This window comes from Haemophilus parainfluenzae (genome assembly GCF_003252725.1).
In the GTDB taxonomy this organism is placed as follows: Bacteria; Pseudomonadota; Gammaproteobacteria; order Enterobacterales; family Pasteurellaceae; genus Haemophilus_D; species Haemophilus_D parainfluenzae_L.
Window position 1 is genome coordinate 1 of sequence record NZ_QEPO01000008.1, and the last position, 57,671, is coordinate 57,671.

Sequence of the window (57,671 nt, forward strand, 5' to 3'; positions counted from 1 at the left end):
AATTAAAACAAAACGTACCTAGCTTCCGCCCAGGTGATACTTTAGAAGTTAAAGTATGGGTAGTTGAAGGTAGCAAACGTCGTTTGCAAGCATTCGAAGGCGTGGTTATTGCAATTCGTAACCGTGGCTTGCACTCAGCATTTACTTTACGTAAAGTGTCTAACGGTGTAGGTGTTGAGCGTGTATTCCAAACTCACTCACCAGTTGTAGATTCAATCACTGTTAAACGTAAAGGTGCAGTACGTAAAGCTAAACTTTACTACTTACGTGAACGTTCAGGTAAATCTGCTCGTATTAAAGAGCGTTTGGGCGAATAATTTCGCAAAGAAAAAGGCTTGGGATCCCAAGCCTTTTTTGTTAGGTTATTTAATCCGTTCTTCGATAATCCCACCGCCCAAACAAATTTCACCAAGGTAAAATACGGCAGATTGTCCTGGTGTGACGGCTGATTGAGGTTCATCGAAAATCACTCGAATAGTTTCATCATCAATCGGTTCAATCACACAAGGAATATCTTGTTGGCGATAACGTGTTTTAACCGTGCAACGTACTAATTCACGAATTGGCTCGCGATCAACCCAATGTAATTGGCTAGCAATCAAACCTTTTGAAAATAAACGAGGATGGTCATGCCCCTGAGCGACAATAAGCTCATTATTTTCAACATCCTTATCTACCACATACCAAGCCTCATCACCCGCATTTTTTAAACCACCAATGCCTAACCCTTTACGCTGTCCCAACGTGTGATACATCAAACCATCATGGCGACCAATAATTTCACCATCAACAGTACGAATATCACCAGGTTGAGCCGGTAAGTAACGAGCTAAGAAATCCTTAAATTTACGCTCACCAATAAAACAAATACCGGTAGAGTCTTTTTTCTTCGCCGTAATTAAGCCAAGCTCTTCAGCAATAGCGCGAACAATGGGCTTCTCAATTTCACCAACGGGGAATAAACTTTGTCCCACTTGTTTATGGCTTAAGGTATAAAGAAAATAACTTTGATCTTTATTAGCATCTAAACCACGTAATAATTTTGCATTTTCATCATCACCAGCCCTACGTACATAATGCCCTGTTGCAATGTAATGAGCACCAAGATCTTCAGCTGCATATTCTAAAAATGCTTTAAATTTAATTTCTTTATTGCACAAAATATCTGGGTTTGGCGTACGACCAGCTTTGTATTCTGTTAAGAAATGTTCAAACACGTTATCCCAATATTCTGCCGCAAAATTGATTTTATGTAGCTTAATACCTAGCTTGTCACATACTGCTTGCGCATCAGCAAGATCCGCTGCGGCTGTACAATAATCGGTATCGTCATCTTCTTCCCAGTTTTTCATAAACAGGCCTTCCACTTGGTAGCCTTGCTGTTGAAGAATAAACGCGGAAACGGAAGAATCCACCCCTCCAGACATACCGCAAATCACTTTTTTAGTGGAATTTTCGGCAAGTTGTTCTGCAGAGAGTTTCGGAAAATGTTTTTCGTAGGTTTGTGATTTCATAGTTTAGTAATAAATGTTCCACTAAATAAATAATTGGGCATTCTACCGCAAATCAAGTAAGAGTAAAAATGCCCGACAATTTCGGGCACTTTCATACAGGTTACGGTATGATCACTTCATTGAACGTTGAGAAGTTACCGTTTTCCCTCCAATCCCCCAGTTATCCATATCGACTTCGTCAATAACCACCACTGTTGTTTCGGGATTTTTGTTTAACACTTTCTGTAATAAATGGGTGACACCTTCAATTAACTCTGCTTTTTGTTTAGCTGTCGGCGCCTCTGCTCCACCGGTCACTTTAATATTGACATAGGGCATACTGTTCTCTCATCACAACGTTAAATGGAACTACTTCACTTCATAAAATTGCGAATCACCATCTTTTTTCGCAAATTTTTGCTCATATTCGGCTTTTGCTTGTTTATCGCCCGCATCTAATTTTGATTGAAGCGTGTCGCAAGGTTTATCACAATCACAAGCTTTGGCAATACCAAGGGTAGATAAACCACCGCAGCTGCCTTTTAAACTTTGTTTTTTGATAATAAATCCGATAGACATCAACAATATAATTGCGACGAAAGCGATTAAAGTAAAAAATAAAGTTTGCATAACTATTCTTTTGTTTCTGTTAATTTTTTGAAAGCAGAGGATGATTTTGTCACAAAACCATTATCTGTTTTAATGATTAAATAAACGGCAAGATTATTTTTCTCAGCCACTTCTAACGCCTTGTCTTCACCAAGCACAAATAACCCTGTTGATAAGCCATCTGCAGTCATTGAAGTTGGTGCAAGTACCGTAATTGAGGCTAAATGATGCTGAATTGGATAACCTGTTTTCGGATCAATTTCATGAGCAAAGCGTTTACCATTTTCTTCAAAGTAAATTCGATAATCGCCAGAACTTGCCATTCCCATATTGTCTAATCCAATGACAGCTTCAACCGCTCTTTCACCTGTTGTAGTTGGTTTTTCAATTGCGATCTGCCAAGGTTTGCCTTCAATATTTTTTCCTTTCGCACGAATTTCTCCGCCGATTTCAACCATGTAATTCTGAGCATTTAATTGTTCTAACTTTTCAGCGACCAGATCAACGCCAAAGCCTTTAGCAATCGAGGACAAATCGACATAAACTTGAGGAAGTGCTTTGCTTAATGTCGGTTTGGCAGCACTCATATCGAGGGCAATTTTATCAATACCAACCCAAGCTTGGCGTTCAGCTAATTGTTCTGGTGTAGGTTGTTTTTCTGGACGTTTTTCCGGGCCAAATCCCCATAAATTAACGACAGGGCCAACAGTTACATCCAATGCACCTTCAGTCACTTTATTTAAACGAATCGCTTCGGCCAATACTTTGGCAAAATCTGCTGAAATCTCAATCGGTGTATTCACTTGGGTATTTTGATTGAAACGACTCAATTCCGAATCTTTTTTGTAAGTGGACATTTTCGCGTTCACATCTTTTAAGATAGCTTCAATTTCTTCATGCGTCTTTTCAGATGTTGCTTTCATTGAGCCTTCATCAAGGTATTTAACATGATAAGTTGTTCCCATTGTTTTACCACTTAATGAGATAACTTTTGTTTCTTTTTCACAGGCTGCAAGACTTAATGCCATTGCCACCGCCACGATACCGCTTATTAATTTTTTCATCTGGATTTCCTAAATCTGTGAACTACTAGCAAACTAAACAAAATTTACCTGTAATCATAGAAAATTTTCTAAAAACACCTTAAATTTTGACCGCACTTCATCACAAAGTGCGGTCAGTTTTCATGATGTTTTGATTAACTAAAATCAACCACCGAAGTCATCTAATAAGATGTTTTCATCTTCAACACCGAGGTCTTTCAACATTTTGATTACCGCCGCGTTCATCACCGGAGGTCCACACATGTAGTATTCACAATCTTCTGGTGCTTCATGATTTTTCAAGTAGTTTTCATAAAGTACGTTGTGAATAAAGCCGGTGTAACCTGTCCAGTTATCTTCTGGTAACGGATCAGATAATGCCACGTGCCATGTAAAGTTTGGATTTTCTGCTTGAAGCTGATCAAAATCTTCCACATAGAACATTTCACGTTTAGAACGTGCACCATACCAGAATGACATTTTACGTTTAGAGTGTAAACGTTTTAATTGGTCAAAGATATGAGAACGCATTGGTGCCATACCCGCACCACCACCGATGAAGACCATTTCGTTGTCGGTTTCTTTCGCAAAGAATTCACCGAATGGACCTGAAATTGTCACTTTATCACCTGGTTTTAATGACCAAATGTAAGAAGACATTTGACCTGGAGGCGCATCAGGTTGACGTGGTGGAGGCGTTGCAATACGCACGTTAAGCATAATAATGCCTTTCTCTTCTGGGTATGAAGCCATTGAGTAAGCACGGATAATATGCTCATCCACTTTAGACACATAACGCCATAAATCGTATTTGTCCCAATCTTCGTGGTATTCTTCTGGAATATCGAAATCTTTATAGTAAACCGTATGTGGATCAGCTTCGATTTGGATATAACCACCCGCACGGAAAGGAACTTCTTCACCTTCAGGAATAGCCAATTTAAGCTCTTTAATAAAGGTTGCTTTGTTATCATTAGAAATAACAGTACATTCCCATTTTTTCACGCCGAAGATTTCTTCTGGTAATTCAACGTCCATGCTGCCTTTTACGTTTACTTGGCAAGCTAAACGATAACCTTCTTTTGCTTCACGTTTATTAATATGAGAAAGTTCAGTTGGGAGAATTTCACCACCACCACTTTTCACTTTCACAATACATTGGCCACAAGAGCCACCGCCACCACAAGCAGAAGAAACGAAAATACCTTTACTTGCTAACGCGCCAAGTAATTTGCCACCAGCTGGTAAAGTGATCGCTTTTTCAGGATCGTCATTAATAGAAATGGTGATATCACCAGAATCCACTAATTTTGATTTAGCGAATAAAATAATCGCAACGAGCACTAAAAGGATAACCGTAAATGCCGCAACACCTAATAATAAAATTGAAGATTCGCTCATTTATGCCTCCTTATAACTGAATTCCAGAGAATGACATAAAGCCAAGCGCCATCAAGCCTGCAGTAATAAAGGTAATCCCTAATCCTTTTAAGCCTGCCGGTACATCGGCATATTTCATTTTTTCGGTTAAGCCTGCAAGCGCAACGATTGCTAACATCCAACCTAACCCTGCACCCACACCATAAACTGCAGATTCTGCAAAAGTGTATTCACGTTGCACGGCAAAAGATACACCACCGAAGATCGCACAGTTTACGGCGATAAGCGGAAGGAAGATACCTAATGCGTTATAAAGTGCAGGGAAGAATTTATCTAAGGTCATTTCAAGTAATTGAACAAGACCCGCGATAATCCCGATAAAGGTAATGAAGTTTAAGAACTCAAGGCTCACACCTTCTACCAATGCGCCATCTTTTAATACGTGTTCGTACACAAATTGGTTAGCGGGTACCGCAATACCAAGTACGACGACTACTGCAACACCAAGGCCAAACGCCGTGGAAACTTTCTTAGAAACCGCAAGGAAAGTACACATCCCTAAGAAGAAAGAGAGCGCCATGTTTTCAATGAAGATCGCCTTCACGAATAGGCTAATATAATGTTCCATTGATTATTTCTCCTGTTGCTCAGGTTTCCACGTTCTTAAGCCCCAAATAACGAAGCCGATAATAAAGAACGCACTTGGTGCAAGAAGGAATAAACCGTTTGGTTGATACCAACCGCCGTCTTGAATAGTTTGGAATACAGGGAAACCGAACAAACGACCAGAACCGATTAATTCACGTAATGTGGCGACAATTAATAAGATCGCACCATAACCTAAACCGTTACCGATACCGTCAACAAAGCTTTCTAACGGTGGTGATTTCATCGCAAACGCTTCTGCACGGCCCATTACGATACAGTTTGTAATGATAAGACCGACGAATACAGAGAGCTGTTTAGATAAACCATAAGCATAAGCTTTTAATACTTGGTCAACCAAGATTACTAAAGACGCGATAATCGCCAGTTGCACAATGATACGGATACTATTTGGAATATAGTTACGAATCAATGAAATAAACAAACTGGAAAAACCGGTTACCAAACTTACCGCAATCGCCATTACGATCGCTGTTTGTAATTGGGTTGTTACCGCTAATGCAGAACAGATACCCAAAATTTGCAAGGCAATCGGGTTATTTTTAACAATAGGATCGAATAAAAGACCTTTCAAATTTACTTTTGCATCAGCCATTATTTGATTTCTCCTGCTTTAAATTTCGCTAAGAATGGACCAAAGCCATTTTGGCTGAACCAATAATCAAATGAACCTTGAACACCGTTACTGGTTAAAGTTGCACCTGATAAACCATCTACACCGTGCTCTTTATCTGCAGCAGAGCTACCTTTGTAGATTTTGAATTTTTGGTTACCTTGTTCATCGAATAATTTTTTATCGACAAACTGTGCTTGCCAACGAGGGTTCGCAATTTCGCCCCCAAGACCGGCTGTTTCACCTTGGTCATAGTAAGTGATACCTTTGATGGTATTTCCATCTGGTGCAACCGAAACGAAACCGTACATGGTTGACCATAAACCGCGACCATACATTGGTAATACGACTTGGCTGACATTGCCTTGCTCATCTTTTACAAGATAAACACGTGCTTGATTTGCACGAACTTTAATTCCTGCTTTATCTGCTTCCGCTGGAATTGCTTGGCTTTTTGCAGGATCTTTAATGGCATCTTTAGGTTCAAATTTGTTGATTTCTTCTGCTGAAGCTTGAACGTAATCACCACTTTGCAAATCCACTAAACGAGGTTCAATAAATTTGTTGTAAGTGTCTTTGATTACTGATGCATTATCTTCTTTCATTAAGCCAGCAACAGTTAAAATGTTACGTTGAACGTCGAGTGCTTTTTGTTCATCTTGTTTGGATTTTAATGCTACTGCAGCACCAGAAACCACGATAGAACACACTAAACTTAGCAACACAACAACGGTAACTGTACCGCTAACGCTATCTTTATTAAATTTAGCCATTTGTTCTTGCTCTCCGACGTTTGATATTTGCTTGAACCACGATGTAGTCAAAAATTGGTGCAAATAAGTTTGCAAATAAAATCGCTAACATCATCCCTTCTGGATAAGCTGGGTTCACTGTACGAATTAATACAGCCATCACGCCAATTAACGCACCGTACCACCATTTACCCGTATTGGTGAATGAAGCTGATACAGGGTCGGTTGCCATGAAGATCATACCAAGTGCAAAACCACCTAATACAAAGTGCCAATGCCAAGGCATTGAGAACATTTGGTTAGAATCAGAACCGATTAAGTTGAATAAGGTTGCTGTACCAATCATACCGATCATGACACCAGCCATAATGCGCCAAGAAGCAATACGGGTGAATACAATTAACGCACCACCGATTAATAACGCAAGCGTTGAAACCTCACCCATTGAACCAGGAATATTACCGATGAATGCATCCATCCAAGTAATAGGTTGACCGGTTACAGTGTGTTGTAATGCTGCTTGACCACCTTGAGACCATTGTGAAAGTGCGGTTGCACCAGAGAAACCATCTGCAGCGGTCCATACTAAGTCACCGGAAATTTGAGCCGGATAAGCGAAGAATAAGAATGCACGACCAGCAAGCGCAGGGTTCATAAAGTTACGACCTACACCACCGAAGATTTCTTTCGCTACCACGATACCAAAACTGATACCAAGTGCAGCTTGCCATAATGGCAATGTTGGTGGAACGATTAACGCAAATAAAATGGTTGAAACGAACATTCCTTCATTTACTTCATGACCACGCATCACTGAGAACAATAATTCCCAAATTGTACAAACGGTGAATACCACTAAGTAAATTGGTAAGAAGAAGATCGCCCCTAATGCCATTTTTGAACCCCAAGTTGCATTATTGGTTAAATCTAAACCTAATGAACTTGCAAGTGCATAGTGCCAATCGTTAGCAATTAATTGATCTAAATTACCTAATTGATTTAAGGCCGGGATCGCTTGGTTACCCACATTGTACATCCCGTAGAAAATCGCTGGGAACAACGCAAGAAAAACCGTAATCATCATACGTTTTGAGTCTAACGCATCACGAACGTGTGTGTTTTTGTGCGTTACCGTACCTGGTGTATAAAGCAAGGTATAAATCGATTCAAAGACCGGATAAAGCTTGCTGTATTTACCACCTGGCAAAAACGCGGGTTCCATTTTTTCAAAAAGATTTTTTAAACCCATTTTTAACCTTCCTTTTCAATCTTATCTAATACTTGACGCAAGATTGAACCGTATTCATATTTGCCCGGACAAACGAAAGAACATAATGCTAAGTCTTCTTCATCTAATTCAAGACAACCTAACGCTTGTGCACCATCGGTATCGCCCACGATTAAATCACGTAATAATAATGTCGGTAAAATATCCAACGGCATCACGCGCTCATAGCTACCGATTGGTACCATTGCACGCTCACCACCATTTTCTGCTGTAGTGAAGTTGAATAATTTTTTACCAAAGTGACCTAATACGGTACGGGTAATCGAATATTTGTTCGATTGTGGTGTGATCCAACCTAAGAACTCTTTCTCATTACCTTCCGCAATCACAGAAACTTGTAATGCATAACGACCTAAATAGTCATGAGCATCTTTTGCCGTTTGACCACAAAGTACTGAACCAGAAATCACACGGTTATTACCGTCTTTTAACTCACCAGCTGTTAATTGAGAAAGGTTTGCACCGATAACGGTACGAACTAAACGAGGCTCTTTCACTTGCGGACCCGCAAGAGAAATAATGCGTTCTACATAAAGTTCGCCCGTAGTGAATAATTTACCTACAGCAATCACATCTTGGTAATTGATGTGCCATACGGTTTTGTTCACACCAACCGGATCGATAAAGTGGATATGTGTACCCACTAAGCCAGCAGGATGAACACCACCAAAATCATGTACTTTTAAGTTAGCTAAATCCACGGTTGGGATATTGCTATCACCCGCTTTACATAGATTTAATGGTTTATTTTGGAATAGACGACTTAATACAGTTAAACCGTCAATAAAATCTTGCCAATGCTCTTTTAACACCGCCTCTGGATTTGCCGCCAAAGGATTGGTATCCATCGCATTTACAAACAGAGAAGAAGGTTCTGCATCTACGGCAGGCACTTTGCTGAATGGACGAGTGCGGAACGCTGTCCATAAACCGGATTCAACGAGGTTTTGTTTAACTTGTTCAGAAGAAAGCGTATTGAGCTCACCTGCGTTATATTTAGCGAAAGTAACTTGATCGTTACCTTGCACATCAATGACCACAGATTGTAATACACGTTTTTCGCCACGATTAATTACAGTGATAGTACCACTCGCAGGGGCTGTGAAAACCACTCCAGGGTTTTTCTTGTCTTCAAAAAGCACTTGGCCTTTTTTCACGACATCGCCTTCGCGTACCTTCATAGAAGGACGCATACCCACATACTCTTCACCAAGAATCGCAACCTGATTCACAGCGTTACCGCTATGGATTACTTGTGCTGGTTTTCCTGCAATAGGAAGGTCCAAGCCTTTTTTGATTGTAATCATACTGTTTGCACTACTTTTCTAGGTTAAAAACACGATTGCAATCAAAGCCTATGCCTTAAGAGCAATCTCGCGATTGAGCGTGACAGAAAACACTTTTAAGATCAAAGCGTTATTAACTGACACATAAATTCAAAAACTCAAATCTGTTTAATTCCTCGATGAGTAAGAAATTACTTACACATCCAGAAATTGAAATTCGAAAATTAAAAGCGCCTTATTCTATCGAAAAATGGGCTTTTATTCCACTTTACGCCCTTACTTTTTGTGAAATATTTGTGAACCTTTTAGACTCATACTTATTAGGAGTTAGAAATAAATAGGAATTAAAAATAAAAAAGAGAGAATGTCTCTTACCTTCTCTCTTCTTATGAAAATCTGATATAGGGAACGTAAGGAAATACTTACTGTCCAACACCAAGACAATTTGGTGATTTTGGAAATGCTTCACCTAGGCTTTCCCATTCGCTTTTTGTATAAAGGTGAAGCGCTAATGCGTGAATGCCATTTTTTAAATCATCGGCAAAAAGTTGGTAAAGTTTTTGGTGGCGCTGCACCTTGCGCATACCTTTAAAAGCATCGCTGACAATCACTAATTTAAAATGAGAATCAGCCCCTCGACCGGAACTGTGCATATGGCTTTCATTTTCCACAGTGGCAAAGTGCGGTTGAAATTCGGCTTGAATTCTCTCTAATAATTCTTGCTGTTTTGACATAAATAAACTCCCTAACTTTTTGCTATACATTCAGCGTTAAGTTTGTAAGAATAACACAAATTAACCTAATTCAATGAGGAAATTATGAAAGTAACAAACAAAATCAAAGCATTATCAACAATGACGTTGGCCGCTGCGACATTATTTTTAGCGGGTTGCCAAGCACAATCCAATACCTTAGCTTTTGCGCCTCAATCACCGACTGCATCAATGAATATTAACCAATCAGCAGTGGTAACAGTCAATACTCGTGATTCTCGTCCACAACAAGAAATTGCAACTTATACTAAATCAGGTGAGCTGATTAAATTAAACGCATCACCAAGCGTTACTCAACTTTTCCAACAAGTGATGCAACAAAATTTAGTTAGCAAAGGTTTCCGTATCGGACAAGCTAATAATGCAAATGCGGGTGTAACCGTTGAAGTGAAAGAATTCAACACTCACGTAGATCAAGGTAATTTACGTTATACCTTGAACAGCAAAATCCAAGCAGTTGTTTATGTACAAGGTCCACGCGGACAATACAATAAAACCTTTAATGCGACCCGTTCACAATCTGGCGCATTTAATGCGAGCAATGATGAAATCCAAAAAGTGTTAGGCGAAACCTTCAAAGATATTGTTAATAATATTTATCAAGATCAAGAAGTTACTAACGCAATTAATCAATATACTAATTAATTAAAAGTACCGTGTCCTTTTCAATAATACTTGACGAAAGTGCCTTTCAAGCGTAACATTCGCCCGATTTTTTAACGAGAAGGACACACACTTTGGACAGTCATAGTCGATACCGAATATCGCTCTAGACTCTCGCCTCTTATCAGCGAGAGCTCGCTGGTAATCAATTTACCTTTCTTCGGCATCTTTTATCGAACGAAACTCATTTTTAAAACATACAAAAATTTGACCGCACTTTTCTCTAGTGCCAATTTCGTTTGATCTTTTTTTGTTCACAGTTGGATCTTCATAATCCCAAAAGGAGTATGACCAATGATTAACGCTTTTGCTATTAACGATTCCCGCTTGCTTCGTATTGATGACGAACCAGCCGAGCTCAGTTCTGCTATTTGGTTAGATTTGCTGGAGCCGACAGGGGAAGAACGTGAAATGTTGCAAGAAGGCTTAGGACAAAGTCTCGCCTCATTCCTCGAATTGGAAGATATCGAAGCGTCCGCACGTTTCTTCGAAGACGAAGATGGCTTGCACTTGCACTCATTCTTCTATTGTGAAGACGAAGAAAACTACGCTGACCTCGCAAGCGTAGCATTTACTATTCGTGATGGTCGTTTATTCACCCTGCGTGATCGTGAATTACCGGCATTCCGTTTATATCGTATGCGTTCCCGTAGCCAACGCTTATTGGAATGCAATGCGTATGAAGTCTTACTCGACTTATTTGAGACCAAAATTGAGCAATTAGCCGATGTTATCGAAAACGTTTATGCGGATTTAGAAAAATTAAGTCGCGTGATTTTAAACGGTACGCAAGATGAAGCTTTCAATGAAGCCTTAAATACCCTAACAGAACAAGAAGATACCAGTTCTAAAGTGCGTTTGTGTTTGATGGATACACAACGTGCATTGGGTTTCTTGGTGCGTAAAACTCGCTTACCGCCAAATCAGTTAGAACAAGCACGAGAAATCTTACGAGATATCGAATCATTGCAACCGCATAATGAATCATTGTTCCAAAAAGTAAACTTTTTAATGCAGGCGGCAATGGGTTATATTAATATCGAGCAGAATAAAATCATGAAATTCTTCTCGGTGGTGTCGGTGATGTTCCTACCGGCAACACTTGTGGCATCTACTTACGGGATGAACTTTGAATTTATGCCAGAGATCCATTTTAAATATGGTTACCCAATGGCTATTGGATTAATGATTGGTGCGGCGCTTACGCCTTATATCTATTTTAAACGGAAAGGTTGGTTATAATGGAAATTTCCCAAACTGCATTATTTTTAGGATCGATTATCGATCTGTATTGTTTAGTGTTAATTTTACGCGTATGGCTCCCCTTAGCGAACGTGGATTATTACAATCCTATTTCTCAATTTACGCTGAAATTAACCCAGCCAGTTATTGCCCCATTGCGTAAAGTTTTTCCTGTGGTGAAAAAAGTGGAAACTACTGCACTGGTTTTAGTCTTCTTGCTTTGCGGATTGAAATCGGTTCTGTTTGGCGGGTTAAATCTCAACTACTTCCTACTATTGGGCATATTAGGGCTGATTAAAAATATCGGTATAGCCATTTTCTATGTGTTAATCGCTGGCGCAATTTTAAGTTGGTTTAATCGTGGCAATAACCCTGCATTCTATGCGTTATATCAACTTACTGAGCCATTATTAAAACCAATTAAACGTATTTTACCAACTGTGGGCGCGATTGATTTTTCACCGATGGTTATCGCCATTATTCTGTTATTTTTGAATAATCTCTTTTACGACTACTTCCAGGTTTTATGGGCTATCGCCGCTTAAAGTGCGGTCAAAAATAACATTATTTTTTCGGGCTGGATCTTCCAGCCCTTATTGTAAATGTGGTGAGTAAATTTAGTTATGTCAGCAATCGAACAAACACCTGAAGGACTACGTCTTAAAATCATTCTGCAACCCAAAGCCAGTAAAGATCAAATTGTGGGATTGCATGATGATGAACTCAAAATCACGATTAGCGCACCACCTGTTGATGGTCAAGCAAATACTCACTTGCTGAAATTTTTGAGTAAAGCATTCAAAGTACCTAAAAGCTCGATAGTTCTTGAAAAAGGTGAATTAAACCGACATAAACAAGTTTGGATTCCTTCGCCCAAATTAATTCCATCTGAAATTCAAAATCTCTTATAAAATCAGTAAAAAAATCACCGCACTTTCTACCAATTTTCCCCGTTTTACGCTATCCTATATCACATTTTACAAAGCAAAATATGCCGCAAAGTGCGGTCAAAATTTAAGGTGATTTTCTATGCAACAACATTACCGTCCCGATTTGATTGAGCCTTCAGTTCAACAATATTGGGCCGAAAATAAAGTCTTCAAAGCAATCAAAGATACGTCTAAAGAAAAATATTACTGCCTTTCAATGTTCCCTTACCCATCTGGTCGTTTACATATGGGCCATGTGCGTAACTACACCATCGGTGATGTAGTTTCTCGTTATCAACGTATGAACGGTAAAAATGTTTTACAACCGATTGGTTGGGATGCATTCGGTTTGCCAGCTGAAGGTGCTGCGATTAAAAACAAAACTGCACCAGCAAAATGGACTTACGAAAATATTGAATACATGAAAAACCAGCTCAAAATGTTGGGCTTTGGTTATGACTGGGATCGAGAAATTGCGACTTGCCGTCCAGAATACTACAAATGGGAACAATGGTTCTTCACCGAGCTTTATAAAAAAGGCTTAGTTTACAAAAAAACCTCAACTGTGAACTGGTGTCCGAACGATGAAACCGTATTGGCGAACGAACAGGTGCACGAAGGTTGCTGCTGGCGTTGTGACACTCCGGTCGAGCAAAAAGAAATCCCACAATGGTTTATTAAAATCACTGATTACGCTGAACAATTACTAGGTGGATTAGACCAACTGCCACAATGGCCAGATATGGTAAAAACCATGCAACGTAACTGGATTGGCCGTTCTGAAGGGGTGGAAATTACGTTTGATGTGGCGGATACCGCAGAAAAAGTTTCAGTTTATACCACCCGTCCAGATACTTTCTATGGTGTTAGCTATTTAGGTATCGCAGCTGCTCACCCATTAGCAGAATTGGCAGCAGAAAAAAATCCTCAATTGGCTGAATTCATCCGTGAAGCAAAAAATGCCAAAGTGGCAGAAGCAGACCTTGCCACCATGGAGAAAAAAGGGATGGCAACCGGATTATTCGCCATTCATCCATTAACCGGTGAAAAATTACCGATCTGGGTCGCTAACTTTGTGTTAATGCACTACGGTACTGGCGCGGTAATGGCGGTTCCAGCGCACGACCAACGCGACTTTGAATTTGCTCAAAAATATGGCTTGCCAATTAAACAAGTAATCGCACCGCTTGCCGATGAAGAAATTGATTTAACTAAACAAGCTTTTGTTGAACACGGTAAATTAGTTAACTCAGCTGAGTTTGATGGTTTAGACTTTAATGGCGCATTCAACGGTATCGCGGATAAATTAGAAAAATTAGGCGTAGGTAAACGCCAAATTAACTATCGTTTACGTGACTGGGGCGTTTCCCGTCAACGTTATTGGGGTGCACCAATTCCAATGCTGACCTTAGCAAACGGTGAAACCGTACCGGCACCAATCGAAGATTTACCGATTATTCTGCCGGAAGATGTGGTCATGGATGGTGTGAAAAGCCCAATTAAAGCCGATCCAAACTGGGCAAAAACCACCTTCAACGGTGAACCTGCATTAAAAGAAACCGATACCTTTGATACCTTTATGGAATCGTCTTGGTACTACGCGCGTTACACCTCACCAAGCTATGCTGAAGGCATGTTGGATAAAGAGGAAGCGAATTACTGGTTACCGGTGGATCAATATATCGGTGGTATCGAGCACGCCACAATGCACTTGCTCTACTTCCGTTTCTTCCACAAATTATTGCGTGATGCAGGTTTCGTAACGAGCGATGAGCCAGCTCAAAAATTATTATGCCAAGGCATGGTATTAGCCGATGCGTTCTACTACACCAGCCCGACTAACGAGCGTATTTGGGTAAGCCCAACGCAAGTCACTCTTGAGCGTGATGAAAAAGGTCGTATCATCAAAGCCACCGATCCGGAAGGCCGTGAATTGGTGCATACCGGTATGACCAAAATGTCGAAATCCAAAAACAACGGTATCGACCCACAAGAGATGGTGGAAAAATACGGTGCAGATACTGTGCGTCTCTTCATGATGTTCGCATCTCCTGCAGAAATGACACTTGAATGGCAAGAATCCGGTGTAGAAGGGGCAAAACGTTTCTTAGGTCGTGTATGGAATTTGGTGTATGAATACAGTCAAAATCCTGCAAAAACCGCTTTAGATGTGACCGCACTTTCTGCAGACCAAAAAGCGCTTCGCCGTGATGTGCATAAAACGATCGCGAAAGTGAGCGATGACATTGGTCGCCGTCAGACTTTCAATACCGCTATCGCGGCAGTAATGGAGTTAATGAATAAATTAACCCGTGCGCCATTAGAAAGTGAACAAGATCGTGCTGTGATGGCAGAAGCATTAAGCGCAGTCGTGCGTATGCTTTATCCAATCACACCACATATCTGCTTTGAATTATGGAAAGCCTTAGGCAACGAAAGTAACATTGATCATGCCGAATGGGTGAAAGCTGACGAAGCAGCGATGGTCGAAGATGAAAAACTTATCGTGGTTCAAGTCAACGGTAAAGTTCGTGGTAAAGTCACCGTTGCAGCTGATGCGGATGAAGAAACCGTGAAAACGGTTGCATTTGCAGATGAAAATGTGAAGAAATTTACTGACAATACACAAATCGTGAAAGTGATTTATGTACCAGGTAAATTGTTAAATGTGGTGGTTAAACCGCAATAATCCATAAAATAACCGCATTTTATTCTAAGTGTTGCATAAACAGCTCTTAAACAAAATAAAGTGCGGTGAATTTTACAGGTAATTTTTATGATGAAATCAATCAAAACGATCTGCTTTGTTGGGGCAACAGCCTTTTTAACTGCTTGTGGTTGGCACTTCGATAATGGTGCGGCTGTTCCTGCAGAATTAAAAACAATGGCTCTTGAAAGTAGCGACCCATACAGTGAAATGTCTATGGCAATGCGTAAGCAACTGCTTACCAACAACGTAAACCTTGTTCCTGCAACACAAGGTGTACCAGTGTTACGTTTAAATAAACAGACTTCAAGCGACAAAGTCGCATCAGTCTTTAAACAAGGCCGAGAAGCAGAAAAAGTATTAACCCTTGATGTTGAAGCAAGTGTACGCTTGGCTAACGGAGAAACCTATCCAATCTCTGCAAAAATCAACCGCACTTTCTTTGATAACTCACGTGCTGCATTAGCAAAATCAGCTGAGCGCGATGTGATTTGGAATGATATGCGCGAACAAGCGGCTCGCCAATTAATTAATAAAATGGCCGCCTTGCAACATCAAGTTCAAGGAAAATAATGAACCGCATTTTTCCTGAGCAACTGGCCTCTAACCTGAACAGCCATTTAGCGAAAGTCTATTTTTTGGTTGGGACAGATCCCCTGTTTCTCAGTGAAAGTGAAGATCTCATTCATCAAGCAGCCCTTCTTCAAGGTTTTGATGAAAAAAATCAAATCACCATAGATACTAATACTGACTGGTCTGCATTAATTGAGGCCAGCCAATCTATGGGGCTCTTCTTTAATAAGCAAATTTTCATTCTCAATTTACCCGAAAATCTGACCGCACTTTTGCAGAAAAACCTTCAGCAATTTATCAGTGGATTAAATGAAGATAGCTTGCTTGTCCTCACCTTGCCTAAATTGTCTAAAGTAGCCGAAAAACAAGAATGGTTTATTCAGGCAAATCAACTTGATCCGCAATCTGTGATCGTGAACTGCCAAACGCCGAGTTCAGAACAACTTTCTCGTTGGGTGAAGCATCGTACAAAAAACATGGGATTATCAGCGGATGAGGAAGCTATTCAACTACTTTGTTACAGCTATGAAAATAATCTACTGGCATTGAAACAAGCATTACAGCTTTTAGATTTGCTTTATCCTGATCACAAACTCACTTATAACCGTGTTAAATCCGTCGTAGAGCAATCTTCAATCTTTACCCCTTTCCAATGGATTGATGCATTGTTATCAGGCAAGGCAAATCGCTCAAAGCGAATTTTGCGAGGTTTGCAAGCTGAAGATGTGCAGCCAGTTATTTTATTGCGTACTTTACAACGTGAACTGCTCACCTTGTTAGAATTAACAAAACCACAGCTACGTAATCCCTCTCTTAACACGAGCTTGCCTACACAGACACTCAAAGCGGATTTTGACCGTCTCAAAATTTGGCAGAATCGTCGTCACCTTTATATGGCAGTGATACAACGACTCACCTATCAAAAGCTCTTTGAAATATTACAAGAGTTGGCAGATATTGAGCGCACAACCAAGCAAGAATATGGTCAAGACGTGTGGGTAAAATTGGCAAACTTATCGGTTGAATTTTGCTTATAAAAAAATCTCGGCGTTAACCGAGATTTTTTATTATTGCGCAATTTTTAAATCTTGATACAGATAATTTCGATAGCTATTCACTAAATCCATATCCTCTGCATCTTCGAGCTTACCTTGGCTTAACTGACGCATAGCGATATTTGCTCGCATAAAGTCATCTTTCAGTGATAAACCTGCCACATCAAGTAATACGCCACCAACAAAGGCTAAATCTAAGAAATCTTGCTGTTGAACAAAGTCAGTTTTACGATTAGTTCTAACCACAAATTGAGTCACATAATCTGGATTTACAAAATTACCTTTTTTCGGTGGAAGCTGATTATCAAAAGCGACTTGGTGATCACCAAAATAACCGAATACATAAGGTGTTTCACGCGATTTTAAATAATCATTTAAACCTTCAATCGCCTCATTAAGGCTATCAATACGATCAATATAATCGTTCAAGCAAGAAATCGCTTTTCCCCCTAAACGCTTACTCGCCAAATTAAAATGATTTGGCATATTCGTGTTGTAAGGGCCGTGCTCTTTCATCGTAAGCACATAAACAAACATGGGCTGTTGTACATTTTCCAATGATGGATGCTGTTTCTGCAAAATCAGTTTGGTGTAATACATCATCTCTTCACTGCTAATATGCCAAAGATTTTTGCTGATTGATGCGGGATAGCCTAAATCTTGTGGTTGCAACATCAAATCAAAACCAAAGTGGTCATAAGCAGGTTTTGCGTTGTAGTTACCTTTCGTAAAAGGCGATAACGCCACGCAAAAATAGCCTTGCTCACGAAGGTTTTTAATAAAACCCGTCTGTAAGTGTGGCACAACGGAATAAAACACCCCACTTGCTAAAGCACCAAAATCGGTTGAAGGCACGCCTGCAAGGAAAGCAAATTCAGATTTCCACGTTGCACCGCCCACCGTATGTACGCGCAATGGACTTACAAATGCGGTATCTTCCTGCTTATTAAACATTGAAAATGGTGGGATAGTTTCTGCATCAAAATCAAATTGATGAGGATTCAAGGTTGATTCTTGTAAACAAACCACAATATCAGGCTTTTCTGCACTTTCAGTTTTACTCTCTGCCTTTTCACTTAAAAGTGCGGTCAGTTTTTCTTTAAATTTTTGGCTATTACCTTTGAATTCTGGCACTTTAAAGAATACACCACGACAAGACATTGGCAGGTTTAAGAAAACATCTCGACCATCATCCGGCAATGAATCTAGCCAGACTTTTGTCGCATCCGGATCTTTAGAATAATGCCACATTAAACCAAAGCTTGTTGCTGCGAGTATTGCTGCAAATACACGAAATCCAATAGATGCAGTTTCAACATCTGACCAACCAAAGATAGCATAACCCAACAGACCTAATAGCCCTAATACACCGAAAATCGCCCCTTTATAATGTAAGAGGGTTTCCCAATTTCGCCAGTCTGTCACAAGCCAAAAATCTGAAATGAGTAAAGGCTGTTTGTAGTAATGAATTTTCATTCGATGGAATAACATCAACACCACAAAAAGCACGGACGCAAAATTCAATCCGCGTTGCCATTGACCAGTTATCGCAAACATTGAGCTAAACAACAAAACGAATAGCGCGATTGCAAAAAAATATGTCCAGCGATAGTGCGAATTGACGATAAAAATCACCGTCGCAATAAAAAATAAACTCAGAAAAATACTTGGAATCATAGTAAATAAAGTTAATTAAATGTTATTTAGCACTTTCAGCCACTAAACGCTGAATCAGCTTTAAATTGGCAGGCGGAAATTGCCCCGCATCAAGCTCGCTTTGTTCAAGCCAAAAACCTTCTTGACCTTCTCGACCAAACGGCTCACCAATCCATTCTGTGACCAGATAAAAACTAAAATCTAAAATTTTGGTTGGATATTCAAATTGAAAACGTTCGTACAGCTCAGCATTTAAAATGTGAATGCCAATCTCTTCTTCTAATTCTCTTTTTAAAGCTTCTTCAGGTGTTTCACCTGCATCAACTTTGCCACCTGGAAATTCTAATGCTTGCGCAAAATCTTGCCCTTCTAAACGCTGGGTCAAATATAGCTGCCCAAATTCATTACGAATAATCCCTGCCGCAACTTGAATGATAGGCTTACTCATCGTCTTTCCTTATCTCAAAAGTAGAAAGAGCGGTCATTTTTAGCGGTGTTTTAAACACGCAAAAATTTAACCGCTCTTTTCCTTAACTAAGCATATCGGGCTTTACTGCCGTGGCAATGCTTGTATTTTTTACCTGACCCACAAGGACAAGGTTCATTACGTCCAATATGGCGATCAGAATAGTCCTCATTTTGAGCTTGCTCTGTATTTTCATCTACAGGTTGATGTGTTAATGCTTCACGTTCGGCCATTTCTTGACGTGCACGTTCTGCTTCTTCAATCTCTTCCTGTGTACGAACTTTCACTCGAGTAAGTGTCGTAATCACATGATGTTTTAAAGAATCCAACATTTCAGTAAACATACGGAAAGATTCTTTTTTGTACTCTTGTTTTGGATCTTTTTGCGCATAACCACGTAAATGGATACCTTGACGTAAATAATCCATTGCCGCCAAGTGCTCCTTCCAAAGCTCATCAAGAGTTTGTAACATCACACCTTTTTCGAAATGACGCATGGTTTCTTCACCCGCAAGCGCTTCTTTCGCTTTGTATTCATCTTCCGCTTCTTGAATAATACGCTCACGCAAGTTCTCTTCATGAAGATTGTTATTTTCTTCTAGCCAATGTTCAATTGGTAACTCAAGGCCAAACTCTTGCGCTAAACGCTCTTCTAAGCCTTTAATATCCCATTGTTCTTCCAACGATTGTGGTGGAATATATTGGTCAATCACATCATTAAATACATCGCTGCGAATTGCTTTGATAGTCTCTGAAATATCATCGTTATCGAGCAAGTAATTACGTTGTTCGTAAATTGCATGACGTTGATCGTTAGCCACATCATCATATTCGAGCAAGTTTTTACGACCATCAAAATGGAAGGCCTCCACTTTCGCTTGCGCTGATGCAATCACTTTAGCGAGAAGTTTAGACTCCATCGCTTCGCCTGGTTGGGTAAAGGCTTTGCGCATCATATTTAATTTACCTTCATTCAGATAAATACGCATTAAGCCATCTTCCAAAGAAAGGTAGAAACGTGAAGAACCTGGGTCACCTTGACGACCTGAACGACCACGCAACTGGTTATCAATACGACGTGATTCGTGACGTTCTGTCCCGATAATGTGTAAGCCACCGGCTTGCATCACGATCTCGTGATTTTTCTCCCACTCAGCTTTAAGCGCCTCAATTTGCTCTGGTGTTGGGTTCTCTAATTTTGCAGCTTTTGCTTTCCAGTTACCACCGAGGATAATATCGGTACCACGACCCGCCATGTTGGTTGCAATGGTTACCGCACCAGGTGCCCCAGCTTCCGCAACGATTTCCGCTTCTTGCGCGTGGAATTTTGCATTCAATACATTGTGTTTGATGCCCGCTTTATCTAACGCTTGAGAAAGCATTTCAGATTTTTCAACGGATACGGTACCCACAAGAACCGGTTGATTGCGTGCGACACAGTCTTTGATATCTTCAATAATCGCATTGAATTTGTATTCTTCATTTTCAAACATGACGTCCGTACGATCATCACGAATCATTGGTCGATTGGTTGGGATAACAACAGTTTCCAAACCATAAATTTGTTGGAATTCAAAGGCTTCGGTATCAGCTGTACCTGTCATGCCCGCTAATTTGTCATAAAGACGGAAGTAGTTTTGGTAAGAAATAGAAGCAACAGTTTGGTTTTCGCTCTTAATTTCTACGCCTTCTTTCGCTTCGATCGCTTGGTGTAAACCATCAGACCAACGACGACCCGCCATAGTACGACCAGTGTGCTCATCGACGATCACGATCTCACCATCTTTCACGATATAGTCTACATCGCGCTCAAATAAGGTGTTTGCACGTAATGCCGCCATAACATGGTGTAACAACACAATACGTGCAGGCGAATAAAGAGAATCACCTTCAGGCATTAAACCTTGTTCGATTAACCAATTTTCAACTTTTTCTTGACCACGTTCAGTCAAATACGCTTGTTTGGTTTTAAGATCTAGAGTGTAATCGCCTTCACCGGTATATTCTTCCGTATCTTCTTTTTCTTGCTTAATTAAATTCGGAATTAATTTATTTACCGCAATATAAAGCTCTGAACTGTCTTCCGCTTGACCAGAAATAATCAATGGCGTACGCGCTTCATCGATTAAGATGGAGTCCACCTCATCCACTAAGGCATAGCCTAAATGACGTTGGAAACGTTCTTCTTTAGAATGCGCTAAGTTATCACGAAGGTAATCGAAACCTAGTTCACTGTTTGTCGCGTATGTAATATCTGCCGCATATGCTTCACGTTTTGCTTCAGGCGGTAAACCAGGGATATTCACCCCAACAGTCATACCTAAGAATTCAAATAATGGGCGGTTAGTTTCCGCGTCACGACGTGCTAAGTAATCATTCACGGTTACAACATGTACGCCTTTACCTTCCAATGCCATCAAATAACAAGGCAAGGTTGCAGTTAAGGTTTTACCTTCACCCGTACGCATCTCTGCGATACAACGATTGGTGAGCACCATGCCACCGATTAATTGCACATCAAAATGACGCATACCAAGCACACGCTTACCCGCTTCACGCACGGTAGCAAACGCTTCAGGTAAAAGTTGTTGTAAGGTTTCACCGTTAGCTAAACGGCTACGGAATTCTTCTGTTTTTGCTCTTAATTCATCATCACTTAATGCTTCAAAAGCTGGCTCCATTTTGTTGATTTTCGCAACTTGTTTTCTTAATCTGCGTAAAATGCGTTCGTTACGGCTGCCAAAAATTTTTGTTAAAAAACTCATAATTTCTCTTTCAAATAAAAAATAAAAAGGATCTTCCGATTAAAAAATCGGCTCGTTCAAAGATAAAAGAAAATTAAATGATGGCTGGACCGGCGCGAATAGGGGCAAAAACAGGAAACTCTGCCGCGATAAAGTGCGGTTGAATTTTTTCGTGTTTTTGATTGGAATGGGTTTTGCGATTTGTTAGCTGAGGTTGAACCTGCAATGCTTGACAAATTTCACGCACTGCAATCAACATATGTTGTTCAGATGATGTTTGGTAATTTTCGCCACTCATATTTGATGAAGGCGGTGCTTCTAATCCCTGAGCGACAGGTAAAGCAAAAATCGCAATCATGCTTAACAGCAACTGCGACCAGAAATTTGTTTTACCTTTGTTTGATTTCATCATCTTATTGTCTCTGACAAAATTTGTGTGTATTGTATCGGAAATTCAACGTAAAGTCATTATTGGGGTATTTTTGTGGAAAACAAGCATGAGCGTTATCAAAAAGCCATGAATATTATTGATGTGCTAGAAGGATCTCAATTTGCCAAAATCATGCAGAAAGGGTTAATGTTGAATGAACTGAACCAAAACATCAGCCGCCTTTTCCCTCAAGAATTTAAAGGACTTTTTCGTTTAGGCTCCATTACGAATGGGAAACTCTTTATCGAAGTTAAAAGTGCGGTCGTTCGCCAAGGGATTTTATTTCGACAAAGCGAATTACTCACTGCAATTCAATCGACTTATCCCGAAGTAAAAGGCTTTGAGATTAAAATCAATCCAGAATTAACCTGCTAAGCTAACCTTTAAAGATAGCGATTAATTCTTTTACTTTAACTCGTTTCTCTGAAGATTGACTGATCGAGCGCTGTACTTTAACGCGTTTAAATTTTGCCCCTTTATAAATCTCACGCGTAAATTTCGTATCGTGGTTAGAAATCACAACAGAAATTTGCTTTTCTTTTTGTGCTTTTTTGGCGCATTCGGCTAAATTCTTTTGATGCTCAAGGCCAAAAGCATTCCCCGCATATCCTGTAAAATTAGTATCTTGTGGAAGCGGTGCGTAAGGCGGATCACAATAGATCACGCTGTGTTTATCCGCTAATTCAAAGGTCTGTTGAAAATCAGCACATAAAAAGACCGCACTTTGTGCCTTATGAGCAAAATATCGCAATTCATCTTCAGGGAAATAATGGGTTTTATAAGCGCCGAAGGGTACATTAAACTCATTTTTACTGTTATAACGGCATAATCCGTTAAACCCAAAGCGGTTCAAATAAAGGAATAACACCGAACGCACGAAAGGATCAGTTGATTGATTAAAAGCTTCACGCTGAGCATAATAATAGTCGGCTGTATTGGCATTTTCGGCAAAGAAAATTGGCTTACAAGCCTCAATATAGGCATCCACATTGTCTTTGACGATATTAAACAAGTTAATTAAATCGGGATTAATATCCGCCAAAATATAACGTTCAAAATGAGAATTTAAAAAAACAGCACCCGCGCCAACAAAGGGTTCAATCAAACACTGTTTTCTTTTTGGAAAGACTCGGTTGAGATCGTCCGTTAAACGAAATTTACCGCCCGCCCATTTCAAAAACGGGCGGTGTTTAATTCGAGGTTTCGTTTTGTTATTTTTCGGACGCAACATGAGAGCAATGACAGTTAGTCATGTTGTGTGCAACGCTCAATGGCGTTTAGCACAAGAGATTTGTCAGTATCAGTCGCTACGTAGGCTTGACCAAGGGCTTTTAGCAACACAAGACGTAATTTACCTGCCAGTACTTTTTTATCTCGCATCATATGCGGTAAATAATCCTCTGGTTGCATGGTATCAGGCGAAACAGTCGGCAAATTAGCACGCGCTAAAAGTTTTTCTAAACGTGCAACATCTTCAAAAGAAAGATCGCCTAATTGTTCAGATAACACCGCAGCCATCATAGTTCCAGCTGCAACAGCTTCACCATGTAACCAGTTCCCATAGCCTAAATGTGTTTCGATCGCATGCCCAAAAGTATGACCAAGATTTAATAATGCACGATCACCTTTTTCAGTTTCATCGCGCGCAACGATATCCGCTTTGATTTGGCAACAACGCGCAATGCAATGCTGCAGTGAATGTTGATTTAATGCGACTAATTCATCAATATGAGCTTCAAGCCATTCAAAAAAGGCATAATCTAAAATCGCCCCATATTTAATAACTTCCGCAAGTCCCGCATTCACTTCACGTTTTGGCAAGGTATTGAGTGTAAGGGTGTCAATGATCACCGTAGAAGGTTGATAAAACACCCCAATCATATTTTTGCCTAACTCATGATTAACGGCTGTTTTGCCACCAACAGAAGAATCCACTTGGGCTAATAATGTGGTAGGAATTTGAATAAAACGCACACCACGCTGATAACTTGCTGCAGCAAAACCTGCCACATCACCAATCACACCACCACCTAATGCAATAATGGTGGTATCTCGCCCATGATTATGTTTTAAAAGTGCGGTAAAAATGAGGTTTAAAGAATCGAGCGTTTTGTATTTTTCGCCATCAGGCAATAATACCGACTCAACCTGACAGCCGATTTTTTCTAAGGTTTGTGTAACGGTTTCAAGATAATATTGTGCGACGATTGGATTAGTCACGATCATCACTTTATCCCCTTTCTTCAGCGGATAACAGGTTTCATCTTTTAATAAACCTTCGCCAATATAAATGGGATAACGACGTTCTTTTAATTCAACATTTACGCACAACATTTTTAATCCTTAGAGTAAACCGTTTAAGCCGTTTAGATTATCAATTAAATCAACAATTTGATTAACCATTACTTTGGCATTTTGCTCATCTGTTGGCAAAGTAATATCTGCAATTTCTTCATATAACGGATTACGCACTTTAGCTAAATCTTCAAGCACTTGGCGTGGGTTATCTGTTCCTTGTAATAAAGGACGTTTTTTATCACGTTGTGTACGTTGATATTGTTTATCTACTGAGGTCTCTAAATAAATCACAATACCACGAGCAGAAAGATAATTACGATTCTCTTTTGACATCACTGCCCCACCACCAGTGGAAAGCACAACGCCTTGTAATTGGGTTAATTCATTGATAATACGTTCTTCACGCTTACGAAAGCCTTCTTCGCCTTCTAAATCAAAAATCCAGCTAATGTCTGCTCCCGCACGTTCCTCAATTACTGCATCTGAATCGACAAAATCCATATTCAATTGTTGCGCAAGCTGACGGCCAATGGTGCTTTTACCCGCGCCCATTGGACCTACTAAAAAAATATTACGTTTTTCAGCCATTGTTATTCTTCTAACTTAAATAATGTTCAAATTAATCTTTCCTAATAAAAACTGGCCACCTGAAAAAATGGTAGCCCGAAAGATCACCCAAAAAATAATGAAGATTATCGCAATAAATCCCCCTATGTTTCAACCTTTAGCGGGAATTTATTTTAAGAAACGCAAAAGTGCGGTCAGTTTTTTAGGGATTTTAATGAATGATAAAGTCAAATAGAGCATCGAGATAAAACATCCTAAAATTTAACCGAACTTTACAAATAAAAAAGGCTATTCAAATGAATAGCCTTTTCTTTTATCAGCAGTTAATTATAGATAACCAAACAAGGTTGTGAAAATGTAACCAAAGATACATGAAGTAATTACACCGATTAAGCCTGGTAAAATGAAGCTGTGGTTAATTACAAACTTACCGATGTGGGTTGTACCTGAACGGTCGAATTGGATCGCCGCAAGGTCACTTGGGTAAGTAGGTAAAATGTAGTAACCGTAACAAGCTGAAGCAAAGGCTAAGATAACAGCTGGATCAACACCGATACCTAAAGCAAGTGGAACGAATGCAACTAATGCGGCCGCTTGTGAGTTTACGAATTTAGAGATTAATAACAACATCACGGCGTAAGTCCAAGGATGTGCTTTTACCACATCACCAAGTGCTGCTTTCATCATCGGTGTATGAACGGTAAACATGGTTTCTGCCATCCAAGAAATCCCGAATACAGCCACTAACGCAATCATACCTGAACGGAAAATTTCATTTTTACTGATTTTACCCGCATCTGTTTTCGTAAAGATAATAATTAATGCACCCGCTAATAACATGAAGATTTGAATAACGTGAACCATACTTAAATTCACTTTTTTCTTCGCGGTATCTTTTAAGACGATTGCAGCATTATCAATTATTTCGGTTTTATCTCCCGCTGTAATTACAACACTGTTATCTTGAGCGGTAATTGTTTGAGCAACTTCACCTTTATCATTATAAATTGCAACATTATTGTAAGCTGTTTGAGCTTTCGCTTTGCTATCTTTAACATCAAGTACCAATGTACCATCTTTTGCTAATGCAACAATTTTACCGTCTTTAACATTAAAGGATTTCACTGCTTTATCAGCAGAAACGATCTCAACCACTTGAGCTGGTGCTGATTTTTCAAAGGCTGGACGTAAATCTTTAAAGTAACCTAATACTGCTACCACTAAAATTGCCCCAAAGAAGATCCACATCGCATTCCAGCTAGATTGTGGTAATTTTTTGTCTAACAATGATGTGCTATCACCATAAACATATTTTTTGAATTCTGGATCTTTTAATTTCTCTTGGAATTCTGGGTCTTTATCTAAATCTTTACCACGGAACCAGCTGAAAATACCGATAGCTAATACACCGCAAAGGGTTGAAGGCACAGTAATTTTTAATAAATCTAAATAGCCATCAAAACCTGCTAATGGGGTTTTAGCATTCACTAAGAATGTGGTTAAAGTCACGACTGCCACAGAAACTGGTGACGCGATGATACCCATTTGAGAGGCAATTGAACTTGCCGCCATTGGACGTTCAGGACGAATATCATTTTTGATCGCGATATCATAGATGATTGGCAACATGGTATAAACCACGTGACCTGTACCACATAAAATGGTTAAGAAACAAGTTACAAACGGTGCCAAAATACTGACATATTTCGGGTTACGACGAAGCATTTTCTCCGCGATTTGTAACATGACATCTAAACCACCACTGGCTTGTAATGTTGCCGATGTCACCACCACCGCAAGGATGGTTAACATAACATCGATAGCTGGCTTACCTGGTTCAATACCAAAGCCGAAAACAAGAACAATTAAGCCTACTCCACCGAGCATACCCAGTGCGATACCACCTTTTTTTGCCCCGTAAAACAAACAGATAAGAACAATAACAAGCTGAATCGCAAACTGGCTACCTTCACCTAGGTTCATTAGAAAATCCATAAGATACTCCGAATCATTTTATGGTTAATTAGAAAAAAATTTTGATCGAATACTAGCATCAAAATTAACTCATAATAAGTACTTTTAAGGTAAATCTTGTTTTAAATCAAAAAATAAAGGGACTAAATAATAAAAGCAAATCTGAGAAAGATTAAAAAAGGAAAGTGCGGTCAGAAATTTAAAAATTTAGAGATATCTTTTTTATTTGAAAATAAAGAATTTAGAGAAGAAATTTAAAGAAAAAAATTAGGCGACCTAAAAGATCGCCCAACTTAAAAATTACTGATTGTTTTGAACGTAGTCAATCGCAGATTGAACAGTTGTGATTTTTTCAGCTTCTTCATCAGGAATTTCGATATCGAATTCTTCTTCTAAAGCCATTACTAATTCAACTGTATCTAAAGAATCCGCACCTAAATCTTCAACGAAAGAAGCTTCTGGTTTTACGTCTTCTTCTTTAACACCTAATTGTTCAACGATGATTTTTTTCACGCGTTCTTCAATACTCATTTGTTTTTCCTATTGTTGTTTTAACTCATTTAAGAGCGGTTAGTGTATGCATTTTTGATAAAGTTGCAACTATTTCTTAGGTGGTCGCACCACAAAAAAATAGGCAATGTAAAAACACATACAGAGAAAAAGTTACATTGCGACTGGGATTTTATCATTAACTAAACTGCTTTGCTATATTTTATAGACAAAATCCCAGATATATCTCCCCTAAAGGGTTAGCTCATATATAAGCCGCCATTCACATGTAATGTGGTACCGGTAATATAAGCCGCATCGTCAGAAGCTAAAAACGCTACCGCTTTTGCGATATCTTTTGGTTCACCTAAACGGCCTGCCGGTACATTACCAAGAATACCTGCTTTTTGTTCTTCAGTAAGCACTTCTGTCATATCTGTTGCGATAAAGCCTGGTGCTACAACATTTACAGTAATACCACGTGATGCCACTTCTTTCGCTAAACCTTTAGAAAAACCAATTAAGCCGGCTTTTGCTGCACAATAGTTAGATTGACCTGGGTTACCCATTGAGCCCACCACTGAACCGATAGTAATGATACGACCAAAACGTTTTTTCATCATGGAGCGTAACATTGCTTTAGAAAGATGGAATACAGAGGTTAAATTGGTTTGCATAATATCGAACCATTCTTCATCTTTCATACGCATTAATAAGTTATCGCGTGTGATACCTGCGTTATTCACGAGGATATCAATATCACCAAATTGCTCTTTAATTTGTTCTAATACGGCATCAATACTTTCTTTGTCTGCCACATTTAATACTAAACCTTTACCTTTATCACCAAGGTAAGCAGAAATAGTATCAGCACCTTTTTCAGAGGTTGCGGTACCAATTACAAATGCACCTTTTGATGCCAATTCTTCTGCAATTGCGCGGCCAATACCACGTGTTGCACCTGTCACTAATGCGATTTTATTTTGCATTTTTCATCCCCTTTTATGCTAATAATGCTTCAACAGCATCTAATGATGCCACATCGTTTACTGATGTTGCTTGTAATTCTGCCACGATACGTTTTGTTAAACCGTTTAATACTTTACCTGGACCAATTTCAACTAAAACCTCTACGCCATCTTGCGCCATTTTCTCAACAGTTTCAGTCCAACGAACAGGGCTATATAATTGACGAATAAGTGCGGTACGAATTTCTGCACTTTCTGTTTCCGCTTTGACATCTACGTTGTTTAATACTGGTGTTGCTGGCGCATTAAGCGTAATGCCTTCAAGTGTTACGGCTAATTGTTCTGCTGCTGGTTTCATTAATGCGCAATGTGAAGGAACACTTACCGCTAATGGTAAAGCACGTTTTGCGCCCGCTTCTTTACATAATGCAGCCGCACGTTCTACTGCCTCTTTCGCTCCAGCAATGACTACTTGGCCTGGAGAGTTAAAGTTTACTGCAGATACTACTTCACCTTGCTCGGCTTGTTTACATGCATTGATAATCGCATCATTATCTAAACCAATAATCGCATACATTGCACCAGTACCTTCAGGTACCGCTTGTTGCATTAATTTACCGCGTAATTCCACTAATTTAATTGCATCTTTAAAATCAATTACACCTGCACAAACTAATGCTGAATATTCACCTAAACTGTGACCAGCCATCACGCTTGGTTGTAATTGTCGGTATTTTTCTTGCCATACACGGAAGATCGCAACGGATGCCGCTAATAATGCCGGCTGAGTTTGCCAAGTTTTATTTAATTCTTCTGCTGGACCTTGTTGAACCAAGTTCCATAAATCATAGCCAAGCACTTCAGATGCTTGTTTAAAAGTCTCAGTGACTACCGGATATTCGTTAGCAAGATCAGCTAACATGCCAACAGCTTGAGAACCTTGTCCTGGAAAAACCATTGCGAATTTTTTCATGTTTTCTTCCTATTTCTTCATCGTTTAAATATTGAAAGTGCGGTCAAATTTAACCGCACTTTTAAAATTCTGTCGGGATTCTAACAAATTAATTAGAATCGCACCAATGCTGAACCCCAAGTCCAACCACCGCCAAAAGCTTCGAGTAAAAGCAATTGACCGCGTTGAATTCGGCCATCACGCACCGCTTCATCTAAAGCAGTTGGCACAGTCGCCGCACTGGTATTCGCTGTACGATCAAGCGTTACCACTACTTGCGACATATCCATCTCTAATTTTTTCGCTGTCGCAGTGATAATACGTAAATTCGCTTGATGTGGCACAAGCCAGTCGATATCTGTTTTTTGGAGATTATTAGCAGAAAGGGTTTCTTCCACCACATTAGAAAGCTCACGCACCGCTAATTTAAAGGTTTCATTACCTTGCATTTCAATATAGCCAGATTTCTCCACGCCACGTTCAGCTTGTGGAAGTAGTAATGCCGCATTGTTATCTGGCGATGCATGTAAATGCGTTGAAATAATGCCTTCTTGCTCTGATGCTTCTAAAATCACCGCACCCGCACCATCACCAAATAACACGACAGTGCTACGATCGGTTTCGTCTAATTTACGCGAGTTAAGATCTGCACCAATCACAAGGGCTTTTTTCACGCTACCTGAACGAATAAATTTATCCGCTACGCCTAAAGCATAAACAAAACCGGTACAAGCTGCCGCTAAATCAAAAGAAATCGCATCTTCAATACCTAATAAACCTTGAACTTGGCAAGCTGAACTTGGATAAGCGTGAGAACCACTGGTTGTTGCAACGATGATCAACTCAATTTCTTGAGGATCAAGATTGGCCATTTCAAGTGCTTTTTTGGCTGCTTCACATCCCATTGTTGCGACAGTTTCATCTGCTGCTGCAATACGACGTTCACGAATGCCCGAACGCGTCACGATCCATTCATCTGAAGTATCAACCATTTTTTCCAAATCCGCATTGGTACGAATATGGCTCGGCAAATAGCTACCGGTGGATAAAATTCTACTATTCATCATATCAAAACTTATTAATTAATAACGTTGTAAACCCGCCAAGATTTTTTGTGGAATTTGCAAACGAGCTTGCAAAGCTGCATCCGCAATTGCACGAGCAAATGCATCCACATTTGCGCTGCCATGGCTTTTCACCACAACAGCCGTTAATCCGAGTAAAGATGCCCCATTATATTCATCTGGGTTAATGCGTTTCAAGCGATGATAAGCATCCTTAAAGAAAAAACGCAGAATAAATTTGGCAAGCGATTTAAAAATAGGCTGTTTTTCTTTTCCTTTCAGAAGAGATAACAGATTTTTAGCTGCCCCTTCAAGGGTTTTTAATGCAATATTTCCCGAAAACCCATCAGTCACGATCACATCAGTCACACCATTTAATAAAAGGTTACCTTCAATAAAGCCGGTATAATTAAGTGCGGTCGATTTTTCTAATAAATTCGCAGCTTCACGAATGGATTGATGCCCTTTAATTTCTTCCACACCAATATTGAGTAAGGCAATGCGTGGATAAACTAAGTTCAATCGGTTTTCGGCAAAGATCGAGCCCATGACGGCAAATTCATAGAGATTTTGAGCAGAACATTCTATGTTCGCACCTAAATCTAACATCACGGTTTTATCACCCGTCATCGATGGTAATAAGGATACCAACGCTGGGCGTTGAATCCCCTCTAAAGGCTGTAAGAGAACCTTTGACAATCCCATTAATGCGCCCGTATTTCCTGCGCTGACACAACCTTGCGCCTCGCCTTTCTGAACCATTTCAATAGCTAAACGCATCGACGAGCCTTTGCTATGACGCAATGCATGAGAAATACCTTGATTATTATCAATAGTCTTAGTGCAATGATGAATTTGAATACGTTCTAAAAGGGAAGAAGGTGCATTTTCCAGTAAAGGGGAAATTTGTTGGCTATCGCCAAACAGCACTAAAGAGAGCATTGGATCTGCTTCCAACGCTGAAAGAGATGCGGGGATAGTAATACGGGGACCAATGTCCCCGCCCATCACATCTAACGCTAAGGTTAGACGGTTCAAGTGAATACCTTATAAGTAAAATTACTTATTGATCACTTTGCGACCACGATAGTAACCATCAGCAGTTACGTGGTGGCGTAAGTGGGTTTCACCGCTTGCTTTATCCACTGATACTGCTGCAGTAGTTAATGCATCGTGTGAACGACGCATATCACGACGTGAACGAGATTTTTTGTTTTGTTGAACAGCCATTGGCTATACTCCTAAATTTAATTTACTTTTGCTTTAAATTAGCTAATACAGCGAACGGGTTCGGTTTTTTTGCCAATTCTTCAGGCAATTCGCCAAAAACCTGTTCGTGCGCGGACACTTCACAGTGTTCAGATGAATGCATTGGGACAAGCGGTAGAGCTAAAATAAGTTCGTCTTCCACTGCACCAAGTAAATCTATTTCACCAAACTCATTAAATTCGATTGGCTCATAAATTTCCGGCAAGTCATCAGCCTGATCCCAATTAGCCACTGGACTATAAGTAAAGTTACATTCCAATGTTTGTTTGAATGGTTCGCCACAACGTTGACACTCTAATTCAACATCAACTTGTACTTGTCCTTTCATCACCACTAATTTTTGTGGATCAATATAAAACGATAATGTTACCTGTGCATCGCTGAGCACTTTCCCCGTAGATTCAGCTAAACGCACTAACTGACTAGCGGTATAATAACCATCATAATCAATTCTTTGTTGAGCGTCTTTAACCGGATCAACGGTTAGGGGTAGTTTTACCTTTTGCATAGGGTGCGAATATTACCTGTTGTCAATAAAATAGTCAAAGGAAATTCGCACTAATTATGAGAAAAGTTCAATCTCTATCTAAACTCTCTCAAGATTTACACCTTTGCAAAGTGCGGTCATTTTTTCCTGTGTTTTACTCGGCATGCTCACTCAAGAAGCCGCCACTTTGGTGTTTCCAAAGGCGAGCATAAAGGCCATTTTGTTCGAGCAACTCTGCATGAGTCCCTTGCTCAACAATTTGTCCTTTATCTAACACGATTAAACGATCCATTGCCGCAATAGTGGATAAACGGTGAGCAATCGCAATAACCGTTTTATTTTCCATCATCTTGTCGAGACTTTCTTGGATCGCGACTTCTACTTCTGAATCTAGCGCACTGGTCGCTTCATCCAACAGTAAAATTGGCGCATCTTTTAACATGACACGCGCAATGGCAATACGTTGGCGTTGACCACCCGACAGTTTCACCCCTCGTTCACCAACATGGGCATCATAGCCTTTTCTACCCTGTGCATCGCTGAGATAAGGAATGAAATCTGCCGCCTCCGCACGTTTAGCTGCATTGATCATTTCTTCATCTGTCGCAGTTGGACGACCATAAATAATGTTATCACGAACAGAACGGTGTAAAAGCGAGGTATCTTGTGTCACTAAACCAATCTGACTACGAAGGCTTTCTTGGCTTACATCTAAAATATTTTGACCATCAATAGTAATTGAGCCTTCTTGGGCCTCGTAGAAACGTAAAAGTAAATTCACAATGGTTGATTTGCCCGCACCAGAACGACCAATTAAGCCCACTTTTTCACCTGGTTTAATAGTGAGATTAAAATGGTTAAGTAACGGTTTATTCGGATCATAGGCAAACGAAATATCGTTAAATTTGATTTCGCCTTGTTTCACTTCTAATGGAACACAATTTGGCTTATCAACAATGGTATGCGGTTTGGTTAGTGTTGCCATACCATCATTCACCGTCCCGATATTTTCAAATAAACGTGCCGATTCCCACATAATCCAGCGGGAAAGCCCGTTCACACGTAATGCCATCGCGGTTGCAGTCGCCACTGCTCCCACGCCTACTTGGCCGTTTTGCCATAACACCACACCTAAAATCGCAGTACTTAACGTTAAGAAGATATTGGTTGCGTAAGTTAAAGTATCTAATGAGCTCGCCAAACGCATCTGTGCATGCACGGTGACCATAAATTCTTCCATGGAACGTTTTGCATAATTCGCTTCTCTCGCATCATGTGAAAATAGTTTTACCGTTGCAATATTTGAGTAAGCATCCGTAATACGCCCTGTCATGAGAGATCGCGCATCAGCTTGTCGTTGTGCGGTTTTGGCTAAACGTGGAATAAGCAAACGTAAAATAGTCACAAATGCCACAATCCATAAGAAAAACGGCACTAAAAACCAGGTATCTAAAGCTGCCAGCACCAAACCAGAAGTAATAAAATACACGGCAACATACACCAACATATCCGCAATGGTCATGACAGTATCACGCACTGCAAGGGCGGTTTGCATTACTTTCGCCGATACCCGACCCGCAAATTCATCTTGATAAAAACTTAAGCTTTGTCCTAGCATCAAACGATGGAAATTCCAACGCAAACGCATTGGGAACACCCCTTGTAACGTTTGTAAGCGTACATTCACGCCCACAAAGGACCATACAATACTGAAAATGAGCAAGGCTGCCATACCTGCGAGCAAATGCCCTTTTTCTTGCCAAAGCGTGGTTGGCGTATAAGCCCCCAACCAATCCACCAACAATCCCATAAATTGGAAAAGTAAGGCTTCCATTACACCAGTACCGACCGTCAATACCGCGAGTAAAAAGATCCAGCCTTTCATGCCATCAATGCTTGACCAAATAAAACGGAACAAGCCTTTTTCAGGCGTCGTTGGATTGCTTTCCGGATAAGGATTTAAACGGTTTTCAAACCATGAAAATATTTTATTAAACATAACAATACCTTAAAAAATTAAAGGCGACAGAGCCACCTAAAGTGCGGTCATTATAGCGTAATTTTTGAACGATGGGCTAGGTTTTGCGAAATTGGCTCGGTGAAAGCCCATAAATTGCTTTAAATGCCTTACTAAAATGTGCTTCTGATTGATACCCTACTTCAAGGGCAATCGCTAAAATGGTCTTTTGCGTATTTTTCAATAAAACAGCCGCCATTTCTAACCGCACTTGTGTGAGAAATTTTCCTGGGGGCATCCCAAGTTGTTGTTGAAAGATACGCATAAAGGTCGCACGAGACATGGAAGCCAACTCTGCTAATTGCTCAATATTCCAATCTAATTGAGGTGAGAACAGGAGCTTTTCAAGGACTTGATTCAGTCTTTTATCCTGCAACGCGGCTAATAAGCCTTGATTGAGCAAACCTATTTGCTGTGCATGACGCAAAATATAAATAAACAACACATTTGATAATGCATCAATCACAGATTTTGTGCCTTGCTCCGGTTTCTCGGCTTCTTGCAAAAAAAGTGAAACCAAGGGCTGCACAGGCGTATTTTGTAGCGAAAGATGCAAATAGTCTGGCAATGAATCAATTAATAATGACGGTTTTTGATAATAAAATGTTCCACAAAACATCTTCAGATCGGGCGTACCTGCCCCTATTTGATGAACATTAAAAAGTGCATTTGATTGCTCTCTCTGGTAGCTATTCTCTCTTTTTTGTTGAGAACTGCCCAAAAAGTGCGGTCGATTTTGAGGGAGAAAAAAGAGATCGCCTTTTTTCAAATGAAACTGTTTTCCCGCAAAGGTTACCCAGCACTCACCTTGCTCGATTAAATGAAATAAACCTTGATATTCCACCGCATCTGACTGATGTTCAACTTGCCAATCCCCTTGAAACAAGCAGCGAATATTAATTTCCCCGCGCACTTGCGCCAGTTGTGTTAATTTATCTAAATAATCCATTGTGAGATTTTCCGTCTAAAAGTTAAGACAATTTGACAAGTATCATACGCTAATCTGCTTATAATTCCTCTCGAAATTTGTACTAAATTTAAGGAGAAAAACAATGTTTGCAGATTGGAAAAATGATGTAGCACACGTTAAAAAATCATTCGGTGCATTAGGTAAAAAATACCCTAAAATGTTACAAGCTTACGGCGCATTAGGTGCGGCGGCGGCAGAAGGTAACGTATTAGATGCCAAAACCCGTGAATTAATTGCATTAGCAGTTGCAGTCACAACACGTTGTGAAAGCTGCATTGGCGTACATGCTGATGAAGCAGTGAAAGCAGGTGCAACTGAAGAAGAAGTGGCAGCAGCATTAGCGATGTCTATCGCATTAAATGCAGGTGCAGCTTACACTTACTCTCTTCGTGCATTAGAAGCTTACAACGCACAAAAAGGCGAATAATTCGCAAGGAACTTTATGATTCTTTTAGCCCTCATTTGAGGGCTTTTTTATCTCTAAAATTGACCGCACTTTAAAATAAATTCAACGCTCTCATCTGAGCCACCACTTGCTCTACCTGAATTTCAGCCATTAAATTTTTGCTTTTTAATTTGGTCGCCCAAGGCAATTCGCTTGAAGGTTTTCCTTGTTCTTTTTGCACATTTTCTTCATATACTGACACCACATTATCCAGATTATGATAAGGTGCGGTACGCAATGGGTTGTGGTAAGCATATAATCCAATCACTGGCGTACCTTGAGTGGTCGCAATATGAGCCGGACCAGAATCGGGCGAAATCACTAAATTTGCTTGATGAATTAATACAGCAAGTTGTTTTAAACTGGTTTTTCCAGAAGCATCAACCGGTTGAAAATCACAAAGTGCGGTAATTTTTTTTACCATTTCTAATTCGCGTTTTGCTGGTGAGCTGCAAAAAATTACATTCACATTATGTTGATGAGCAATATTTGCCACTTCCGCATAACGCTCCACCAACCAATCTTTCTCGGCTTTACTGGAGCAAGGAGAAATAATCAGATTTTTACGTGTAGGATCAATAAACTGTTTGGCGTATTCGCGATCTGCATCAGAGATCGCTAATTGCCAAGAAAGCATTTCTGCCGGTGGCACGCCTAGATAATCCGCAAAAGCCATGAAACCATCTAGCACATGAGGCGTTTCAGGATCTTGAACTCGACGGTTTACAAACAACCACTGCCCTTCTCGAGAACGTTTTTTGCCAAATCCAATTTTATATTTCGCTTGAATACCAAGAGAGATAATCGAAGCACGAAATGCCGTCTGCATATTTAAAAGTGCATCAAATTGATTGTTTTTCAAAAACATCCATAAATTCCACACGCCTTTCCAACCGCTCTTTTTATCGTAAGGAACAAGTTCCACGCCTTCAATACCAGAAAGCAAGCCCATTTCGGTTTTCCCCACAATCCACGTTAATTTGGTTTGCGGCCAATGACGTTGAATATGCTGCACTACAGCAAGTGCATGACAAACATCGCCCACCGCAGACAAACGCAGAATACAGAGTGATTTAGGGGGAGAGGTAAAAAGTGGAGAATGGGACATTTGAGTTCCTCGCGCATTTAATTTCCGTCTATTTTAAAGTAGAATGAGGGCATTTTCTATTATTTGGTTCAACTAAAATGCTTGAATTCCAACAAGATAATCAATTCTTTCTTTTTAATCTCACAGAAAAACCAACAGAGCCCGCTTCATTTTTTGAATCGGCTTTTTGGGAAAAACAACAACGTATTACCGGTTCAGCTAAAGGACGCGGCACAACCTACTTCCTCAATACAAAAGATCTTTTTGGTGTAAACTCTGCCCTTCGTCATTATTATCGCGGTGGTTTATGGGGAAAATTCAACAAAGATCGCTATCGTTTTCAATCATTTAGTGAAACTCGTAGTGTGGCAGAATTTCAGCTGTTAAATCAACTCCATCAAGCTGGTGTAGCTGTACCTAAACCGATTGCTGCACGTGTTAAAAAAGGCAAATTAGGAATTTGCTACCAAGCGGATATCTTGATTGAAAAGATCGAAAATGCCCAAGATCTGACCGCTCTTTTACAAACCCAACAATTGCCGAATGATGTCTGGCAAGCCATCGGTAAATTAATTCGTCAGTTGCATGATTTGCAAATTTGTCATACAGATCTCAACGCTCATAATATTCTCGTTCAACAACTCGGAAATGAACAAAAATGTTGGCTCATTGATTTCGATAAGTGCGGTCAAAAATCAGGAGATTCTTGGAAACAAGGCAACTTGGAAAGATTACACCGCTCTTTTGTCAAAGAAGTCGGCAGAATGAATATTCAATTCAATGAAGAAAATTGGGATGAATTGTTGAAAGGTTACAATCACTAAAACCAGCAAAAAACGAACCGCACTTTTGTGCGGTTTGTTGCATTTTAAGCTTCATGCTCTTCTAATTCTTCATACTTAGGTTCAGTACTTAAAAGAATCTCTTGAATATTCTCTGCCATTTTTTGATCGCATTCACGAGCAATATCAACCATAGCTGGATTTTTAAATATGCCTTTGTCAGGATCATAAACTTGCGACATTAAGGCCACTTCATGGCGATCTGCGTCAAAATAATATTGACTGACTGCTTTTGCCATTTTAGGGGCCATGCCTAAATTGATAAGTGCTCGTTTACCTGCTCGGACTGCTGAATCAAAGGTTTCACGAATCACATCATCAGCTCCCGCTTGATATAGTGCGAAGGTATCAAAACGATCGAATGCTCGTGCGATAATTTTTATGCGAGGATTAATTTCTCGAGCAAAATGGACGATTTGATTTGCTTGCGCCGGATTATTGATCGCTACAACAAGTAAATCAGCCTTTTCCAATCCTGCTGCAATTAAAAATTCTGGACGAGAAGCATCACCAAAATAGGATTTTATTCCGTAATCATTAAAGCCTTTAATCATGGAAGGATCTAAATCTACGATGGTGGTATCGTAACCACTTAATCGCAGTAAATCATTCACTATCTGTCCGAAACGCCCCATCCCCAGAATTAAGATTGGATGCTGTTCATCAATTTCATCCGGGTGAATATCATCTGCCTTCGGTTTAGGCATCAGTTTTTCATAAAGAATTAATATAATCGGTGTAAACACCATCGAAAGCACAACAATCGCGGTCATATTCGCATTTATGGTTTGATCTATCACGCCTTCTGCTGTAGCAGCAGCAAATAAAACAAATGCAAACTCCCCACCTTGAGCCATTAAAAATGCTCGTTCCAATGCGGTTTTATGTGAGCTTTTTGCTACGCGAGCAACCAAGTAAACACAGAGACCTTTTGTGAGCATGAGAGAAATCACGCCCAATAAAATCAATGACCAGTTTTCAATAACCACATCGAGATTTAATGACATTCCCACACCAAGGAAGAAAAGACCAAGTAACAAGCCGCGGAAAGGCTCGATATCGGCTTCAAGCTGGTGACGGAAAGAGGACTCGGATAGCATGACTCCCGCCACAAAAGCGCCCATTGCCATCGAAAGCCCGGCTTCTTCCATTAATAACCCCGAACCTAACACAACAAAGAGTGCAGCCGCAGTCATCACTTCACGTGCTTTAGAGTTAGCGAGAATTTTGAAGACTGGATTCAGAATAAAACGCCCAATGAAAACCAACGCACCTAATGCCACTATCGCAATAAGTGCAGACTGCCACCAAACGATTTGTGATTCACCTTCAAAAGGTGATAAGAATGTAATCACCGCTAATAAAGGTACAATCAGCAAGTCTTCAAATAATAGAATTGAAACTATTTTTTGACCTGGTTTTGTTGAAAGTGCTTTTCGTTCCCCAAGCACCTGCATCACAATTGCTGTTGACGTTAAAACAAAACCCGATGAACAAACAAAAGCGACTTCCCAAGATAAGCCAAATTGAGTCGCAACAACGGTCATCAGTACCGCAGAAATGACGACTTGCAAGCTACCTAATCCAAAAATCTGACGACGTAAACTCCAAAGATGAGAAGGCTTCATTTCAAGCCCAATCACGAATAAAAACATCACGACGCCAAATTCAGCAAGATGAATAATCGCGTGTGGATCATGAATAATATGCAATCCAAAAGGCCCAATAACTAATCCAGCCGCTAAATAACCTAGTACAGAACCTAATCCGATGCGTTTAAATAACGGCACGGCAACAACTGCAGCCCCCAATAGCGCCACAACCCGGATGAGATCACCCGCTCCTTCCGCAGCCATAGTTAACTCCTCAAATATTTTAAATATAAAAAAAGATCGCACGGTGCGATCTCAATAAGTGGTCCCCCCTACCGGACTTGAACCAGTGACCAAGCGATTATGAGTCGCCTGCTCTAACCGACTGAGCTAAGGGGGGAAAGTGCGGTTGATTATAGAGAAATAATCATTTGAAGTCTATATACAAAAGGATGGTCGTTGGAAAATTGACCATCCTTTTTTAGATTCATTATTGCAATACCGAAATATCCGCCACTTGTAAGAACAAGCCTTGTAACGTATTTAAAATCGCTAAGCGGTTTTGGCGTAATGCTGGATCTTCCGCATTTACCATTACGTTATCAAAGAAGCTGTCTACCGGTGCGCGTAAGTTCGCTAATTTATCTAACACCGAAGTGTAATCTCCTTGTGCGATAAGCGGTTGTACTTCAGTGCGTAGTGCAAGTACCGCTTCAGCAAGAGCTTTTTCTGCTGGCTCTACGCAAGCGGTTAAATTGATCTCGCCAATTGCAGCATCCGCTTTGGCTAAAATATTGCTTACACGTTTGTTTGCTGCCGCTAATGCTTCCGCTGAATCTAAAGTACGGAAGTGTGATACCGCACGCACACGCGCATCAAAGTCAGCTGGACGAGTTGGACGACGCGCCAATACCGCTTGAATCACATCCACCGCAATACCTTCATCTTGATACCATGCACGGAAACGACCGAGCATGAAGTCCACCACATCGGCAACCACATTTTGATTTGTGAGTTTATCACCGAAAAGTGCGGCTGATTTTTTCACTAAATCTTCTAAATCAAGTGGTAAGTTTTTCTCAACGATAATACGTAATGCGCCTAATGCCGCACGACGCAATGCAAATGGGTCTGCGCTACCTTTTGGTGCTTGGCCGATGCCGAAGATACCTGTTAGAGTGTCAAATTTATCCGCTAAAGCGACCGCACTTGCAACGAGTGATTTTGGTAATTCATCTCCCGCAAAGCGTGGCATATATTGTTCGTTTAATGCCACAGCTACTTCTTCATCTTCACCATCATGACGAGCATAATGCATGCCCATTACGCCTTGCGTATCGGTGAATTCAAATACCATGTTGGTCATCAAGTCACATTTTGACAATAATCCCGCACGTTTTGCTTTCGCTTCATCTGCCCCGATTTGTTTTGCAATTTCGCCTGCAAGTTGTTCAATACGGTCTGTTTTGTCTTTCAATGTACCGAGTTGTTGTTGGAACAACACAGTTTCTAAACGTGGTAAACGATCAACCAGTTTTTGTTTTAAGTCGGTTTTGAAGAAGAATTCCGCATCGGTTAAACGTGGGCGAACCACTTTTTCATTCCCTTCGATAATCGCGGTTGGATCTTCCGGGTTGATATTCGATACGAAAATAAAGTGCGGTAATAATTTGCCGTCTTTGTCATAAATCGGGAAATATTTTTGGTCGCCTTTCATAGTGTAGACCAAGGCTTCCGCAGGCACCGCTAAGAAGCGTTCTTCAAATTTTGCCGCTAATACATTTGGATATTCCACCAACGAAGTCACTTCTTCAAGCAAGCTTTCTTCAATGTCAGCCACGCCGCCAAGTGCGGTCGCTTTTGCTTGAGATTTTGCCAAAATTTCTGCTTTACGTTCGTTGAAATCGGCTACTACAGAACCTTTTTCACGTAATAATTGTGGATATTGGTCTGCATGTTGAATTTCAAATTCTTTCTCGCCTAAGAAACGGTGACCGCGAATAGTGCGCGCACTTGCTACACCTAAAATTTCGCCTTCGATTAACTCATCACCTAACAACATCGTCACTGTGTGAACCGGGCGGATAAATTGCACGGTTTTATCTGCCCAACGCATTGGTTTTGGAATTGGCAATTTCGCCAACGCATTAGCCACAATGCCGTTCAGCAAGTTTTTGGTCGGTTGACCTTCAATTTTTGCACGATGAACGAGCCATTCGCCTTTATCGGTTGCAATGCGTTCTGCTTGATCAACGGTAATACCACAACCGCGCGCCCAACCTTCAGCAGCTTTTGTTGGGTTACCTTCTGCATCAAAAGCTGCAGACACTGCTGGCCCGCGTTTTTCGATTTCTTTGCTTGGCTGTTGTGTGGCTAAGTTCAATACTTTCACCGCCAAACGACGCGGCGCCGCAAACCATTCGATTTTATCGAATGATAAACCCGATTGGTTTAATTCCGCTTCAACGTTATCTGCAAAAGAGGTCGCTAATGTTTTGAGAGCTTTTGGTGGCAGCTCTTCTGTGCCGATTTCTACTAGGAAGTTTTGGGTTGTCATTTTGTTTTCTCTGGTAAGGTGCACCTTGACACCATTTTATTTTAATTTAATCTTTTTCAATAATAGCTTCACATTTCACTGGAAAATTAAGTGAATTTGCAATAAAACACGCGTGATGCGCATTTTCATGTAATGCCAATGCCTTAACAGCATCCGACTCACTTGAAATTCTTACACGAGGTTTTAATGTTGCTGAAATAAAACGTCCTGCTTGTTCAGAACTGCCTTCATCCATAATTGCTATTGCTTCATCACGGTATTCTTGCACAATAATGTTATTAACGGCACAAAAATGTAAATACCATAATTTATGACAGGCAGAAATGGAGGCTAATAACATATCTTCTGGGTTCCAACGTGTTTTATCACCACGAAAAGCAGGATCAGCAGAACCTAAAATATTAGGTTTATTCAATGCCGAAGCAATAAAATCTCGCTCATACGCAGTATAAGAGGATGTGCCTCGCCCTAAATTCCCCACCCACTCTACGGTAGTTTGATAAGTATGTTGCTTCATTATATTTTCTTCGTTGTCACTTCTGCCAAATCTCCCCTACCCCCTCTTTGCTAAAGAGGGGATTGGATCTTTGCAGAATTAAATACCTATATTCTACTTTAACGTTTTTTTGAAAGCAGGTAATTTAATCTTTATTGAAATTAAAATGTAAATGAGTCAGTTACTATCAATTTACTCAAGAAATCCCCCTCTTTAGTAAAGAGGGGGTAGGGGAGATTTGGCAGAAGCTAATCCAACCTCATACTCAATCAGCCCTTACATTCTCTAAAAATAAATAAATTTGCTCGACTACCGCATCAATTTCACGCATGACTTCATCATTGTTAAATCGCATCACCGTAAAACCAAGTGAATTTAATTCTGCATCTCGCAATGCGTCTTTTTCCTGATAATCAGGTTCATAATGCTGACTACCATCTAATTCGATAATCAGCTTTGCTTTCACACAATAAAAATCAACGATATAACTTAAAAGTGTCTTTTGTCGATTAAATCGAAATCCTAATAATTGATCTCGATTGATGCGTTGCCATAATTTTCTTTCCGCATCCGTTTGATCCACTCGCAATTTCTGCGAATTCTCTTTTAAGTATTTTTCATAGGGTTGCATGAAAGTTACTTCTTGCCGTTCTCAATACCTTCACTCAACACCTGCTGAAAACGCTCATAATCACAAAAGCCATTTTCATCTTTTTCACAGCCTTTGAGGGTTAATGCTGTTTGATTTGGTGGCGACACTAAACTTAATGGCGTGATATTAATCAGCTGTTCAGTGGTTTGATAAACATAATCCAACTTAAATTTGAGTTTGCCACTGGGTTTGTGCTTCCACACTTCAAATAGCAACTTGCCGCCGATAGGGATATTTTCCAATGAATCATTCAATTCATAAGGCTCAACACCTAGTGCTGCCAGCAGCGCAACGATATTAGAATCGTGTCCAACCAATAAATTAATTTTATTTTTGCTATTCAGCTGTTGCTGAATAAATGCTAACAACGGATATGAGGCATTTTGTGCCAATGCTTCGTTATTTTTAAATAACGTGCGGTAATATTCGTTTTTAATTTCATTAATTGCACGCCATTTTTCTTGGCTATCCACGCGGCCGTTTGCGATTTCTGAATCAGGCTTGCCCACATAATGGGCGAGCAATAATGCGCTGACAATTTTCTTCCCTGTGCTAATAGCGCCGGTAATTTTAACCGATTTGCCGTCTTTAATACTGTACTCACCGACTTTTCCACCTAAATCACACTCGCCTTTTTGCAAGCAGTTTGGTGAGTTTTTGTAATCGATAATTTCACTCAATAGCGCATAATTTGGCGCTAATTTTTGCTGTAAAGCGGTTAAATCAACATTATTTTTTGCAGATTCAATCAAGGCTTGACTTGGATTATGCGCCTGCGTATTAAAAATTGGATCTTTTTCTGAACCAATTTTACCGTGATGTTGCAGTTGAACATTACAGCCCGCAAATGCACCAGAAACAATCGCTTGCCCTGTTGCAATGGTGCGTTGCACACCATTTGCATAAGCAAAAATGCCTTCGCCCGATGCACAACGTTCTGTTGTTAGTAACCCTTTATCTGCAAGCCATTGACCTAAATACTGTCCGAAATAGGTTTCTAGCACCGTCCCTTTTGCAGTGAGATAGCCAGATGGTACATTCCATTTTGCCCATTCATAAGGGGAATATTTCGCCATTTCTTGCGGATCTTTTTCCACTGGCGAGCGTAATCCATGACGGCTGAAAATTAAGACTTTCTCAAGCTCATAATCTGCATTCTGTGTACTTTTGCGATTCTCTGTCGCAAATACACTACTTGCAAGCGTCAAACCAAGTAAAAGTGCGGTGAGTTTTAGGGCTGTTTTTTTCATATTCGAGACTTAACCTAACTTTCTATTATGCCTTTAAGACCTAATCATTTAATGCTGAAATTGAGCTATAAAAATTCAAGGCATATTTGGCGCCATAAACTAACACCATAAATACCGCCACAATATTGACTACCGCAAAAAAGATTAGCTGTTTACTGTTGCTTTCGAGCCAGAGCATTCTAAATAATGCGAGTGTACCAATATTTTCATCAAGTTCGCTCTCTCCGCTTAGTGTTCTTAAGGTTTTCAGCATCTTGCGTACAAAAGCGACAGTATTTATTGCCATGACGCTGAGTGCAATAAATCCTGAAGCCAAACTTAAAAACAGCACTAGCACATTACTCCACGCCCAATGTGCCCAATTCAGCTCAGAATACATAAATAACGCGAGTGATAAAAACAACACAGCGGGTGTTAAATTTCGCAAAAACATTAAATAGTCATCGCCAATTCTAAATAAAAATTGCAAAAAACTGACTTTCTTCATTACTTTAAAAAATCTCTTTTAATTTGGATTCATCTAAAATAACACGATCATCATCTAACAATAATGCCGGAAAGCCCGCATAACCTTGCGCTTTAGCATCATCAAATGCGGCGTGACGATCACGCAAGCGCAACCATTGTTTCAAATTTGGAATGGAAGATAATACTTCCACGGCCTCATAATCCACACCCAAGCGTTTTAACTCTGCCACAAATGGCGCTGTATCTGGGCAATCTGCCGCATAATAAAGAATAGGTTTCATTATTCACCTTCTTGTTCTGCTGCCGCAGTTGGGTTCAGTTTTGGTTCACCAATTTTGCTTAAGCGGTTACGATCACGATGTTCAAACGGTGCATCGTAATTTGGAATAATCAGGATGGTGGTTTGATCATATGACCAAGTGCCATCATCATGGAATTTTACCGTCATTTCAAAACTTTCCGTGGTAAATGAACGCTCTAAGAACGGATTCGAAATGATGCCGTTTGTGAGTGAACCACGTACCGCTTTTACGGTGAATTCTTTCGCATCAGCCGGTGCATTACCAACCGCAATAAACGTTTGGCCGCGTGGAATGCTGCCCGTTAATAAAATATTGCCTGTTTCAGGTTCCCATAACCAGTAACCAACTTGATCATGGAAGGTTTCTACCTCGCCCGGTTGTACAATATGAGCGTGATAACGTAATCCATAATAGAGTTGCGGGCCATTATTTTGACCATCTGTCGGATGGGCTTCGTAATGTTCGATATAAGGATCTTTTTCTGGCCCTTCGGCTTTCGGGTTGATATCCACACCACGCTTCCCTTCCCAAACACCCGCTAATCTAGCCAACGGGCCTAAATTCGCGAGCGTATTAGGATCAGTTTCTGCTTCAGTATAAATATCATCTGGGTATTGAAAATCTTTCATGATTATCTCCTTATATCGTTGTGTTAATGCTTAAAGTGCGGTCGTTTTTCGCCTTATTTTTTACAGCCTGGGAAACCTAAGGCTTCACGGCTCGCATAGTACGCTTCTGCCACGCCTTTGGTTAATGCACGAATGCGTAAAATATAGCGTTGACGCTCTGTGACCGAAATCGCTTTACGTGCATCTAATAAGTTAAAGCTGTGTGCTGCTTTTAAGATGCGCTCGTAAGCTGGTAATGGTAACGGACGTTCTAATTCTAATAAGCTTTTCGCTTCTTTTTCGTATTGATCAAAGCAGTAGAATAAGAAATCGGTATCCGCATATTCAAAGTTGTAAGTCGATTGCTCCACTTCGTTTTGATGGAATACATCGCCGTAAGTGGTTTTGCCAAGTGGACCATCAGACCAAACTAAGTCATACACCGAATCCACACCTTGAATGTACATGGCCAAACGCTCTAAACCGTAGGTCACTTCACCTGTTACGGGTTTACATTCTAAGCCGCCCACTTGTTGGAAATAGGTAAATTGGGTCACTTCCATACCGTTTAACCACACTTCCCAGCCTAAACCCCAAGCACCTAAGGTCGGGTTTTCCCAGTTATCTTCCACAAAACGAATGTCGTTTTGTGTTGGATCAAAACCGAGCATTTCAAGTGAACCTAAATAGAGTTCTTGAATGTTATCTGGGGACGGTTTAATCACCACTTGGAATTGATAGTAATGTTGTAAACGGTTTGGGTTTTCGCCATAACGACCATCGGTCGGACGACGTGAAGGTTGCACATAAGCAAATGCCATTGGCTCTGGGCCTAATGCGCGTAATGCAGTCATTGGGTGAGAAGTACCTGCGCCTACTTCCATATCAAAGGGTTGCACAACGGTACAGCCTTGATTTGCCCAATATTCTTGCAAGGCTAAAATCATGCCTTGGAATGTTTTTACGTTGAATTTTGTACTCATAATTTTTTTAATAACAATGTGATGAAAAATACAGGCATTATACTTGAAACTATAAGGCGGATAAAGGCGAAAAAGTGCGGTCAGAAAAATCCTTAAATTTTTTATTTCTCTTAAATTTCATTCATTTTGATGATGAGTTATTTTCATCATGAGAGATTTGCTTGCCAGGCCTCAAATGTGTAAACTGCTGGCGCTTTTATACAGACTTTTATCCTAGGGATTTTAAAATGAAAAAAAATGTGATTACTTCAGCGATTTTATTAGCGATTCCAGCATTAGCTGCGGCTGAAGACGTGGCAAAATTAGATGTGATTAACGTCTATTCTGCATCAGCCACGCCAACTAGCCTTCATCAAACCGCCTCATCTGTTACTGTTTTAACTGAAAAAGATTTTGCACAACGTGGTGCGACTTATGTCAGTGACGTATTGAAAACGGTACCGAGTTTAGCCGTGAGTACTTCAGGCGGTCGTGGCACATTAACTAATGTATTCTTACGTGGTGCGGATGCAAACCACACTGCAGTGATTATTGATGGCGTGAAAGTGAACCCAGTTTCTGGTTATGGCTTTGATTTCGGTGGCTTAGCATTAAGCAATATTGACCGCATCGAAGTATTGCGCGGCGAGCAATCAGCTCTTTGGGGAAGTGATGCGATGGGTGGTGTGATTTATATCACCACGAAGAAAGGCTTAGAAAAAGGCAAAACCTTCAACGTTGATTACGATTTCGGCACTGGCTCTAATCGTACAGTAGATGGTTCATTAACCCTTTCAGGCTCAAATAACGGCTTCTATTATGCTTTACACGGTGACAGCCACCATACCAAAGGCATTTCAGCACTCAGCAAAAACCGATTTAACTATACCGCGCAAGATGGCACAGCGGTAAGTACCGGTGGCTCAAACGAACGCGATAAATTCCATCGTGATAATGCCTCTCTTCGTTTTGGCTATGACGATAATCAAAAAGGTTTTGATTTCTTAACCTCTCACAGCAGCCAAACGGCTAACTTTGATAACAGCGCAACAGATGAAAAAGGCCACTACACTCGCACACGTGATACCTTATTCAAATTAAGTGGCTTCTTAGGTAATGACGATCAATTGCTTAAACATAAGGTTGGTGTAAGCCATCTCAAAACTGACAGCGATACCGTTGGCTATACATCAGCTTATGATGCGAAAAAACTCAATGCAAACTATCAATTAGATGTCAATTTCGATCGTGAAGGCACTCTCACACAAGGTTTAAGCTTCTTAACTGACTATCAAAAAACAGATTTCAACTCGTCTTATTTCAACAATGCTGGCAATAAAAAGCTTATTGAGAAAAGCTTAGCGGCAGAATATCGCTTATTACACGATGCAGATCATAGCTTAAATATCAGTGGCCGTTACACTGACAGCTCTGAATATGAAAACTCATGGACTGGCCGCATCGCGGGCGCTTATCGTTTACATAATAACGTGAAAGCACACGCAAGTTTTGGTTCAGCGATTCAAAACCCAACGATCACTGAATATTACGGCTACAACGCGCGCTATATCGGCAACCCGAATTTACAACCTGAGAAAAGTTTAGGTGGCGATGTTGGTTTATTATTTGAAACCAATGATGGTCGTCATAGCTTTGATGTGACTTATTTCGCTCGCAACGTGAAAAATGCGATTAGCAGCGAAGTAATCAACTTTACCACTTATGCAAGCCGTGCCGTAAACCTTGAAGGTAAGAGCAAAGTGAAAGGTGTTGAAGTGGCTTACAACGGTAAAATCACCGATGTATTAACTGCTTATGCGAACTACACCTACACGCAAACCCGAGATAGCAAAGGGGCTGAATTAGCACGTCGTCCAAAACATTTAGCAAATGCGGGCTTAGCATACCAAATCACTGAAAAATTGGGTGCGGATATAAATGTATCTTACACAGGCAAACGCATGGATACCTACTACTCACCAACTTACAGCACACATAAAGTGAAATTGCCATCTTACACCTTGGCAAACTTAGGCGTGAACTATAAAGTAGCGGATAGCTTGACGATTTATGCGAACCTTAACAACGTATTCAATAAAAAATATGAAAACGTACTGGGCTATGGCCAAGAAGGACGCAATGTTTACGTTGGGTTAAAAGGCTCGTTCTAATTATTACCCGCTAATAAGGGCGTGCTTAGCACGCCTTTTTACATTATTGATGGCGTAGCGTATCATTATCTCTATATGCAAAAAACTCGCTTAATTTTAACCGCACTTTTCCTTCCGTTTACCGCTCAGGCTTCGGAACAATTTGTCTCGCTTACGCTTTGCAGCGACAGACTGCTTATCGAATTGGCTGAGCCTTCTCAAATTGCTGCACAGTCGCCTTATTCAAAAAATCCGTTGATGATGTTGGATAAAATCAATACCGATAAACCTGTGCTGGAACCGCAATTAACCGAGTTATTGCCCTATTTGGATAAAACCATTCTGATTAATGAAACCTTTTATCCCCAATTAGTCGCAGAGCTGAAAAAGCTTGGTGTGAAAATCATCCCAATTAACGACAGCCCACAAACGCCAGATGAATTATTTGCGCTGATTCTAGAATTAGGCAAACAACTGGGTAATGAGCAAAAGGCGGCTGATTTAGTAACAAAACTAAAATCGCAAAACGTTCACTTAAATCGACCGCTTACTGACACGCTGATTTTATCGGAAACTGGTGTGGTAGAGAGTTATTATCCGCAATATCCTGTGCTGTTAAATTTACTCGGATTAACACCGTTAAAAACACCACTTACCGCACAAAATTTCTCGTTAGAAAAAGTGATTTTAAGCCAACCGAATATGCTCATTTCACTGACTGACAAACAAGGTTACAATGCACAAGCTGAATTACTGCACCACCCTATGTTGCAAGATTTCTTCAAAAACCAACCGCTTGTCAGCATCCCGATGAAATATACCTATTGTTTCGATCATGGCGTATGGCAAGGGGCAGAGAAGATTTATCAACAGTTAAAATAATGTAGCTGACAAATCTCCTCTAACCCCTCTTTGCTAAAGAGGGGAATTTCATTATTAAATTAACCCTAGATGACATATTTATATGTCTTTATGTATAAATGATTAGAATAAAACATCAGAATTATAAATCTTGACACTATAATCCCACCCTCTCTACTAAAGAGAGAAATTACATGATTAGATTAGCCCAAGATAATGTATTTACAGCTTTTATGTATAAATGATTAAAATAAAATATCAGAATTATAAATCCCGACACTATAATCCCCCTCTTTAGCAAAGAGGGGCTAGGGGAGATTTGACAAACTCAAATTAACAAATGATATTTGGATTACATAGGAAATTGATCATTGACCAAAACACTAAAATTAAATACCGCACTTTTCTTCGCATTGCTGCTGATTAGCGGGTTTGCGATTTATCATCAGCTAGGCGATTTTGCCCATCTCAAAAATGCGGATGGTGTGCTCACTGATATGCGCTCGATGGTGCTGTGGGATATTCGTTTTCCACGCATTGGTTTAGCTTTATTGACTGGCGCTAGCCTAGCCATAGCGGGCAATGCGATGCAAGGTATTTTCCAAAATCCATTAGCGAGTCCAGGCTTACTTGGTAGTAGTTCTGGAGCCACAGCGGCTAGTGTATTTATCCTTTACTATTTTGCCGTACCATTTTCACTGCTCTTAGCTGGGGGAGTAATTGGCGCGCTTTTAAGTTTTTTAATCGTGTATTTGATCGCCAAAAACTACGGCACCACAATGATGATTCTAAGTGGCTTAGCGGTCAATATGTTGCTTGGTTCAGCAATCGCATTATTACTCTCCAACGCGGAAAGTCCATGGGCATTAGCTGAACTTTATCGTTGGCTACAAGGCTCATTGATGTGGGCAAAATTAGATACTTTGCTTATTTCACTCCCGATTGTTCTGGCAGGGGTTTTCTGCTTATACCACACTCGCCGATACTTAGATTTACTCACATTTGGTGAAGAAACAGCGAGCACCATGGGGATTGATCCAAAACGTAGCTTTTTTATCAGTACTTTCGGTGTGGCTTTATTAGTGGGGGCAACCATTCCACAAACTGGCACCATTGGTTTTATCGGCTTAATCGCACCACACTTCGCCCGTATTTTATTAAAAGCTCGCCCATCACAGCTTTATCTCACCAGTTCATTAATTGGAGCATTATTGCTATTAATGGCCGATTTAGCGATTTTATATATCCCACTGTTTTCACATATTTACATCGGCACATTGACCGCACTTATCGGTGCCCCTTGCTTGATTTGGATGTTATTAACGCAACAGAGAAAAATCTATGATTAAAATTGAAAAACTCACCCAATCCTATTGCTTAAATGACATCAACTGCACGCTTCCATCAGGTAAATTGATTGGCATTATGGGCGCCAATGGTGCGGGAAAATCTACCTTATTGAAAACCATTGCGGGTATCTTGCCCCTCAAACTGGGGGAGATTTGGTTCGATGAGCAGCCATTAAGCAAAATGAATGCAACTGAAAAAAGCCAACACATTGCTTACCTTGCACAAAATACGCAAATTCATTGGGATTTATCTGTTTATGATGTGATAGCCTTAGGCTTAGCTACGCCCTTACCAAAAGAAAAAGAGCGGTCAAAAATTCAAGCGTTTTCAGAAAAATTTGCGGTAACGCATTTACTCAATAAGCCATTTCAACAACTTTCAGGTGGTGAGAAAGCGCGTGTACAACTTGCTCGTTGCTGTATTAAAGAATCCCCTATCTTATTGGTCGATGAGCCGATTGCGCCACTCGACCCTTATTATCAAATTGATATGATGGAACAGCTTAAATCACTCACACCACAACATACGTGTGTCGTCGCCATTCATCACCTTTCATTGGCTTATCAATTTTGCGATGAAATTGTTCTATTAGAACAAGGCAAATTGTTAGCTGTCGGTGAAACGAAAGCTGTATTAAATTCGGAAAATTTGGCGAAAGCCTTTCATATTCGGGCTGAAATTGATCCTCTGGAAAAGACTATCTCAAAAATTGAAAAGCAATAAAATAAAAGCACTTAGCGATTCACTAAGTGCTTTTTTATAGAAATGAATTACGGTTGGATTTCTGAATCTACGAAGAAATAAGCAATTTCTCGTTTTGCGCTTTCAACGCTATCAGAACCATGAACAGAATTTTCACGCTGGCTTAACGCGAAGTCTTTACGGATAGTGCCTTCTGCCGCCTCAGCCGGATTCGTTGCACCAATCAAAGTACGATAATCTTTCACGGCATTTTCTTTTTCCAATACAGAAACCACTATCGGGCCAGAGAGCATATACTCCACCAACGGGTCAAAAAATAGTTTACCTTGATGTTCTGCATAGAAACCTTCCGCTTGTTCTTTGGTTAATTGCACCATTTTAAGGGCAACGACACGGAATCCCTGTGATTCAAAACGTCCTAAAATAGCACCAATTAAATGACGCTTTACTGCATCAGGTTTGATAATCGAAAAAGTACGTTCTACCATAAAATCCTACTTAACTTGCTTTCGTTACTAATAAATTTGCTAAAGTTTTCACACCAATTCCGGTTGCGCCAACCGCCCATAAATCACTGCCAGATTTACGATAAGTGGCCGAACAATCAATATGCAACCAACGTTGTTGATAGTTTTTCACAAAATACGATAAAAATGCCGTTGCAGTACTTGCGCCCGCCACAACTGGCGCTGTACCTGTATTTGCAATATCCGCAAAAGAAGACGTGATTTGGCTACGATGGAACGCTTCAAAAGGCAAACGCCAGAATGGTTCATTTTCTTCTTTCGCGGCTTGGAATAAGCTATTTACTAACGCATCATCCATAGAAAGTACACTGTGGTAATCATTACCCACCGCCACTTTCGCCGCACCCGTTAAAGTTGCACAATCGACAATAAATTGTGGGTTTTGATTATCGGCTTCAATTAAACCGTCTGCTAATACTAAACGCCCTTCCGCATCAGTATTTAAAATCTCAGCAGTTACACCATTTTTATAGGTGATGATATCACCCAATTTGAATGCATTACCGCTCACCAAGTTTTCTGCACAGCATAGATAAAGTTTTACACGTTGATTTAAACCGTGCGCAATCGCAAATCCTAACGCACCCGTTAATAACGCTGCACCGCCCATATCGGTACGCATAGTACTCATACCATCACTTGGTTTGATGCTATAACCACCACTGTCAAAAGTAATACCTTTACCCACTAAACAGGCTAATACAGGCGCATTTGGATCATTAGTCGGGTTAAAATCTAATTGCAGCATGGCTGGTGGATTAATAGACCCACGCCCCACAGTAAAGATCCCGTGATAACCTTGCTCTTTTAACGCTTCACCCGAAATGATTTGAAAACTGACCGCACTTTTATCGGCATAACTTTCGGCTTGTTTAGAAATAAACTCAGCCGCGCGTTCAGCTAATTTAACCGGCGTAAGGGTTTGTGCCGGCTCATTAATAATGCCACGAACAAAATCACCACATTCAATACGAGCTAATAATTCATCTTGTGGCTCATCCTCTAAATGAGGAAACTCAATCGAATAGTCTTGCTTCGCCGAGTAAAAACCTTGATAAAATGCCCAGCAATTTTCTAATTCCCATGCATCCCCCACAAGCTCAACGTCTTTAATACCTTGTCCACGTAATTTACGTGCCGCTTTTTGCACTAAAACAAGGTTCGATTTTTCATCATCTTTAAGATGAATAACGGCTTGATCTTGATTAAAACTTAAAATGGCATTTTTGCCCCAACTCTCCGAAGCCGGAGCCGTTGATAATGTAATTTGCATGTAGTTCTTCTCCTTTATTTATCTATTATTCTCTAGGTACCATTTTACCGTCTGACGAAGCCCTTGTTCAAAGGTTATTTGCGGTTGCCAACCTAATTCTGCATGAATTTTAGAACAATCCAATGAATATCGTACATCGTGACCTGGTCGGTCTTTTACAAAAGTAATTAAATCTTCGTAATACTTAATGTGATTAGGCTTATTTGGCACCAGTTCTTCGAGTAACTCACAAATCATTTTAACTACTTCAAGGTTTGTTCTTTCACAATTTCCGCCAATATTATAGCTTTCCCCGACTCGACCTTTTGTTAAAACTAAATATAAGGCTTGAACATGATCTTCCACAAATAACCAATCACGAATTTGCTGCCCATCACCATAAATTGGCAAGGGCTTCCCCATCAGCGAATTTGAAATCATTAAAGGAATGAGCTTTTCAGCATGCTGATAAGCCCCATAGTTATTGGAACTGTTTGTGATAATCACTGGCAAACCATAAGTACGATGCCAAGCGTGCACCAAATGATCACTCGCCGCTTTTGAGGCTGAATAAGGACTGCTCGGATGATAAGCGGAATGCTCGGTGAAGGCTGGTTCAGAAAAGGATAAATCCCCATACACTTCATCTGTAGAAATATGGTGGAATCGAAAGGCAGATTTTTTATCCTCATCTAAGGTATACCAATAGTTCTTAGCAACCTCTAACAATGTATAAGTACCAACAATATTGGTTTGAATAAAATCAGCCGCTCCTGTAATAGAACGATCAACATGACTTTCTGCCGCCAAATGCATCACCGCATCCGGCTGATATTTCTCGAAAACGCTTTCTATCTCTTTAAGATCACAGATATCAACTTTTTCAAAAGCATACCGAGTACTATTTTCTATATCTTTTAAGGATGATTGATTTGTAGCATAGGTCAGCTTATCAACATTGATAACAGAATCATGAGTATGATTAATGATATATCGAATGAGGGCGGAACCGATGAAGCCGGAACCACCGGTGATGAGGATATTCATATGATTATTAATACCTAAAATGGTAAAAACTAAATCGTTGATCTTTTTTTACCTAAACACCACACTTTATTGGTAATAAAATTATGTACATTTCTTAGATGAAAAAATTCGCTAAGCAAATATGTAATAATAAAGACTAAGATAAAAACCATAATCTTATTTATCTCCAAAGGTAATAAATAAAGCCTACCAAGAGATAGAAGCTCTCCATGTAATATATATAATTCGAAACTAATATTCCCTAGATGAGTAAATACCTTATTACCAAATAAAATATCGAAAATCCCTCCATTAATTGAAATTAAGTGGATTAAAATAATATCAAATAAAATAAATTGTGTATAAACAAAGGTTTTATCTAGAGCAATATACACATATATTGTCCCTACTAGCAAACCAAGCTGAAGAAGAGATAAATTAAACGAGCCACCTAAGCTATCCTTATCTAAATCTCTTAATAAAAAGTACCCTAAATACCCTAAAACAAAATGAATTAATCTGTATGGAGGAAAAACATATAAAGAAATAGCTTCAGGTAAAGGATACCGGGCTTTAAATACCATCTCATCAATTGTCATAGAAAAAAGATATAGGATAAAAAATGAGATGAGTAATACCGAATGCTTACAATTTTTAAATAACCCATTTATTTTAGGCACAAAAAACCAACAAAATAGCATAGTTGAAAGAAACCATGTTGCACCATTAAAACTGAACATTGCAGGCTTATACCAACTTTTAAGAAGAGTAATACCAAGAAAAGCATTTCTCAGCATCCCTGGATAACCTGGGTTAATACAAGATATTACATACGCAGCAATTAAAAATGTAAGTATATGTAAAAAATAGAATTTCTTTAGTTTATTTTTGAGATAAGAAAAACACGCTTTCCAGCTTGAATCAACAAGCACATCATTCCTATTGGCAAAGCCATAAGCAATAAGATAACCAGATAAAATAAAAAATAACTCTACTCCCCTAGCTCCATAGTCAAAAATCTTACCTGTGGAGATTAACCCATAAGCATGGTTTAAATATATCAATATAAATGCAAGAAACCTTAAGCCCTGTAAATTATTTAATGTAGCCATTAATAAGCACCATCTCTTTTTAATACAACATTAACTGTTTTAAACAAAATAGCAATATCATTCCAAAGTGACCAATTTTTTACATACCAAGAATCGAAATAGACACGAGTATTATAATCTACATCATTACGTCCACTTACTTGCCATAACCCTGTCATTCCTGGTTTAGCCATAAGGTAATACTCAACATCATCCTGATAACGTTCTAGCTCCTCAGCGACTATTGGGCGAGGTCCAACTAAACTCATTTCACCTTTTAAAACATTAAACAATTGAGGTAATTCATCTAAACTTGTCTTGCGAATAAAGGCACCGATTTTAGTAATGCGAGGATCATTCTTTAATTTAAAATCTTTTTCCCATTCAGCTCTTGCCTCAGGATCTGTTCTTAGCAATTCATCTAACACTTCTTTAGAGTTCACAACCATTGATCTAAATTTCAAACAGTTAAATGTTTTTCCATTACGACCAATTCTAGGATGCCCATAAATAGCATTACCGCCATCTTTTTTTACTGAAAAATAAAGATAAAGCAATACAGGAGAAAGCAAAGTAATAATGGCTAAAGAGCCAACAATATCCATTGTTCTTTTTAGAATACGAGAGGAACGCTTTGCAAGATTATTATTGACTCTCAACAGCAACATTTCATGGCTGAATAAGAAAGACATATCTGTACCATACAATGGTATTCCTCTAATATTAGGAATAACAGAAACTGAACGGCATTTGTTCAAAGCTAAATATCTCAACCAAGAATCTAACAATATTTCGTCATCTACAGCTACTATGAACTGAACCGTCTTAGTATCTAGTTGCAAAAGTGAAATGATATCCTTATTCTTTGCATCTATTACTTTAATTTCATCTATACCGGCTTCGGGAATAGCATCAGATACAACAAAATAGCAAAAACTAAAACCTAAGTAAGACTCATCAGATAGTGCTTTATATACATCTTTAGCATTTCGACCACTACCAATAATAACTGTATCTTTTTGGTATAAATTTAGTTTTAAAAGTAATTTTTTTAAACCAATTCTAACTACAGGCACTAAAACTACAATCCAAAACCAAGTCACGGCCCATAATGTTCTAGATACATAAAGTTTGGAGAAAGCTATAATTGCCAGTTCTATAATAAAAAATATAACTAAGGTACGAAGTATTTCTTTAAGCTCAAACCAAAAAGGTTTTCTATATGTATAGTGACGTAAACGAATCCAAAACCAGCATACACAACTGAGAGAAATCACGAGGTGAATAAGAATATATTCATCTAGCTCCTCTTTTGGAAAAACGACTTGACTATCATTGAGTAAAGGCAATAGCATCAATGAAATAAAAAAAGAGGAAAAAAAAGCAACAAAATCACCAAGCCAAAGCAATATTTTTGATAATGTTATTCTATGCATATCAGTCCTTATCTAATTTAACTCTTTAGCTGAACATGCCAAAGCTTCAGCAATAATATTATGCATATCAAAATATTTATATTGAGCTAAACGACCTCCAAAAATAACATTTGATACATTATCTGCTAATGTTTTATATTTTGAATATAATTCATTATTACGCTGATCGTTAATTGGATAATAAGGTTCATCCCCCTCTTGATATTCTTTTGAATACTCACGAGTGATCACCGTCTTATCTTGCGTACCATATTCAAAGTGCTTATGTTCAATTATACGTGTATAAGGGACTTCACTTTCAGTATAGTTCACAACTGCATTACCTTGATAATTTGGCATGTCTAATACTTCATTACCAAAACTCAAACTACGGTATTCTAATTTGCCAAATTGATACTCAAAATACTCATCAATCATTCCTGTAAATACGATTTTATCAGCTACACTTTCGTAATATTCACGTTCGGCAAAGAAATCGATATTCAATTTTACTTCAATATCTTCTAACATTCTTTCAAAAATACCTGTATAACCACCAATTGGAATACCTTGATAAGTATCATAGAAATAGTTATTATCATAGGTATAACGA

59 protein-coding genes and 1 tRNA gene (1 of these 60 running past the window's edge) are annotated in these 57,671 nt (G+C 39.7%); 15 read left to right on the forward strand and 45 right to left on the reverse strand.

Going from position 1 to position 57,671, the window contains the following annotated elements; translation table 11 throughout:
* Positions 1-317 (forward strand): 50S ribosomal protein L19 (rplS, locus tag DPV85_RS08475; RefSeq protein ID WP_111327719.1); only part of this gene is annotated, 317 nt, incomplete at its 5' end.
* Positions 318-362: 45 nt separating this feature from the next.
* Here rplS and mnmA read toward each other — a convergent pair.
* From mnmA to DPV85_RS08530, 11 genes are all read right to left on the reverse strand, one after another.
* Positions 363-1,514, reverse strand: coding sequence for a tRNA 2-thiouridine(34) synthase MnmA (gene mnmA / locus DPV85_RS08480; protein ID WP_111327720.1), 1,152 nt, complete (start codon positions 1,512-1,514; stop codon positions 363-365).
* 111 nt (positions 1,515-1,625) lie between these two features.
* Complete coding sequence (locus tag DPV85_RS08485) at positions 1,626-1,832, reverse strand: tautomerase family protein (protein ID WP_111327721.1); 207 nt, start codon at positions 1,830-1,832, stop codon at positions 1,626-1,628.
* 30 nt (positions 1,833-1,862) lie between these two features.
* Positions 1,863-2,123: a (Na+)-NQR maturation NqrM gene (nqrM, locus tag DPV85_RS08490; RefSeq protein WP_005695380.1), complete on the reverse strand. Its 261-nt coding sequence runs from the start codon at positions 2,121-2,123 to the stop codon at positions 1,863-1,865.
* 2 nt (positions 2,124-2,125) lie between these two features.
* Positions 2,126-3,166, reverse strand: coding sequence for an FAD:protein FMN transferase (locus tag DPV85_RS08495; protein WP_005695379.1), 1,041 nt, complete (start codon positions 3,164-3,166; stop codon positions 2,126-2,128).
* 144 nt (positions 3,167-3,310) lie between these two features.
* The gene (nqrF, locus tag DPV85_RS08500) at positions 3,311-4,546 is read right to left on the reverse strand and encodes an NADH:ubiquinone reductase (Na(+)-transporting) subunit F (protein ID WP_111327722.1); all 1,236 of its coding nucleotides are present in this window, start codon (positions 4,544-4,546) and stop codon (positions 3,311-3,313) included.
* 10 nt (positions 4,547-4,556) lie between these two features.
* Complete coding sequence (nqrE, locus tag DPV85_RS08505; RefSeq protein ID WP_049367352.1) at positions 4,557-5,153, reverse strand: NADH:ubiquinone reductase (Na(+)-transporting) subunit E; 597 nt, start codon at positions 5,151-5,153, stop codon at positions 4,557-4,559.
* 3 nt (positions 5,154-5,156) lie between these two features.
* A complete protein-coding gene (locus DPV85_RS08510) occupies positions 5,157-5,786 on the reverse strand; it encodes an NADH:ubiquinone reductase (Na(+)-transporting) subunit D (protein ID WP_005695375.1) in 630 nt (209 codons plus the stop codon).
* The gene (locus DPV85_RS08515) at positions 5,786-6,577 is read right to left on the reverse strand and encodes a Na(+)-translocating NADH-quinone reductase subunit C (protein ID WP_111327723.1); all 792 of its coding nucleotides are present in this window, start codon (positions 6,575-6,577) and stop codon (positions 5,786-5,788) included. Before DPV85_RS08515 ends, DPV85_RS08510 begins: the two co-directional genes overlap by 1 nt.
* Positions 6,570-7,805 (reverse strand): NADH:ubiquinone reductase (Na(+)-transporting) subunit B, encoded by a 1,236-nt coding sequence (locus DPV85_RS08520; protein WP_111327724.1) that lies wholly within the window; start codon positions 7,803-7,805, stop codon positions 6,570-6,572. Before DPV85_RS08520 ends, DPV85_RS08515 begins: the two co-directional genes overlap by 8 nt.
* A 2-nt stretch (positions 7,806-7,807) precedes the next feature.
* Complete coding sequence (locus DPV85_RS08525) at positions 7,808-9,151, reverse strand: Na(+)-translocating NADH-quinone reductase subunit A (RefSeq protein WP_070582603.1); 1,344 nt, start codon at positions 9,149-9,151, stop codon at positions 7,808-7,810.
* 401 nt (positions 9,152-9,552) lie between these two features.
* Positions 9,553-9,864, reverse strand: coding sequence for a BolA family protein (locus DPV85_RS08530; protein WP_111327725.1), 312 nt, complete (start codon positions 9,862-9,864; stop codon positions 9,553-9,555).
* An 84-nt stretch (positions 9,865-9,948) separates the two neighbouring features.
* On the opposite strand from DPV85_RS08530, the gene DPV85_RS08535 reads away from it, so the two are divergent.
* The 7 genes from DPV85_RS08535 (at position 9,949) to holA (ending at position 17,054) form a co-directional block, all read left to right on the forward strand.
* Positions 9,949-10,548 carry a YajG family lipoprotein gene (locus DPV85_RS08535; protein WP_111327726.1) on the forward strand — a complete coding sequence of 200 codons (600 nt, stop codon included), beginning with the start codon at positions 9,949-9,951 and terminating at the stop codon, positions 10,546-10,548.
* A 312-nt stretch (positions 10,549-10,860) separates the two neighbouring features.
* Positions 10,861-11,808, forward strand: coding sequence for a magnesium/cobalt transporter CorA (gene corA / locus DPV85_RS08540; RefSeq protein ID WP_102703961.1), 948 nt, complete (start codon positions 10,861-10,863; stop codon positions 11,806-11,808).
* Positions 11,808-12,353 (forward strand): YggT family protein, encoded by a 546-nt coding sequence (locus DPV85_RS08545; protein ID WP_049358015.1) that lies wholly within the window; start codon positions 11,808-11,810, stop codon positions 12,351-12,353. The genes corA and DPV85_RS08545 overlap by 1 nt, the downstream gene beginning before the upstream one ends.
* 78 nt (positions 12,354-12,431) lie before the next feature.
* On the forward strand, positions 12,432-12,719 hold the full coding sequence (gene yggU, locus DPV85_RS08550; RefSeq protein WP_049358014.1) for a DUF167 family protein YggU: 288 nt from the start codon (positions 12,432-12,434) through the stop codon (positions 12,717-12,719).
* 118 nt (positions 12,720-12,837) lie between these two features.
* The gene (leuS, locus tag DPV85_RS08555) at positions 12,838-15,426 is read left to right on the forward strand and encodes a leucine--tRNA ligase (protein ID WP_111327727.1); all 2,589 of its coding nucleotides are present in this window, start codon (positions 12,838-12,840) and stop codon (positions 15,424-15,426) included.
* Between the two features lie 87 nt (positions 15,427-15,513).
* Complete coding sequence (locus DPV85_RS08560) at positions 15,514-16,017, forward strand: LPS-assembly lipoprotein LptE (RefSeq protein ID WP_111327728.1); 504 nt, start codon at positions 15,514-15,516, stop codon at positions 16,015-16,017.
* Complete coding sequence (holA, locus tag DPV85_RS08565; RefSeq protein ID WP_111327729.1) at positions 16,017-17,054, forward strand: DNA polymerase III subunit delta; 1,038 nt, start codon at positions 16,017-16,019, stop codon at positions 17,052-17,054. The genes DPV85_RS08560 and holA overlap by 1 nt, the downstream gene beginning before the upstream one ends.
* A 30-nt stretch (positions 17,055-17,084) precedes the next feature.
* On the opposite strand, the gene DPV85_RS08570 is transcribed toward holA, so the two are convergent.
* The 4 genes from DPV85_RS08570 to secM form a co-directional block, all read right to left on the reverse strand.
* A complete protein-coding gene (locus DPV85_RS08570; RefSeq protein WP_111327730.1) occupies positions 17,085-18,749 on the reverse strand; it encodes a sulfatase-like hydrolase/transferase in 1,665 nt (554 codons plus the stop codon).
* Positions 18,750-18,771: 22 nt separating this feature from the next.
* A complete protein-coding gene (gene mutT / locus DPV85_RS08575; RefSeq protein ID WP_070590233.1) occupies positions 18,772-19,176 on the reverse strand; it encodes an 8-oxo-dGTP diphosphatase MutT in 405 nt (134 codons plus the stop codon).
* A gap of 86 nt (positions 19,177-19,262) precedes the next feature.
* Complete coding sequence (gene secA / locus DPV85_RS08580; RefSeq protein ID WP_049383903.1) at positions 19,263-21,959, reverse strand: preprotein translocase subunit SecA; 2,697 nt, start codon at positions 21,957-21,959, stop codon at positions 19,263-19,265.
* 73 nt (positions 21,960-22,032) lie between these two features.
* Positions 22,033-22,350: a secA translation cis-regulator SecM gene (gene secM / locus DPV85_RS08585; RefSeq protein WP_111327731.1), complete on the reverse strand. Its 318-nt coding sequence runs from the start codon at positions 22,348-22,350 to the stop codon at positions 22,033-22,035.
* A gap of 72 nt (positions 22,351-22,422) precedes the next feature.
* Here secM and DPV85_RS08590 point away from each other — a divergent pair, with 72 nt between their 5' ends.
* A complete protein-coding gene (locus DPV85_RS08590; RefSeq protein ID WP_111327732.1) occupies positions 22,423-22,743 on the forward strand; it encodes a DciA family protein in 321 nt (106 codons plus the stop codon).
* 1 nt (position 22,744) lies between these two features.
* On the opposite strand, the gene DPV85_RS08595 is transcribed toward DPV85_RS08590, so the two are convergent.
* From DPV85_RS08595 to DPV85_RS08660, 13 genes are all read right to left on the reverse strand, one after another.
* Positions 22,745-23,599 carry a Dam family site-specific DNA-(adenine-N6)-methyltransferase gene (locus DPV85_RS08595; RefSeq protein WP_054420306.1) on the reverse strand — a complete coding sequence of 285 codons (855 nt, stop codon included), beginning with the start codon at positions 23,597-23,599 and terminating at the stop codon, positions 22,745-22,747.
* 14 nt (positions 23,600-23,613) lie between these two features.
* Positions 23,614-24,702: a 3-dehydroquinate synthase gene (aroB, locus tag DPV85_RS08600; protein WP_111327733.1), complete on the reverse strand. Its 1,089-nt coding sequence runs from the start codon at positions 24,700-24,702 to the stop codon at positions 23,614-23,616.
* A gap of 9 nt (positions 24,703-24,711) precedes the next feature.
* Positions 24,712-25,254 (reverse strand): shikimate kinase AroK, encoded by a 543-nt coding sequence (gene aroK, locus DPV85_RS08605; protein ID WP_111327734.1) that lies wholly within the window; start codon positions 25,252-25,254, stop codon positions 24,712-24,714.
* A 306-nt stretch (positions 25,255-25,560) separates the two neighbouring features.
* Entirely contained in the window at positions 25,561-27,228 is a 1,668-nt protein-coding gene (locus tag DPV85_RS08615) for an anaerobic C4-dicarboxylate transporter (RefSeq protein ID WP_111327736.1), read from the reverse strand.
* A 279-nt stretch (positions 27,229-27,507) separates the two neighbouring features.
* Positions 27,508-27,738, reverse strand: a complete 231-nt coding sequence (gene acpP / locus DPV85_RS08620) for an acyl carrier protein (protein ID WP_005544465.1) — start codon at positions 27,736-27,738, stop codon at positions 27,508-27,510.
* Positions 27,739-27,956: 218 nt separating this feature from the next.
* A complete protein-coding gene (gene fabG, locus DPV85_RS08625; RefSeq protein ID WP_005695317.1) occupies positions 27,957-28,685 on the reverse strand; it encodes a 3-oxoacyl-ACP reductase FabG in 729 nt (242 codons plus the stop codon).
* Between the two features lie 13 nt (positions 28,686-28,698).
* On the reverse strand, positions 28,699-29,637 hold the full coding sequence (gene fabD / locus DPV85_RS08630) for an ACP S-malonyltransferase (RefSeq protein WP_111327737.1): 939 nt from the start codon (positions 29,635-29,637) through the stop codon (positions 28,699-28,701).
* Between the two features lie 92 nt (positions 29,638-29,729).
* Complete coding sequence (locus DPV85_RS08635; protein WP_032822546.1) at positions 29,730-30,680, reverse strand: beta-ketoacyl-ACP synthase III; 951 nt, start codon at positions 30,678-30,680, stop codon at positions 29,730-29,732.
* An 18-nt stretch (positions 30,681-30,698) separates the two neighbouring features.
* Positions 30,699-31,718 (reverse strand): phosphate acyltransferase PlsX, encoded by a 1,020-nt coding sequence (gene plsX, locus DPV85_RS08640; RefSeq protein ID WP_111327738.1) that lies wholly within the window; start codon positions 31,716-31,718, stop codon positions 30,699-30,701.
* Between the two features lie 21 nt (positions 31,719-31,739).
* Complete coding sequence (gene rpmF, locus DPV85_RS08645; RefSeq protein WP_005544470.1) at positions 31,740-31,910, reverse strand: 50S ribosomal protein L32; 171 nt, start codon at positions 31,908-31,910, stop codon at positions 31,740-31,742.
* Between the two features lie 22 nt (positions 31,911-31,932).
* On the reverse strand, positions 31,933-32,457 hold the full coding sequence (yceD, locus tag DPV85_RS08650) for a 23S rRNA accumulation protein YceD (protein WP_111327739.1): 525 nt from the start codon (positions 32,455-32,457) through the stop codon (positions 31,933-31,935).
* A 133-nt stretch (positions 32,458-32,590) separates the two neighbouring features.
* Positions 32,591-34,435, reverse strand: a complete 1,845-nt coding sequence (locus tag DPV85_RS08655) for an ABC transporter ATP-binding protein (RefSeq protein ID WP_111327740.1) — start codon at positions 34,433-34,435, stop codon at positions 32,591-32,593.
* A 76-nt stretch (positions 34,436-34,511) separates the two neighbouring features.
* Entirely contained in the window at positions 34,512-35,402 is an 891-nt protein-coding gene (locus DPV85_RS08660) for a cupin domain-containing protein (protein WP_111327741.1), read from the reverse strand.
* Positions 35,403-35,505: 103 nt separating this feature from the next.
* Here DPV85_RS08660 and DPV85_RS08665 point away from each other — a divergent pair, with 103 nt between their 5' ends.
* On the forward strand, positions 35,506-35,850 hold the full coding sequence (locus DPV85_RS08665) for a carboxymuconolactone decarboxylase family protein (RefSeq protein ID WP_005698020.1): 345 nt from the start codon (positions 35,506-35,508) through the stop codon (positions 35,848-35,850).
* A gap of 70 nt (positions 35,851-35,920) precedes the next feature.
* Here the strand turns inward: DPV85_RS08665 and DPV85_RS08670 are convergent, their stop codons facing one another.
* The gene (locus DPV85_RS08670) at positions 35,921-36,976 is read right to left on the reverse strand and encodes a glycosyltransferase family 9 protein (RefSeq protein WP_111327742.1); all 1,056 of its coding nucleotides are present in this window, start codon (positions 36,974-36,976) and stop codon (positions 35,921-35,923) included.
* Between the two features lie 77 nt (positions 36,977-37,053).
* On the opposite strand from DPV85_RS08670, the gene DPV85_RS08675 reads away from it, so the two are divergent.
* Positions 37,054-37,779: a 3-deoxy-D-manno-octulosonic acid kinase gene (locus tag DPV85_RS08675; protein WP_111327743.1), complete on the forward strand. Its 726-nt coding sequence runs from the start codon at positions 37,054-37,056 to the stop codon at positions 37,777-37,779.
* Between the two features lie 44 nt (positions 37,780-37,823).
* Here the strand turns inward: DPV85_RS08675 and DPV85_RS08680 are convergent, their stop codons facing one another.
* The 10 genes from DPV85_RS08680 to glyQ form a co-directional block, all read right to left on the reverse strand.
* Positions 37,824-39,653 carry a monovalent cation:proton antiporter-2 (CPA2) family protein gene (locus DPV85_RS08680; RefSeq protein WP_111327744.1) on the reverse strand — a complete coding sequence of 610 codons (1,830 nt, stop codon included), beginning with the start codon at positions 39,651-39,653 and terminating at the stop codon, positions 37,824-37,826.
* Between the two features lie 59 nt (positions 39,654-39,712).
* A tRNA-Ile gene (locus tag DPV85_RS08685) sits at positions 39,713-39,789 on the reverse strand.
* A gap of 90 nt (positions 39,790-39,879) precedes the next feature.
* Positions 39,880-41,946: a glycine--tRNA ligase subunit beta gene (gene glyS, locus DPV85_RS08690; RefSeq protein ID WP_111327745.1), complete on the reverse strand. Its 2,067-nt coding sequence runs from the start codon at positions 41,944-41,946 to the stop codon at positions 39,880-39,882.
* Positions 41,947-41,992: 46 nt separating this feature from the next.
* Positions 41,993-42,463 (reverse strand): OsmC family protein, encoded by a 471-nt coding sequence (locus tag DPV85_RS08695; RefSeq protein WP_102703944.1) that lies wholly within the window; start codon positions 42,461-42,463, stop codon positions 41,993-41,995.
* A gap of 244 nt (positions 42,464-42,707) precedes the next feature.
* Positions 42,708-43,073, reverse strand: coding sequence for an endonuclease domain-containing protein (locus DPV85_RS08700; protein WP_111327746.1), 366 nt, complete (start codon positions 43,071-43,073; stop codon positions 42,708-42,710).
* 5 nt (positions 43,074-43,078) lie between these two features.
* Positions 43,079-44,344: a histidine-type phosphatase gene (locus DPV85_RS08705; RefSeq protein WP_111327747.1), complete on the reverse strand. Its 1,266-nt coding sequence runs from the start codon at positions 44,342-44,344 to the stop codon at positions 43,079-43,081.
* Positions 44,345-44,384: 40 nt separating this feature from the next.
* Positions 44,385-44,831 carry a hypothetical protein gene (locus DPV85_RS08710; protein ID WP_111327748.1) on the reverse strand — a complete coding sequence of 149 codons (447 nt, stop codon included), beginning with the start codon at positions 44,829-44,831 and terminating at the stop codon, positions 44,385-44,387.
* A gap of 4 nt (positions 44,832-44,835) precedes the next feature.
* Positions 44,836-45,093: a hypothetical protein gene (locus DPV85_RS08715; protein ID WP_049380690.1), complete on the reverse strand. Its 258-nt coding sequence runs from the start codon at positions 45,091-45,093 to the stop codon at positions 44,836-44,838.
* Complete coding sequence (locus DPV85_RS08720) at positions 45,093-45,743, reverse strand: FABP family protein (protein ID WP_111327749.1); 651 nt, start codon at positions 45,741-45,743, stop codon at positions 45,093-45,095. Before DPV85_RS08720 ends, DPV85_RS08715 begins: the two co-directional genes overlap by 1 nt.
* Before the next feature lie 53 nt (positions 45,744-45,796).
* Positions 45,797-46,705 carry a glycine--tRNA ligase subunit alpha gene (gene glyQ, locus DPV85_RS08725; protein ID WP_005695296.1) on the reverse strand — a complete coding sequence of 303 codons (909 nt, stop codon included), beginning with the start codon at positions 46,703-46,705 and terminating at the stop codon, positions 45,797-45,799.
* Between the two features lie 227 nt (positions 46,706-46,932).
* Between glyQ and DPV85_RS08730 the strand changes: the two genes are divergently transcribed.
* The 4 genes from DPV85_RS08730 (at position 46,933) to DPV85_RS08745 (ending at position 51,768) form a co-directional block, all read left to right on the forward strand.
* Positions 46,933-48,855: a TonB-dependent receptor plug domain-containing protein gene (locus tag DPV85_RS08730; RefSeq protein WP_111327750.1), complete on the forward strand. Its 1,923-nt coding sequence runs from the start codon at positions 46,933-46,935 to the stop codon at positions 48,853-48,855.
* A 75-nt stretch (positions 48,856-48,930) separates the two neighbouring features.
* On the forward strand, positions 48,931-49,716 hold the full coding sequence (locus tag DPV85_RS08735; protein ID WP_111327751.1) for a substrate-binding domain-containing protein: 786 nt from the start codon (positions 48,931-48,933) through the stop codon (positions 49,714-49,716).
* Positions 49,717-50,066: 350 nt separating this feature from the next.
* Entirely contained in the window at positions 50,067-51,044 is a 978-nt protein-coding gene (locus DPV85_RS08740) for a FecCD family ABC transporter permease (RefSeq protein WP_111327752.1), read from the forward strand.
* Positions 51,037-51,768, forward strand: coding sequence for an ABC transporter ATP-binding protein (locus DPV85_RS08745; protein WP_111327753.1), 732 nt, complete (start codon positions 51,037-51,039; stop codon positions 51,766-51,768). The genes DPV85_RS08740 and DPV85_RS08745 overlap by 8 nt, the downstream gene beginning before the upstream one ends.
* A gap of 47 nt (positions 51,769-51,815) precedes the next feature.
* On the opposite strand, the gene ndk is transcribed toward DPV85_RS08745, so the two are convergent.
* The 6 genes in view from ndk to glf are tightly spaced (at most 29 nt apart) and all read right to left on the reverse strand, a layout consistent with a single transcriptional unit that may run on beyond the window.
* Positions 51,816-52,235, reverse strand: coding sequence for a nucleoside-diphosphate kinase (gene ndk, locus DPV85_RS08750; RefSeq protein ID WP_111327754.1), 420 nt, complete (start codon positions 52,233-52,235; stop codon positions 51,816-51,818).
* A 10-nt stretch (positions 52,236-52,245) separates the two neighbouring features.
* Positions 52,246-53,547: an aminopeptidase PepB gene (pepB, locus tag DPV85_RS08755; RefSeq protein ID WP_111327755.1), complete on the reverse strand. Its 1,302-nt coding sequence runs from the start codon at positions 53,545-53,547 to the stop codon at positions 52,246-52,248.
* Positions 53,548-53,565: 18 nt separating this feature from the next.
* On the reverse strand, positions 53,566-54,573 hold the full coding sequence (gene rfbB / locus DPV85_RS08760) for a dTDP-glucose 4,6-dehydratase (RefSeq protein ID WP_111327756.1): 1,008 nt from the start codon (positions 54,571-54,573) through the stop codon (positions 53,566-53,568).
* A 29-nt stretch (positions 54,574-54,602) separates the two neighbouring features.
* Entirely contained in the window at positions 54,603-55,664 is a 1,062-nt protein-coding gene (locus DPV85_RS08765; RefSeq protein ID WP_049381777.1) for an acyltransferase family protein, read from the reverse strand.
* Positions 55,664-57,079: an undecaprenyl-phosphate galactose phosphotransferase WbaP gene (gene wbaP / locus DPV85_RS08770; protein ID WP_049381778.1), complete on the reverse strand. Its 1,416-nt coding sequence runs from the start codon at positions 57,077-57,079 to the stop codon at positions 55,664-55,666. Before wbaP ends, DPV85_RS08765 begins: the two co-directional genes overlap by 1 nt.
* 12 nt (positions 57,080-57,091) lie before the next feature.
* Positions 57,092-57,671 carry the 3' portion of a UDP-galactopyranose mutase gene (gene glf, locus DPV85_RS08775; RefSeq protein WP_049381779.1) on the reverse strand. The gene runs 524 nt beyond the window's last position, so only the last 580 of its 1,104 coding nucleotides appear in the window; its start codon lies off the right edge, out of view — the gene reads right to left on this strand; its stop codon occupies positions 57,092-57,094.

Coding starts and splice junctions, on each gene's coding strand:
- mnmA (WP_111327720.1), bottom strand. CDS start 1,514: ATGAAATCACAAACCTACGAAAAACATTTTCCGAAACTCTCTGCAGAA.
- DPV85_RS08485 (WP_111327721.1), bottom strand. CDS start 1,832: ATGCCCTATGTCAATATTAAAGTGACCGGTGGAGCAGAGGCGCCGACA.
- nqrM (WP_005695380.1), bottom strand. CDS start 2,123: ATGCAAACTTTATTTTTTACTTTAATCGCTTTCGTCGCAATTATATTG.
- DPV85_RS08495 (WP_005695379.1), bottom strand. CDS start 3,166: ATGAAAAAATTAATAAGCGGTATCGTGGCGGTGGCAATGGCATTAAGT.
- nqrF (WP_111327722.1), bottom strand. CDS start 4,546: ATGAGCGAATCTTCAATTTTATTATTAGGTGTTGCGGCATTTACGGTT.
- nqrE (WP_049367352.1), bottom strand. CDS start 5,153: ATGGAACATTATATTAGCCTATTCGTGAAGGCGATCTTCATTGAAAAC.
- DPV85_RS08510 (WP_005695375.1), bottom strand. CDS start 5,786: ATGGCTGATGCAAAAGTAAATTTGAAAGGTCTTTTATTCGATCCTATT.
- DPV85_RS08515 (WP_111327723.1), bottom strand. CDS start 6,577: ATGGCTAAATTTAATAAAGATAGCGTTAGCGGTACAGTTACCGTTGTT.
- DPV85_RS08520 (WP_111327724.1), bottom strand. CDS start 7,805: ATGGGTTTAAAAAATCTTTTTGAAAAAATGGAACCCGCGTTTTTGCCA.
- DPV85_RS08525 (WP_070582603.1), bottom strand. CDS start 9,151: ATGATTACAATCAAAAAAGGCTTGGACCTTCCTATTGCAGGAAAACCA.
- DPV85_RS08530 (WP_111327725.1), bottom strand. CDS start 9,864: ATGTCAAAACAGCAAGAATTATTAGAGAGAATTCAAGCCGAATTTCAA.
- DPV85_RS08535 (WP_111327726.1), top strand. CDS start 9,949: ATGAAAGTAACAAACAAAATCAAAGCATTATCAACAATGACGTTGGCC.
- corA (WP_102703961.1), top strand. CDS start 10,861: ATGATTAACGCTTTTGCTATTAACGATTCCCGCTTGCTTCGTATTGAT.
- DPV85_RS08545 (WP_049358015.1), top strand. CDS start 11,808: ATGGAAATTTCCCAAACTGCATTATTTTTAGGATCGATTATCGATCTG.
- yggU (WP_049358014.1), top strand. CDS start 12,432: ATGTCAGCAATCGAACAAACACCTGAAGGACTACGTCTTAAAATCATT.
- leuS (WP_111327727.1), top strand. CDS start 12,838: ATGCAACAACATTACCGTCCCGATTTGATTGAGCCTTCAGTTCAACAA.
- DPV85_RS08560 (WP_111327728.1), top strand. CDS start 15,514: ATGATGAAATCAATCAAAACGATCTGCTTTGTTGGGGCAACAGCCTTT.
- holA (WP_111327729.1), top strand. CDS start 16,017: ATGAACCGCATTTTTCCTGAGCAACTGGCCTCTAACCTGAACAGCCAT.
- DPV85_RS08570 (WP_111327730.1), bottom strand. CDS start 18,749: ATGATTCCAAGTATTTTTCTGAGTTTATTTTTTATTGCGACGGTGATT.
- mutT (WP_070590233.1), bottom strand. CDS start 19,176: ATGAGTAAGCCTATCATTCAAGTTGCGGCAGGGATTATTCGTAATGAA.
- secA (WP_049383903.1), bottom strand. CDS start 21,959: ATGAGTTTTTTAACAAAAATTTTTGGCAGCCGTAACGAACGCATTTTA.
- secM (WP_111327731.1), bottom strand. CDS start 22,350: ATGATGAAATCAAACAAAGGTAAAACAAATTTCTGGTCGCAGTTGCTG.
- DPV85_RS08595 (WP_054420306.1), bottom strand. CDS start 23,599: ATGTTGCGTCCGAAAAATAACAAAACGAAACCTCGAATTAAACACCGC.
- aroB (WP_111327733.1), bottom strand. CDS start 24,702: ATGTTGTGCGTAAATGTTGAATTAAAAGAACGTCGTTATCCCATTTAT.
- aroK (WP_111327734.1), bottom strand. CDS start 25,254: ATGGCTGAAAAACGTAATATTTTTTTAGTAGGTCCAATGGGCGCGGGT.
- DPV85_RS08615 (WP_111327736.1), bottom strand. CDS start 27,228: ATGGATTTTCTAATGAACCTAGGTGAAGGTAGCCAGTTTGCGATTCAG.
- acpP (WP_005544465.1), bottom strand. CDS start 27,738: ATGAGTATTGAAGAACGCGTGAAAAAAATCATCGTTGAACAATTAGGT.
- fabG (WP_005695317.1), bottom strand. CDS start 28,685: ATGCAAAATAAAATCGCATTAGTGACAGGTGCAACACGTGGTATTGGC.
- fabD (WP_111327737.1), bottom strand. CDS start 29,637: ATGAAAAAATTCGCAATGGTTTTTCCAGGACAAGGTTCTCAAGCTGTT.
- DPV85_RS08635 (WP_032822546.1), bottom strand. CDS start 30,680: ATGAATAGTAGAATTTTATCCACCGGTAGCTATTTGCCGAGCCATATT.
- rpmF (WP_005544470.1), bottom strand. CDS start 31,910: ATGGCTGTTCAACAAAACAAAAAATCTCGTTCACGTCGTGATATGCGT.
- yceD (WP_111327739.1), bottom strand. CDS start 32,457: ATGCAAAAGGTAAAACTACCCCTAACCGTTGATCCGGTTAAAGACGCT.
- DPV85_RS08655 (WP_111327740.1), bottom strand. CDS start 34,435: ATGTTTAATAAAATATTTTCATGGTTTGAAAACCGTTTAAATCCTTAT.
- DPV85_RS08660 (WP_111327741.1), bottom strand. CDS start 35,402: ATGGATTATTTAGATAAATTAACACAACTGGCGCAAGTGCGCGGGGAA.
- DPV85_RS08665 (WP_005698020.1), top strand. CDS start 35,506: ATGTTTGCAGATTGGAAAAATGATGTAGCACACGTTAAAAAATCATTC.
- DPV85_RS08670 (WP_111327742.1), bottom strand. CDS start 36,976: ATGTCCCATTCTCCACTTTTTACCTCTCCCCCTAAATCACTCTGTATT.
- DPV85_RS08675 (WP_111327743.1), top strand. CDS start 37,054: ATGCTTGAATTCCAACAAGATAATCAATTCTTTCTTTTTAATCTCACA.
- DPV85_RS08680 (WP_111327744.1), bottom strand. CDS start 39,653: ATGGCTGCGGAAGGAGCGGGTGATCTCATCCGGGTTGTGGCGCTATTG.
- glyS (WP_111327745.1), bottom strand. CDS start 41,946: ATGACAACCCAAAACTTCCTAGTAGAAATCGGCACAGAAGAGCTGCCA.
- DPV85_RS08695 (WP_102703944.1), bottom strand. CDS start 42,463: ATGAAGCAACATACTTATCAAACTACCGTAGAGTGGGTGGGGAATTTA.
- DPV85_RS08700 (WP_111327746.1), bottom strand. CDS start 43,073: ATGCAACCCTATGAAAAATACTTAAAAGAGAATTCGCAGAAATTGCGA.
- DPV85_RS08705 (WP_111327747.1), bottom strand. CDS start 44,344: ATGAAAAAAACAGCCCTAAAACTCACCGCACTTTTACTTGGTTTGACG.
- DPV85_RS08710 (WP_111327748.1), bottom strand. CDS start 44,831: ATGAAGAAAGTCAGTTTTTTGCAATTTTTATTTAGAATTGGCGATGAC.
- DPV85_RS08715 (WP_049380690.1), bottom strand. CDS start 45,093: ATGAAACCTATTCTTTATTATGCGGCAGATTGCCCAGATACAGCGCCA.
- DPV85_RS08720 (WP_111327749.1), bottom strand. CDS start 45,743: ATGAAAGATTTTCAATACCCAGATGATATTTATACTGAAGCAGAAACT.
- glyQ (WP_005695296.1), bottom strand. CDS start 46,705: ATGAGTACAAAATTCAACGTAAAAACATTCCAAGGCATGATTTTAGCC.
- DPV85_RS08730 (WP_111327750.1), top strand. CDS start 46,933: ATGAAAAAAAATGTGATTACTTCAGCGATTTTATTAGCGATTCCAGCA.
- DPV85_RS08735 (WP_111327751.1), top strand. CDS start 48,931: ATGCAAAAAACTCGCTTAATTTTAACCGCACTTTTCCTTCCGTTTACC.
- DPV85_RS08745 (WP_111327753.1), top strand. CDS start 51,037: ATGATTAAAATTGAAAAACTCACCCAATCCTATTGCTTAAATGACATC.
- ndk (WP_111327754.1), bottom strand. CDS start 52,235: ATGGTAGAACGTACTTTTTCGATTATCAAACCTGATGCAGTAAAGCGT.
- pepB (WP_111327755.1), bottom strand. CDS start 53,547: ATGCAAATTACATTATCAACGGCTCCGGCTTCGGAGAGTTGGGGCAAA.
- rfbB (WP_111327756.1), bottom strand. CDS start 54,573: ATGAATATCCTCATCACCGGTGGTTCCGGCTTCATCGGTTCCGCCCTC.
- DPV85_RS08765 (WP_049381777.1), bottom strand. CDS start 55,664: ATGGCTACATTAAATAATTTACAGGGCTTAAGGTTTCTTGCATTTATA.
- wbaP (WP_049381778.1), bottom strand. CDS start 57,079: ATGCATAGAATAACATTATCAAAAATATTGCTTTGGCTTGGTGATTTT.